Below are 56,341 nucleotides of genomic sequence, written 5' to 3' on the forward strand. Positions count from 1 at the left end.
ATATTCGACGCCCATGACCCGCTTGGTGCCGGGCTCGCGCAGCAGCCGCACCACCTTGGCGCCGGGGCGCAGCTCGTAGTTCGGCAGCTTCTCGATCTCCGGCAGCAGCCGGGCGGTGAATTTGTAGACCGCGCCGGTGGGGCAGCCGGAGGTGCAGATGCCGGTGGAGACGCAGGCGTTGGGGCTGTCCGGCCGGGTGTCGATGGCCTTGCGGTTGGGGATGGCGTGCGAATAGGGCTCGTCCATCGCGTTCACCGCATCGACGATCATCACGTCGGCGGGGCGCAGCGGCTTCGGCGGCACATAGACGCCGTCCGGCAGCTCCTCCAGTTGCTCCTCGGTGCCGCAGACGACGATGCGCCGCTCCACCGCCTCGTAATGGGGGGCGAGGTCCGAATAGGAGATCGGCCAGTCCCGGAAATCGCGCGCGGAGAAGCGCACGCTCACCCCGTTCCAGAGGTTCTGCAGGCCGTTGACGGCGAGGATCTGGTAGTGGTGGAAGTTGTTGTCCGGCCAGCCGGTGGAGCCGTCCGCGCCCTTCTCGAACAAGGGATGGACGAACAGGCTGTCGTGCGGCTCCGCCGGCCACACGGTGTTGGAGCGGATGCCGAAGTCGAGCTGGGTGCCCGGCGGGTCCACGCGCTTGAAGTGGTCGTCGGCGAGGCGCCCGCCCTGTTCCAGCGAGACCACGTTGAGGCCCGCTTTCGCCAGCTCATAGGCCAGCATGCCGCCGCCGGCGCCGGTGCCGACGACGATCACGTCGCAGTGCGATGCCTTAGCCATGCGCGTCTCCCGAAGCCTTTCCGGCCAGCGGCCGCCCGCCGACCAGCGGCCATTCCCCCACCGAGCCCAGGAAGCTGGGCGAGGCGAAATGCACATATTCAAAGAAGGTGGCCACCGCCTCGCCATCCTCGGCGAGGTGCTCGCGACGCACGTCGCCCCCGGGGAAGCCGGCACGTCCGGCGATGCGGCGGAAGGCGGCGTTGAGCTGGGTGTTCAGTGCCGCGATGCGGGCGAGGTCGCCCACCATCGGTTCCAGCGCCGCGTGGTAGGGACCAAGCGGCAGGAGGGCGACGACGAGCGCCTCGAAATCGAGGGGGGCGTCGGGAGGGGTCTCGCTCATGGGGTCTCCTCAGGCCGCGCGCAGGCGGCCGAGCTCGCGCAGGGGCCGCCCGCTCCTCAGGTGGCGCTCGATCTCTTCCAGGCTCACGCCGTTGGTCTCCGGCACCAGCCACTGGGTGAAGGCAAGGCCGGCGACGCACACCACGGCATAGAGGCCGAACACCCCGGCCAGGCCGAAATCGGCCACCAGCACCGGGAAGCTGAACACCACGATGAAGTTGAAGCCCCAGTTGACCAGCGAGGCGATGCTCATGCCTAGCGCCCGGCAGTCCAGCGGGAACACCTCGGACATCATCACCCACGGCAGCGGGCCGATGGCGATGGCGAAGGAGGCGATGTAGAGCACGAGGCCGGCGAGGGCGAGCACGCCCAGCGACGGGCTGCCAGTGGCGGCGGCGATGGCGATGGCGCCCAGCGACACCGCCGTTCCCGCAAAGCCGATGAGCAGCAGCAGGCGCCGGCCGAGCCGGTCGATGAGCATCATGCCCACCACCGTCATCAGCACGTTGACCACGCCGATGCCCGCGGTGGCGAGGATCTGGGTGGTGGTGGAGCTGAAGCCCGACAGCTCGAACACGGTGGGCGCGTAATAGATCACCGCGTTGATGCCGGAGAGCTGCTGCAGCAGGAACAGGCCCATGGCGACGATGAGCGCAGGGCGCACGCGCGGGGAGACGAGATCGGCGAAGGTCGCCTTGCGGCCCTCGTCGGCGGCCGCGGCGGCGCGGATCTCCTCATATTCGGCGGCGACGGTGGGGTCGGTCTCCGGCTTCTCGCGCATGCGGGCCAGCGCCGCCTTCGCCTCGGCGCTGCGGCCGCGCATGGCGAGCCAGCGGGGCGTGTCGGACAGGGAGAAGATGCCGGCGAACAGCAGCACCGCCGGGACAGCGCCCATGGCGAACATCCAGCGCCAGTTCTCGTCGAAGGCGTAGCCCACCACATAGGCGCCGAGGATGCCGAGCGTGATGGCGAGCTGGTAGATGGAGACCAGCATGCCGCGCTCCTTGGCCGGCGCGCTCTCCGAGATGTAGAGCGGCGCCATCATGGCGGCGACGCCGACCGCGAGGCCGATGACGAGACGGGCGAGGGTCAGGGTCCACAGCCCGTGTGCCAGCGCGCTCAGGAGCGCTCCGCCGATGAACAGGATGGCGGACCACAGCAGCAGCTTGCGGCGTCCCGCGGCGGCGGCGAGCCGCCCGCCGACGATGGCGCCGATGAAGGCGCCGAAGGGCACCGCCGCCGTCATCATCCCTTCCGCTACGGGATCGATGCCGAGGTCCCGGCGCAGCGGCGCGAGCGCGCCCGCGATCACGCCCTCGTCGAAGCCGAACAGCGCCCCGGCGAGGCCGGCGATGGCGGCGATCAGATAGATCATGGCGCTTCCCTTCGCGCTTTACCGCCCGCCGGACAGCCCGGCGGCGCGGCCCCTGTGTCGTGAAGGCCCGGTGTCCGGGCGTCAGGCCAGCACCACGCGCGCCACCTTGCGGACGGCGGCGATGATGTCGTCCTCGTCCTCGGGCGTGAGCGTGGAGGCGATGGTGAGCAGCGCGCCGCGCGCGTGCAGGTCGTCACAGTTCGGCAGGGCGCCGGCGGCGTAGCTGTAGCTCTGGCCGAAGGCGTTGGACGGGTGCGTCCAGGGGAAGCCGTCGCGGCTGTCCGAGCGCTTGTTCACGAGGCTCGGGATGTTGGAATACCAGTGCATCCCCCACTCGCGCATGGCGAGGCAGGCCAGCGAGCCGGCCGGCCCGGCGATGCCCTCGGCGCGCAGGGCGTCCACGAAGCGGCGGGCGGTGGCCTCGTCCTTCAGGGTCATGAGCATGAAGGGGCCGGTGTCGCCGGAGGGATCGGGCACGGTGCGGAAGCCGAGGCCGGGGATGTCGGCGAGGGCATTGCGGATGCGCCACTTGGACGAGCGCATGTTGCCGGTGATCTGCGGCAGCTTGCGCATCTGGGCGAGGCACATGGCGCCCGTCAGCTCCGACATGCGGGCGCCGACGCCCCAGAGCTGGCAGCTCTCGTCCGAGGTGTCGAGCCGGCCCTTCTCGTTGCGCGGATAGCCGAGGTCGTGCAGGGCGACGATGCGGCGGAACAGGTCGTCCCGCTCCGTCACCACCATGCCGCCGTCGCCGGAGGTCATGTTCTTGTTGAGCTGGAACGAGAAGATGCCGATGTCGCCGAACGTGCCCACGGCCTTGCCGTTCTGGCTGGCGCCGGCGGTCTGCGCGCAATCCTCGATGAGGGCGATGCCGCGCTCGCGGCAGATGCGGGCGACATCGGCCACCCGGCCGGGCGCGCCGCTCATGTGCACCATCAAAGCGGCGCGGGTGTTGGGGCCGATCTTGCGCTCCACGTCCGCCGGATCGAGGGTGAAGCAGTCGTCCACGTCCACCAGCTTCGGGATGGCGCCCGCCCGCACCACGGCGGCCACGCAGCTCACCCAGAGATAGCCGGGCACCAGCACCTCGTCGCCGGGGCCGATGTCGAGGGCCGACATGGCGATGGTCAGCGCGGCGGTGCCGGAAGAGACCCCCAGCGCGTGCTTGTGGCCGAAGGCGGCGCACCATTCCTTCTCCAGCGTGTCCACCATGTGCTGGAGGTCGGGGCCGTAGAAGCGGAACGGGCTCTGGGCGCGCACCACGCGGGAGACGAGCTCAAGCTCCTCCGCACCGATCCAGTGGGCGCCGGGCAGTTCCCACGGCAGGGGCTTGGTGCGGACCGGTTCGCCGCCCTCGATGGCGAGGCGATTGGCGTGTTCGTGGGTTGCCACGGAAACGGTCACTGGGCGCCCTCCGTTGCGGCCGCTCCGGCGAGATGCCGGGCCTATCGCCGCTCGTTTTTTGTACTTATGCTCCACTGCAGGTCACGCTTACAAGCCCTGCATACACGCCCCCGCGCGCTGCCCTGAAGCGCGCTCTACCCAGCTACCCGTGGGATGAAATGACGACCCTCTTCCTCACGGCGGGCCTCGTGCTCCTCAACGGCATGCTGTTCGGCTTCAGCACGGCGTCCATCGCCGGCGTGGTCGGCACCATTTCCGAAGCGTTCGCCCTCTCTACGCGCGCCACCGAGATGATGGTGACGTCGCTGCTGGCGGGCTGCTTCGTGGGCGCGGTGCTCGCCGCCCCCATCTCCCAGCGCATCGGCCGGCGCCCCTCCTGCCTGCTCGCCGCGGCGCTCGCCTTCGCCGGCTACGCGCTGGTGCCGCTCGGGCAGGCGATGGCGCCGGGGGTGGGGATGCTGGTGGTGGCGCGCATCCTCATCGGCCTCGGGGTCGGGCTCTCCTCCATGGTGGTGCCCATGTATGCGGCGGAGGTGACGCCCGCCCGCCATCGCGGCGCGGTGGTGTCCCTGTTCCAGCTCGCCGTCACCATCGGCATTCTTCTGGGCTATGCGGTGCCCCTCGCGCTCACCGGCCGCGCCTCGTGGGATCAGATGCTGGGCGGCGGCGCCCTGATCGCGGTGGCGTGCGCGGGCGCGGTGCTGCTGCTGCCGGAAAGCCCGCGCTGGCTGCTCTCCCGCGGCCGCATCGCGGAGGGCGAGGCAGCGGCGGTGCGGCTGGGCCTTGCCGGCGAGATCTCGTCCGCCGATGCGGAAGGCGCAACGCCGGCCGGCGACTGGCGCGCCGTGCTCGGCACCGGCAGCACCAAGGCGGTGCTGGTGCTGTGCAGCGTGCTGTTCGTGCTGCAGAACTTCTCCGGCATCGACGGCATCCTCTATTACGCCCCGCACATCTTCACCGAACTCGGCTTCCCGGCTGGCGTCGCCGCGCTGGCCGCCACCTTCGGCCTCGGCCTTGTGAACGTGCTGGCGACGCTGGCGGCCATGATGCTGGTGGACCGCCTCGGCCGCCGTCCGCTGCTCATCGCCGGCTCGGCGGCCATGGCGGTGAGCCTCGCCGTGGTGATTGTCGCGGCGCTGGCGGACTGGCCCTATGTGGCGCTGGCGGGGCTCTGCGCCTACATCGTCGCCTTCGCGCTGAGCCTCGGGCCGCTGCCCTACGTGCTCATGTCCGAGCTGTTCCCCTCGGCCATCCGCGAGCGGGGCATCGCCGCCGCCTCGGCGACGAGCTGGCTGTTCAACGCCATCGTGGCGGCGAGCTTCCTCTCGGTGGTGGAGGGCATCGGCCTTGCCGCCACCATCGGCATCTTCCTCGTGGTGTGCGTCGCCTCCCTCTTCATCTCCCTCGCCTACGTGCCGGAGACCCGGCAGAAGGAGCTGGAGGACATCGAGACGGACGTGCTCGCCGGAAAAGCCCTGCGACGGCTCGGCGCCTGACCGTTTCAGCCCCGCCCGGAATGGGCTACAGGTGGGGCGAGACAGGGCCGCGCAGGGGGAAGCCAGATGCCAGCGACGTTCGAGGTTTCGGGGCTGCTGAGCTTCACCATCGCCATCCTCGTCTACTTCCTCGGCGCCGGCCTCAACGAGATCATCACCCCGCTCAAGCGCTGGAACATCCCCGAAGCCGTCACCGGCGGCATCATCGCGGCCCTCGCGACGCTCTTCGCCTACAAGGTGCTGGGTCTGGCGGTGACGTTCGATCTCGACGCCCGCGACCTGCTGCTGCTCTATTTCTTCACCGGCATCGGTCTCAATGCCCGCGTCTCGGACCTCGCCACCGGCGGCAAGCCGCTGGTGATCCTGCTGCTGCTCACTGTGGTCTATCTGGTGCTGCAGAACGTCGTCGCCGTGGGCGGGGCGGCGGCGCTGGGCCTGCCTTATGGGGTGGGGCCGCTGCTCGGTTCGGTGTCGCTGGTGGGCGGCCACGGCACCACCATCGCCTGGGCGCCGCTGATCGCGCAGCGGTTCGATCTGCCCAACGCGCTGGAGATCGGCATCGCCAGCGCCACCCTCGGCCTCGTCATCGCCAGCCTCGTGGGCGGTCCGGTGGCCGGCCTGCTCATCTCCCGCTTCAACCTGCGCGGCAGCGGCGACGACGCCCCCATGGTGGGCCTTCCGGACACTCCGGCCGAGCCGGAGGGCGGTTCGGTCAACTACAAGAACATCCTCGTCACCATCCTCGCGCTCAACCTCGTCATCATCATCGCCTATGCGCTGGAAGGCGTGGTGGAGAAGACCGGCCTGAAGCTGCCCATGTTTGTGGTGTGCATGCTGGTGGCCATCGTCATCACCAACATCCTGCCCAGGGTCGCGCCCCGCCTGCCGTGGCCGGCCCGCACCCCGGCGCTGGCGCTGGTGTCCGACCTGTCGCTGAAGATCTTCCTCGCCATGTCGCTGATGAGCATGCAGCTCTGGACCCTCGGCGGCCTCGGCCCGGCGCTCGGCATGGTGCTGGCGCTGCAGACGCTGGTGGCGGTGGCCTACATCCTGTTCGTGGTGTTTCCCGCCATGGGCCGGAACTATCAGGCGGCGGTGCTGGCCGCCGGCTTCACCGGCATCAGCCTCGGCGCCACCCCCACCGCCATCGCCAACATGACCGCCGTGACCCGCACCCACGGCCCCGCGCCCATCGCCTTCATCATCCTGCCCTTGGTCTCCGCCTTCTTCATCGACATCGCGAACGCGCTGGCGATCGGCTTCATGCTGAGGTGAGGGGGCTCCAGCAGGGATTTGGTTCACTGAACTCCCATGCGCGGCGGCTGGGTCTACATCCTCACGAACAGGCCGAACGGCACGTTGTATGTCGGCGTGACGAACGATCTGGTGCGACGGACCTTCGAGCATCGTCGGGGTGACGGCGAGGGCTTCTCAAAACGTCATGGCCTCACGCGCCTCGTCTACTTCGAGCGATACGACGACATCGCGCTCGCGATCCAGCTCGAGAAGACGATGAAGCATTGGTCGCGGGCCTGGAAAATTGGCCTCATTCTGGAGATGAACCCGGAATGGCGTGATCTCTCCGACGAGATCGCGGCCTGACCCTGTCGTCATGCCCGGCCTTGTGCCGGGCATCCACGTCGTGCCGAGGGGACGGTGCCGCGAGCTGTTCCCGGCCGATCCACGTGGATGGCCGGAACCCGCATGTTTGCGGGTTCCGTTCTCTGAGACGGAAGTCGGCAGCAGCCGACTTCCGGGACAAGCCCGGCCATGACGGCAGTGAAGTCCAGATGGGTGTGCGTCACTCTTCGAGGTCGTCACCCCGCCCGTCATGCCCGGCCTTGTGTCGGGCACCCACGTCGTGCCGAGGGGACGGTGTCCCCGAGCTGTTCCCGGCCGATCCACGTGGATGGCCGGGACAAGCCCGGCCATGACGGCGGTGAAGGCCCGATGGGGTGTGCGTCGCTCTTCGTGGCCGCCGCCCCGCTCGTCATGCCCGGTCGGTCTCCGACGACGGTGGTCAGCGCCCACCATCGAGACATTCCAATGTCTCCAATCCCCATTGTCTTCAACGAAACCTTGATGTCATGATGTTCATGCGATGCATTTGCATCGCGAACAATTGCCGTTTCCCAGGTCGTCCGCTTTCGTCAATTGCGAAGTCTGCGGCGAGTGCTTTTGAATCATTCCATAAAGAGACGAGGACATGATTGTTAACGTGATCTTCGGCTCCGACGGCGGAGCCACCAAGGGCGTTGCGTCCCGGATTTCCAAGAAGTGCCAGGGCCGCGCGGTGGACATCAAGACGGCGAGCGCGGCCGATTTCGAGAATTGCGAACTGCTCATCCTCGGCTCGCCCACCTATGGCGACGGCACGCTCCAGACCGACTGGGAGGAGCATATCGACAAGCTCCGCGGCGCCCGGCTGAAAGGCAAGAAGGTGGCCCTGTTCGGCACCGGCGACCAGGAGAGCTATCCCGGCTCCTTCGTCGATGCCATGGGCATCCTCTACGACGAGGTGACGGCGCTGGAGGCGGTGGTGGTCGGCTTCACCGATACCAAGGGCTACGACTTTCTCAATTCCACCGCCGAGCGCGACGGCAAGTTCGTCGGCCTCGCCCTCGACCAGGACACCCAGTCCGGTCTCACCGACAAGCGAGTGACCGCATGGCTCAGCACCATTCTCTAGAGGCCGTCTGCGATCTGCCGGCCGTGGCAGTGCGCCTCGCGGCAGGGGAGGAGGCAGGCGCCACGCAGCGCCTGTTTCACCATCATCTCTACGAGCTGGGGCGGGGCGTGCGGCCCCTGTTCCTGATGACGCTGGGGACGCGGGACCTGCCGCCCTTGCTGGCGCGGCTGGAGCGGGCGGGCATCGACCATTTCGTGCAGCAGGTGAGCCCGGCCAAGGCCAACCTCTTCTTCGGCCGCGATGCCTTCGTCGCGGTCGCGCGGGCGCTGGTCACAAGGCCGCTCAACGCCCTGACGGCGGAAGAGGACTTCATGCTGGGGACCATGCTCGGCTACGACCGCGAGCAGCAATGCCGCCGCTACCTCACCCGCTCCGGCCGCGGCCTCGACCGGCCGGCGCTGGCGGCGGAATAGGCTTCAGGGGGCAGCTTCGGTCCGCAGTCCCTAGACCGCCCCCTCGGCATGGCGGGTCGCCAGCGGCAGGGAGGCGGTGGCGAGGAAGGAGCGGTAGCGCCGCCGGGCATCCATGGCGGTGCCGTTGTCGGAGATGGCGGCTTCCTGCAGCTCGGCCAGCGCCCAGGGCGCCGGGTCCACCGGCACGGCCACGATGGCCGGCGCGGCGCGGGAGGTGATCTCGATCACGTCGTGAGGGGTGAGGGCCTGGAGCGCATGGGCGGCGAGCTGGCGCTGGTAGGCCCGCCGTTCGGCAGACAGCTCCTCCCACGGCTCCAGCAGCGGATAACGCTGCTGCGAATAGGCGTGCATCGCCCGCGCCATCCGCTCCACCATGTCCGTCGAGACCATGCCTGCCTCTTGATGCCCTGAACTTCCGGTGAGGCGGTAATCAGGTGCGCGAGTCGCGCGCCTCCACCCCTACTGCCGCACCGAGGATGACCCGCTGGTTCTTTCCCGGAGGTTGCCGCCGGTCCAGCTGACACCGGCTCGTTCGACTCATGGTGAACACCCCCTTAATGCCACCGATATCCCACCCGGAAACCTAGGCTGACACCCGGTTCGAATTCTCGATCCGGGCGGTGTCCAATTTGCCGCAAACCGCCTATAGGATGGCCGAAATCGTCAAGGGAGCCGAAGAGATGTCCGTGAAGCTGAGCGACCTGAAGGTGAAGCTGTTCACCGACGGCGCCGACAAGGCGCAGATCGTGGAAATGGCGAAGCAGCCCCACATCGCCGGCTTCACCACCAACCCCTCCTTGCTGCGCAAGGCTGGCGTAACCGATTATGAAGCCTACGCAAAAGATCTCGTGGCGGCGGTGCCGGACCGGCATATCTCGTTCGAAGTCTTCTCCGACGACATCCCCGAAATCCGCGCCCAGGCCCGCGTCATCGCCACCTGGGGCGAGCATGTGCATGTGAAGCTCCCGGTCTCCACCACCCGCGGCGAAACCTTGTACGAGCTGGTGCGCGACCTCGTGCAGGACGGCGTGAAGGTCAACCTCACCGCCATCTTCGACGTCCCCCAGGTGGACGAGGGCGTGAAGGCCCTGGCCGGCGGAGCGCCTTCAATTATCTCGGTTTTCGCCGGCCGGCTGGCGGATCTGGGCATCGATTACAAGCCGGCGATTTCCCGCGCCGTCGAGCTGTCCCGCGCCACGCCGAACGTCGAGGTCATCTGGGCCTCCACCCGCGAGGTGTGGAATGTGATCGAGGCGGACGAGATGGGCTGCCACATCATCACCGCCCCCGCCGACGTGCTGAAGAAGCTGCCCGCCATGGGCTCCCGCACCGCCGCCGAGCTGTCTCTGGATGCCGTGAAGGCCTTCCGCGTCGACGCCCTCGCCGCCGGCCTGACCCTCGATCTCAAGGGCCGCGCCGCCGCCGAGTGAGTCCCATCGCCTCCTGACCACGAACAAGGCACGCCGCGGCATTGCGCAGCGGCGCCGCGCTGTTACACTGGCCGCAAGGCGCAGCCGGCCGTGGACCTTCGCGGCGGCCTGAGCGCACGGGACCGCCTTGCGGCGAGGGACAGGACATGAGGGACGAGACGCACGGGCCCGGTGGGGGTCCGGAGCAGTCTTGCCGCAGCGGAACCGTTGCCGAGGCAACGGTATCTCCGCCGCGAGCGGAGATGGGTGGTGGTCCGAAGGACCAGCCTCCTGCCGCCCCGTGCGCCGCGTCTGCACCGTCCCAGGATCGCCGGACCGAGTCGCGGGTGCCGAGCCCGCACGGCATTTATGCCGCCATAGACCTCGGCACCAACAATTGCCGCCTCCTCATCGCACGGCCAACCGCCCGCAGCTTCCGCGTGGTGGACGCCTTCTCGCGCATCGTTCGCCTGGGCGAAGGCCTTGGCGCGTCCGGCCGCCTGTGCGACGGCGCCATGGAACGGGCCTTGGGTGCGCTTGAAATCTGCGCGGCCAAAATGGACCTGCGCGGCGTCACCCGCGCCAGGATGGTGGCGACCGAGGCCTGCCGCTCCGCCGTCAACGGCGAGGATTTCTGCTCGCAGGTCGAGGCCCGCACCGGGCTGACGCTGGAGGTGGTTGACCGCCGCACCGAGGCGGGGCTTGCCGCGACCGGGTGCGCACCGCTGGTCGACCCCTCCTGCGAGGGCGCGGTGCTGTTCGACATCGGCGGCGGTTCGACCGAAGTGGTCTGGCTCGGCCGCCGCTCGGCCGGCGACGATGGCCCGCCGCGGGCCCGCATCCGCTCCTGGGTCTCGCTGCCCGTGGGGGTCGTCTCCCTCTCGGAGCGCCACGGCGGCGTGAAGGTGTCGCCGGACGTGTTCCACACCATGGTGGATGAGGTGTGCGGCATGCTCGACGGCGTGCGCCAGAGCTGGGGCGTGCGCGCGCCCGCCCGGCTGCACCTTCTGGGTACGTCAGGCACGGTGACGACCGTCGCCGGTATCCATCTCGGCCTCGATCGCTACGACCGCGCGCGGGTCGACGGGGCCTGGCTCGGGGCCAGCCATATCGAGCAGGTGGTGGACCGTCTGATGACCATGAGCTTCGAGGAGCGCGTGGCCAATCCGTGCATCGGCGCCCAGCGGGCGGATCTCGTCCTCGCCGGCTGCGCCATCATGGAAGCGGTGCGCCGCGTATTTCCCGCCGACCGACTGCGCGTCGCCGATCGCGGGCTGAGGGAGGGGATGCTGGTGCAGATGATGCGGGCGGACGGCGTGTGGCGGAACGGCCGCTCGGCCGATGGCTTCCACGCGACCCCGCCGACCGGAAGCCGCCCCGCGTGACCACACCACCCCGTGGGCCGGACGGCCGGCCGCTGAAGGTTCGCGTGAAGACCTCGCGCGGCCGCACCACCTCCCAGCAGAAATGGCTTCAGCGCCAGCTGAACGACCCCTATGTGGCGCGCGCCAAGCGCGAGGGCTGGCGCTCCCGCGCGGCGTTCAAGCTCATCGAGATGGACGAAAAGGCGAAGCTTCTGAAGCGTGGCCTGCGCATCGTCGATCTCGGCGCTGCGCCCGGCGGCTGGAGCCAGGTGGCGGCGCAGAAGATCGGCCTTGAGCAGGGGCAGGGCAAGATCGTCGCGATCGATCTTCTCGAGATGGACCCGATTCCCGGTGTCGTCTTCGCCCAGATGGACTTCCTCGCTCCCGACGCGCCGGGGCGGCTGATGGAGATGCTCGGCGGGCAGGCGGATTTTGTGATGTCCGACATGGCGGCGAACGCCACGGGTCACAAGAAGACCGACCACTTGCGCATCGTCGGTCTCGTGGAACTCGCGGCTGATTTCGCCAGGCAGGTGCTTGCGCCGGGCGGCGCCTTCCTCGCCAAAGTCATTCAGGGGGGCACCGAGGGCACGCTCCTCGCCAATCTCAAGCGCGATTTCGCGCTGGTGCGCCATATCAAGCCCGCCGCCAGCCGGGCCGATTCGGCCGAGCTTTATGTGCTCGCAACCGGTTTCCGGGGAAAGGTCGAAACCGCGGAGCACGAGACGGACGAGGCCGACGAAACGGAGGACTAGTCCGGCGGCACTTCGCTGCGCGGATCGTCCAGGTCCGGCTTGCGGGCCGTGAGCGAGGCGCCGGCATCCTTCGGCAGGGGAACGAAGAAAAAGATGCTGAGTGCGCTCACCGCCGCCACCACGAGGAAAGCGGCGGAGAAGTCGCCCTGGGTCACTGCCACCTCGCCGCGTGAGGCCCGCATGGTTTCCAGAACCAGGCCCGCCACGGCGACGCCGAACGAGAGCGAGACCTGCTGTGCCACGCTCGCAAACGAAGTGGCCCGGCTCATCTCGGCCGGCTCCACGTCGGCATAGCTCAGCGCGTTCAGGGCCGTGAACTGCAGCGAGCGCAGGAAGCCGCCCACCAGCAGCAGCGATGCGATGAGCCAGTGCGGAGTCAGCGGCGTGAAGGCCGCATTGATCGCGATGAAGCCGCTGCACAGGAAGACATTGGCAATAAGCACATGCTTGTAGCCGATGCGCCGCAGCAGCTTTGCGGCGGTGAACTTCATGGCCATCGCCCCGGCTGAGGCGGTGAAGGTGAGGAGGCCAGAGGCGAAGGGCGAGAGGCCGAAGGAGAGCTGCAGCATCAGTGGCAGCAGGAACGGCATGGCGCCGATGCCCACGCGGAACAGGGAGCCTCCCACGACGCCCGCGCGGAACGTCCCGTGGCGCAGCAGCCGCAGATCGAGCACGGCGTGCGGGGTGACTCGGGCGTGGCGCACGTAGAGGAACAGGAAGAACGCCCCGGTGACGCCGATGGCGATCGCCGCCCATTGCGGCACGAGCACCTCCTGCCCCAGCACGGCAAAGCCGAAGACGAGGCCGGCCAACCCCACGCCCGACAGGATCAGGCCCTTGAGATCGAGGGGCGGGACGTCCTCCTCGCGCACGTTCTCGATGAAGCGGGTGGCGAGGAACACGCCCAGCACGCCGATCGGCACATTGATGAAGAAGATGAGGCGCCAGTCGAAATAGGTGGTGATGAAGCCGCCCAGCGGCGGACCGAACACCGGGCCCAGCAGCGCCGGAATGGTGAGCCAGGCGAGCGAGGAGACCAGCTCCGATTTCGGCACGGAGCGCAGGATGACGAGCCGCCCGACCGGCACCATCATGGCTCCGCCCATGCCCTGGATGATGCGGTAGAGCACGAAGTCCGCCAGGGAAGAGGACAGGCCGCACAGGATCGAGCCGATTGTGAAGATGACGATCGCCGAGCGGAAGACCGTGCGCGCGCCGTAGCGGTCGGCGGCCCAGCCGCTGGCCGGGATGAAAACGGCCAGGGAGAGCAGGTAAGAGGTCAGCGCCAGCTTGAGCGATACCGGGTCCTCGCCGATGTCGGCGGCGATGGCGGGCAGGGAGGTGGCAATGACGGTCGAGTCCACCTGCTCCATGAAGAGCGCGCAGGCGACGATGAGCGGAATGAGGACTTGAGGCGGGAGCGCCTTGAGCTGCATCAGCTTACCTTTGGGCCGGTCCGTTCGGGCCTCGCCGTTTCCCCTTCTCCGCAATAGGCGGAGGCGGCGCCCCGATCAACCGGCGTTCGGCGCATGGTCCGGCCCCGATCCTTGCAGCACGGGCAGGGCACACCATATGGACGTTGGGCCTCAAAGGAGGGCCCGGGAAGACCATGATCTACATTCTCGCCGCTCTGCTGCCGCCCGTCGGCCTGCTGGTGAACGGGCAGCCTATCTCGGCCATCATCAATCTGGTGATGATCGTGCCGTGCATCCTGCTCGGTCTGATCTTCCCGTTGATGTTCCTGGTGCCCTCCGCCCATGCGGTCATCGCGGTGCACATGAAGCGCACCGACCGCCGCCAGCGGGAGGTCATCGAGGCCATCCAGCGCTCGGGTGGCGTGCCCCCGCGCGACTGGCGCCCGTGAAGGCAGAGGCGGGGGGCGCCTCCGCCTCTTCTGGAACTATCCCACCACCAGCACGATCTTTCCCACGTGCGCGCTCGCATCCATGCGGGCGTGCGCACCAGCGGCGTCCGTGAGCGGGAACGTCTCGTCCATCACCGGCCGGTATTTTCCGGCGGCGATCAGCGGCAGGACGTGCTCCACGATGGCCGCGGCGATGGCTGCCTTTTCCGCTACCGGGCGCGAGCGCAGCGTGGAGCCGGTGTGCGTGAGGCGCTTCAGCATGAGGCGCATGAAATCCACCTCGGCCTTGGCGCCCTGCTGGAAGGCGATCTGGACGATGCGGCCGTCCTGCGCCGCCGCCTCGTAATTCTTCTGGATGTAAGGCCCGCCGATCATGTCGAGGATGACGTTGGCACCCTTGCCGGCGGTCAAGCTCTTCACCTCCGCGACGAAGTCCTGCGTCCTGTAGTTCACCGCAAGGTCCGCGCCGAGCTTCACGCAGGCGGCGCACTTTTCATCCGATCCGGCGGTGACCACCACGCGAGCGCCGAACGCCTTTGCCAGCTGGATTGCTGTGGTGCCGATGCCGCTCGCTCCGCCATGAACCAGCAGGGTCTCTCCGGCCTTCAGTCCGCCGCGGTCGAAGATGTTGCTCCATACGGTGAAGACGGTCTCGGGCATGGCCGCGGCCTCGGCCATGGAGAGACCTTCGGGCACGGGCAGGGTGGTAGCCTCGTGGGCGGGGCAATATTCGGCATAGCCGCCGCCGGTGACGAGGGCGCACACCTTGTCGCCGATCTTGTAGGTGCTGGCGCCATCGCCCAGCGCCACCACGGTGCCTGCAATCTCGAGCCCGGGAATGTCGGACGCGCCGGGGGGCGGCGGGTAGAGCCCCTTGCGCTGCATCACGTCCGGCCGGTTGATGCCGGCCGCCTCCACCTTCACCAGAACCTCGCCCGGCGCGGGCTTGGGCACCGGCCGGGGGCCGGGCACCAACTTCTCGGGGCCGCCTGGGGTGCTGACGGTGATAGCGGTCATGGTCTCGGGCAGGTCGGCGGCGCTGGACATGGAAGGCTCCGGCAAGGGCGGCGGCACGAGGCTCTTCCCAGCCCGGCCACGGCGCGCAAAATAGGGGGATCAGACTGGAGGCAACCGCGCCTGAGGCTGCGGCGGTCGCGCGGAGAATAGGGAAGGGGAGGAGCAAAGCCAATGGATGAGGAGATCAAGCCGAAGCCTGCCGATCCGTTGGCCGGCGCGGACGTGTCGCGCCTGTCGGTGGACGAGATCGAGGCGCGTATAACCGCGCTTAAGGCGGAGATCGCGCGGCTGGAGGCGGCGCTCGTCTCCAAGCGCGCCTCCCGCGCGGCGGCCGACGCAGCCTTCAAGCTTTAGGGACGGCGGCAGCGCCCGGCAGCCGGACTGCGATCGTGCCGGCCTCGTTCGCGCGGGACGGGCGCGGCTAGCGGGTTCGTGTTAACGCGGCGTCAATAACCCACGCGCATCCTGGAGTTGTCCGTCGGAAAAGATCCTCCCCGGACTTCTGGCAACTCTCCCTGTCGGACTTCGAGCCGCCGTAAGGCGGCTCTTCTTTGGCCAGCCCCCGATATCCCCAGTCTGATCGGAGCCGCTCCTCTTTACGGGGGCACCGGCTCCGCGCTTGATGCCGGTTCCTTCGACGGAGCGGGCTGTGGATCAGGAGCAGGGCATGGGAGGCGGGATCGCGCGGGGCTTTGAACGCCTCGCGGCGGCCGAAGCGCGTCTGGCGCCCTCGACGCTTCTGCCAGCCGATGCTGAAGCGCTGGCGCGCCTCCGCTCCGACATCGCGGCGGGACTGGTGCTGCTGCTAGGCCGGGAGGAAGCGTCCATGTCCTGCTCGGAAGTGGCAGCCGCCGCGGCGCCGCTGGCGCTGACACTTCCCGCACATGTGATGGTGCGCCTGCCGGCGGTCGCGCGCCTTGCCGCGCTCGATCTGGCCGCCCTCGCCGATGGTGTCGCCGCCCAGCTGGCGGTGATCCCGGAGGGGGACGCTGGAGCCGCCCAAAAGCAAAAGCCGCGACGGCGGCAAGGCCGCCCGCGGCTTGAACTTGTCATTCCCTGACGGGTCTCCGACCTCGGAGGAGGGCGGTTGTGCGTTTGCGTCGCTGCGGCGGAGGCGCGCAGCACCGCAGCGGCAGCGGGGCCCGAAGGCCCCGGCGGCATCAGCCCTTGAGCAGCGCGCCGAACTTGTTCTTGAAGCGGGACACGCGGCCGCCGCGGTCCATCAGCTGCTGGCTGCCGCCGGTCCACGCCGGATGGGTGCGCGGATCGATGTCGAGCTGAAGGGTGTCGCCCTCCTTGCCGTAGGTCGACCGGGTCGTGTACTCGGAACCGTCCGTCATCACCACCTTGATGAAGTGGTAATCGGGGTGAATGTCGCTCTTCATTGGTTCAATCCTTTATCGCCACGCCCGCCCCGCCAGGGAGGGCAGCGTCAATTTCGGTTCCTGACGGAAGTGGCGGGTCTATAGCCGAGTGGATGCCTTGACACAAGCCGACACCTCATCTGCCCCTGTCGACAGCTCTGACACCCGCGCCGACGCTCAAAAGCGCAGGCGAGACCTGAAGCCGCTCGCCGGTCTGGCGCCATACCTCAAGCGGTATCGAGGTCGGGTCGCGGCCGCGCTCTGCGCGCTTCTTGCCGCTGCGCTCGCGACGCTCGCGCTGCCCATCGCCGTGCGGCGCATGATCGATTTTGGTTTTGCCGAGGATCATGCGGGCCTTGTGGACCAATATTTCGGGGTGCTCGTGGCGGTGGCCGCGGTGCTCGCCCTCGCCTCGGCCTGCCGCTATTATCTTGTTACCACTCTCGGTGAGCGGATCGTATCGGACCTGCGTACGGCGGTGTTCGCCCGCCTCGTCACGCTGGACGGCACCTTCTACGATTCGGCCCGCTCCGGCGAACTCACCTCCCGCCTCACCGCCGACACCACGCAGCTGAAATCCGCCGTAGGCGCTTCCGCTTCGACGGCCCTGCGCAATCTCATGATGTGCATCGGCTCGGTGGCGATGATGGTGGTCACAAGCCCCCGCCTGTCCGGTCTTGTGCTGGTCGCCATCCCCGTCATCGTGCTGCCGCTGATGGCTTCCGGCCGCAAGGTGCGACGCCTGACCCGGCAGGCGCAGGACACGCTTGCGGATGCCTCAGCCTATGCCGCCGAGGCGCTGAACAGCATGCGAGCCCTACAGGCGGCCAGCGCCGAGGGCGCGGCGCGGCAGCGGTTTGACGGGGCGGTGGAGCAGGCGTTCGATGCCGCCCGGCAGGCCACGCAGGCCCGCAGCTGGCTCACCGGAATCGCCATCTTCCTGGTGTTCGGATCGGTGGTGGCGGTGCTGTGGGCTGGCGCGCAGTCGGTGCTGGCGGGCACCATGACGTCGGGTGCGCTGGGCCAGTTCGTGCTCTATGCGGTGCTCGCAGCAGCCTCCCTCGGCAACCTCTCCGAGACCTGGGGCGAGATGTCCGCCGCTGCCGGAGCTGCCGAGCGCATCGGTGAGCTGCTCAGGGTGGAGCCGCAGGTGCGTGCGCCGGCGAAGCCCGTGGCGCTGCCGGCGCGGGTCAGCGGCGCCATCCGCTTCGACGAAGTGTCTTTCTCCTATCCGACGCGGCCTGACCATTCGGCACTCAACTCCGTTTCGTTCTCCATAAGGCCGGGAGAGCGGGTGGCTCTCGTCGGGCCGTCCGGAGCCGGCAAGAGCACCGTGTTCCAGTTGCTCGAACGCTTCTACGATCCGCAGGCCGGCCGCATCGTCCTTGACGACATCAACATTCGCGAGACGGATCCCGTTGCCGTGCGGCGGCAGATGGCGCTGGTCCCGCAGGAGGTGGCCATCTTCGCCGATAGCGTGCGGGCCAATATCCGGCTTGGCCGGCCGGAGGCCACCGACGCCGAGGTGGAAGAGGCCGGGCGTGCGGCGCTGGTGGACGAATTCGTCGCTCGGTTGCCGCAGGGCTGGGACACCATGGTGGGCGAGCGTGGCGTGACGCTCTCCGGCGGCCAGCGCCAGCGCATCGTGATCGCCCGCGCCATCCTGCGGGGGGCGCCCATCCTGCTGCTCGACGAGGCGACGAGTGCCCTCGACGCAGAAAGCGAGACCCTGGTGCAGACGGCGCTGGAGCATTCCATGCAGGGGCGCACCACGCTGGTCATCGCCCATCGCCTCGCTACAGTGCTCTCTGCCGATCGCATCCTGGTCATGGAGGCCGGGCGCATCGTCGACGAAGGCACCCATGCGGAACTGGTTGCGAAGGGCGGCCTCTATGCCCGCCTCGCCCAGCTCCAGTTCCACGCGGCAGCCTAGATTTCAGGCGCCGCGCCACTCCATGCGGTAGGTCCGGCGGCCGGACATGGGATTGGCACCTTCTGAGACGATGGCCAGCCCCATCTTCTCGTAGAAGCGCACAGCCCGCGGATTGTCCTGGTTCACATCCAGTGCGACGAGCGCAGGGGAGAGGCGGCGCGCTTCCGCCATCAGCGCCTCCGCAGCGCCCTTGCCCCAGAACGGCGGCGCGACGGCCAACTGGTCGAGATAGCCGGTGCGCGGATGGATGACGACGAAGCCGGCCACGCGCCCTTCCCGCGTTCCTTCCCGCGCCACCTGGATCAGCGCGCCGTCGGCTCTCAGGGCATCCAGATGGCTTTCCAGCCACGGAAGGCGTGCGACGAAATCGATGTCGGGCATGGTCTTCGCCCAGGTCTCCACCCACAGCTGCGCCATGGCCGGCCGATCCTCGGGCACGGCCATCGCGAGGATATAGGTGGAGGCTGGCGCTTGGTGTGTCGGGTCGGACATGGTGGCTCCGGCTGTTGCCCTACACTGCGCCCGCCGGGTTGCCGTGGCTTTAATGCAGAGGTTGCACGCCGCGGATCGGCGTTCTCAGCTTGCGCCGTCACCTTCTGTGCCAAAGGCGAGGCGCAAGGCGTGGGTGCGGACGTCCGGGGGCCAGCCGACGGTCATCTGCTCCAGCCCGGCACGGTCGTCGGCAAACAGGGCGCGGGTGGCCTCCTCATAGCCCGGCAGGTCTCCGGCAAGTGCTTGCATGAAGTGATAGGCTGCGGACTGGGCGGCGCGCCGCTGCTGCTGCGGGGCATCCCGGCGGCGTGCCTCGTCCACCAGCCGGCGCAGGGTCGCAGAGGCGCCGCTCGGCTGGGCGGCGAGCCAGTCCCAGTGCCGGGGCAGCAGCGTCACTTCACGGGCGACGACGCCGAGCTTCGGGCGGCCGCGGCCCTTGGCCGGCGCGTCGGGCTCGGGGGCAGCCGGCGCGCCAGCAGCATCGAGGCGGGCGCGGATTTCGGCGTCGTCACCGCGCAGGTCGAGATCGATGAGCCGCCCTGTGACATCATCGAAGACGAGCACGGTGCCGATGTCTCCGGATGCCGTCGCAGCCTTCACCGCCAGCGCCACATCGGACAAGGAGCCGGTTCGCAGAAGACGCGATCCGGCGAAGGCGGTGCAAATTCGGGTGAGGGACATAGACACGCGACAATTCCAGTTACTCGCTAAAATACCCGGATAAAAACACATGTCCAGCGCCGGCGCAGGCGGCCGGGCCTATTCGCAGGTGGTGAGCGTCACCGGATCGGCCCCGGGCGGGAGGAATTCGGCCATCGGGCGACAGGTGTTGGCGATGCAGACCTGCCAGTCGGCCGTTGCGCCCGAGCGGCGCAGGATCACCTGCCGCTGTGGCGCCAGAGCGGGATGGGAGACATAGAAGCCGCCCTCCAGCACTGCACCTTCCGGCGGCTCCATGCCGGCGCCCGACCCTTGGACGTGCACCTCGTCCAGCACAAGGCCGGCCGGAGTGGCGCGCCAGTCCTCCTGCCACGTGCTCTTCTGCACGGAATGGGTCCAGGCGAGGGTGATGGCAGCGGCGAGCCGCACCACCGTCGCCCCCGCCACGAGGCAGGCGAGGGCCACTCAGGCCGCGACCGGACGCGCCCGGCTCTTCCAGTAGTGCCAGCCGATGAAGGCGGCGGAGGCGGCGAAGCCGATCTCGTCGGTCATGGGCAGGGCCAGGATGAGCAGCGCCGCGGCGGCAAAGGCGACGATGCGCTCCACGACATTGAGCGGCGCCAGCAGGTAGCCCGTCGCCGTCGCGGCCCACAGGATGATGGCGATGACCGCCTTGACGAACACGTAGGCCACCGCCGGCCAGAAGCCGATGATGTCGGCCATGGGATCGCCGTTCTGCAGCATCAGCGCCGGGGCATAGACCGCCATGAACGGCACCACATAGCCCGCGACCGCGATGCGCGTTGCGATCCAGCCGATGGTTTGCCCCGAGGCGCCCGCAATGGGCGCTGCCGCGAAGGCGGCGAGCGCCACCGGTGGTGTCAGGTCGGCCATGATGCCGAAATAGAAGACAAACATGTGGGAAACGATGAGCGGCACCCCGAGCGCCAGCAGCGCCGGGCCGGCGATGGAGGCGGTGATGATGTAGTTCGGGATGGTCGGCAGCCCCATGCCGAGGATGAGGCAGGCGATCATCGTCAGCACCAGCGACAGGAACAGCGAATTCTTGCCCACTTCCACCACGAAGGTGGCAAAGGTGGTGGCGATGCCGGTGAGCGTGAAAACGCCGATCATGGTGCCCACCAGCGCGCAGGCGATGCCTACGGGCAGCGCATTGCGGGCGCCGTCCGCCATGCTCTCGATGCTGATGCGCAACGTCTCGCGGCCGCCTTTCACAAAAAACAGGATGGCCACCAGCACGGCGATGACGGTGGCGACGCCGTTGATGCCGTATTCCAGGAAGCTCGCCGCCGACAGGCCGAGCACGATCCAGAACACCACCCGGAGCCCGTAAGGCCCGATCAGCCGTGCCACAGGTGCGCCGAGTACGATGAGCGCGGTGAGCGCGAGACCCACCGTGCCGGCGAACAGAGGCGTGTAGCCGGAGAACAGCAGCCAAACGAGGGCCGCCAGCGGCAGGATGAGGTACCAGTTATTCCTCAGCGCCAGCCAGGCGTTCGGGCACTTGTCTTTCGGCAGGCCGGAGAGGCCGTCCTTGCCGGCCTCCAGATGCACCATGGCGAAGACGGTGAAGAAATAGAGGAAGGCCGGGATCACCGCCGCCGTGGCGATGGTGGCGTAGGGCACGTCGATGGTCTCGGCCATGATGAAGGCGACCGCGCCCATCACCGGCGGCATGATCTGGCCGCCCATGGAGGCGGTCGCCTCCACCGCGCCGGCAAAAGCCGGCTTGTAGCCGAACCGCTTCATCAGCGGGATGGTGAACTGGCCGGTGGTGACGACGTTGGCGACGCCCGAGCCATTGATGGTGCCCATCAGGGCCGACGAGATCACCGCCACCTTGGCCGGGCCGCCTTTTGCATGGCCAACCGTGCCCATGGCGAGGTCGTTGAACAGCTGGATCATCCCCGCGCGCTCGAGGAAGGCGCCGAACAGGATGAACAGGAAGATGAAGGAGGACGAGACGTAGGTGGGCGTGCCGTAGATGCCCTCCGTGCCGAGGAACATCTGGTCCACCACCTGCACATAATCGAACGGGCGGTGGTCGAGGGGCGCCGGCAGGTATTCACCGAACAGTCCGTAGAGGATGAAGCCGCCGCACATGATCGGCAGAGATGCGCCCATCAGCCGTCGAGAGCCCTCGAACACCAGCGCCACCGCAATGGTGCCGACCACGATGTCCATGGTGGAGGGGTCGCCCGCCCGCTGGATCAGCGCGGCGTAGAACACCCAATGATAGAGACCGACGATGAACGAGAAGATGCCGAGGCCCCACAACACCAGGCGCTCGGTTCCTGTCTTGTGGTTCGCGGCGATGGCGAACACCACCAGCAGCAGAAAGCCCACATGGACGGAGCGGACGATCTGGCTCGCCAATGGGCTCCAGGCGGCCGTGACGACCTGGAAGGTCGAGAAGGCCACGGCAATCCAGAACACCGTCCGACCCCATGCGCCCGGCCCCCAGGTGAGGTCGAGCAGCGCGTCGTCCACCACCACCGGTGCGCCGTGGCTGGGGTTGTTCACGTCGTGGCTCACCGGCGGGACGGTCTGCGGGGTGTGGAGCGAGGAGGTCATGGATCAGGGCTCGCGGCGTCTGGCGCGGTCTGGAATGGGAACGGCGGCGCTGAAGCGCGCCGCCGGCAAGGCGAGGAAGCCGGACGGCTCGTCGGCTCAGGGCGTCACGCCCTTTTCCTTGAAGAACTTCTCCGCTCCCGGATGGAAGGCGACCGGTGAGCCCTTCATCGCATTCGCAAGCGTGATGGACTTGGCCGCCGAATGGGCCGCCGCCAGTTCCGGCAGGTTCTCGTAGATGGCCTTGGTGATGGCGTAGACCTCGTCGTCCTTCAGGTCGGAGCGGGTGACGAGGAAGTTCGGAACCGCCGCAGTCGCCACGTCGGCGCTCTGGCCCTCATAGGTGCCGGCGGGGATGGTGGTCTTGAGATAGGGAGCGCCGATCTTGTCGATGACCGTGCCTGGCACCTCCACCACCACGATGGGCACTGAATTCGCGAGGTCCTTGATGGAAGCGACGCCGAGGCCGGCGGACTGCAGCGTGGCGTCGAGCTGGCGGTTCTTCATCAGCTCCACGGATTCGGCGAAAGGCAGGTACTCGATCTTGCCGAGGTCGTCATACTTCAGCCCGGCCGCATTGAGGATAGCGCGGGCATTGAGTTCCGTGCCCGACTTGGGCGCGCCGACGGAGAGGCGCTTGCCCTTCAGGTCGGCGATGGTCTTGATCCCCGAATCCTTCGAGGCGACGATCTGGATGTAGTTGGGATAGATGCCGCCCAACGCCCGTACCTTGGTCAGCGGGGCCTTGAACCCGGCCTCTTCCTTGCCGGCCACACCGTCGGCCAGGCTGTCCGCGAGGGTGAAGGCGACTTCGCCCTTGCCCTGCTGGATGAGGTTCAGATTTTCCACCGACGCCTTGGTGGCCTGCACCGAGGGGCGGGTCCCCGGCACCTTTTCGCCGATCACCTTCGAGATGGCCACGCCGAGCGGATAATAAACGCCAGACGTTCCGCCGGTGAGGACGTTCACGAACTCGGCCCGGGCGGCCGCCGGGGTGAAAGCGAGCGCGCACGTCAGGGCGGCTGCGGCGAAGCGGGCAGGCCGAAACAGGTTGGCTGCGGCGGACAGGCGCTGCATGGGCGTTCTCCCTTTTGGTTAAATCGTTAAAGGGAGGCTACCGTCTCGTACCGTAAAGGCCAGCGCCTTTCTGTCTCTTGCGACTAAAGTCGTATCTGCGGTTGCGGGGTAAGGCCAAGCTTGGCGAAGGTCATCCGCGCCTTGCGAGCATGGGCCAGTAGATGGCGACGAACCCGGCAAAGGCGGCGCACCAGCAGGCTGCCGCGACCAGCATCAACGGACTCGTCCACTGCGGGAGGCAGGCCATGGCCACACGCGCCACAAGTGCTGCGGCGACAAGGAGATAGGTCGCGACAGTGCCGGGCGTCGCGGCGAGGGCCTGGCCGGAATGGCCGAGGGTGGCGCGTGTCATCATGGCCAAGGTCATGCCGCCGATGCCGCCGATGGCCCAGACATGGAGCCCGGCGGCGGCCGGCACATGATCCGGCGCCAGCGCCGATGCCCCGGTCGCGAGGAAGCCCAGCGCCACCAGCAGGAAGGCGCCGTGGAGCACCAGAACCAGCGGATCGGAGACGGTCCGCCAGCCGCGCCAGCGGGCGAGCCGGGCCAGGGTCGCAAGGCCGGCGGCGATCAGGGCGAGGCCAGTCAACCCATTGTCCGGAAAGGCGATCCAGGCGACGAGGGCCAGAGCGGAGGCGGCGAGCGCATAGGCATCCCAGCGGTCAAACGGCGCCGGGCGGCGCTCATTCGGGCGCCGGGCCAGCCAGTTTCCGGTGAAGCTCGGCACCACGCGGCCGCCGAACAGCAGGATGAGGAAGACGATCAGCGCCAGCGCCGCCCGCCCGGCAAGGTCGGCATCGCCGGTAAAATGGGCTTCCAGATGGAAGGCGATATTGGTGAGGCCGAGCAGCCCTACAACTCCTACCACCTTGAGATTGCGCCAATTTTTTCCCGCCGCGATCTCCCGTGCCACCACCAGCGCGAAGACGGCGAGGAAGGCCACGTCGATCACCGCCGCTGCCGCCCAGCCGATGCGGGCAGAGACGAGCACGGCGACGCGGCCCGCAAACCAAAGCAGGACAAGGCTTCCGAGGGCATTGCCCGCGACCGGCAGGCGGCCGGTCCAGTTGGGGATGGCGGTGAGGAGGAAGCCGGCGATGACGGCCGCGCCATAGCCGAACAGCATCTCGTGGGCGTGCCATTCGACGGGGGAAAATGCCGTTGGTAGAATGACTTCGCCGAGGAAAACCGCTGGCCAGACGGCGATGGCGGCAAGGGCGAACAGGCCGGCGCCGAGGAAGAAGGGGCGGAAGCCCCGGCTCAGCAGGGCGGCGCCGGTGAAGGCGCGGAATGTTGCGGCGGTGCGCATGGCTATAATCCTGAAATAAAACGGATTTCCGGTTCAGCCGCCGAGTGCCGACATATGCCGGGACAGGGTGGGGGCGCCGCCCCGGGTGATGACGAAATCATGCCCGCGGGGCTTCGCGCGGATGGCCTCGGCGATGGCCTCCGTCAGGGCCGCTTCGCCGCCGGTGCGCAGGCAAGTCTTTAGATCGACTGCATTTTCCTGACCAAGGCAGGTGTAGAGGACGCCCGTCGCGCTTACCCGGATACGGTTACAGCTCTCGCAGAAGGAGTGGGACATGGGGGTGATGAAGCCGATGCGCCCCCCGGTCTCGGCCACTCGGGCATAGCGTGCCGGACCGCCGGTGCGCTCCGGCGTGTCGGTGAGCGAAAAATGCTGTTCAATCAAGCCTCTGAGCCGGTCGAGCGGCAGATATTGGTCGACCCGGTCCACCCCCACGTCGCCGAGCGGCATGGTCTCGATGAAGGTGATGTCCATGCCGTGCCGATGGGCGAAATCGATGAGTTCAACCACGTTGCCGGGTGTGGAATCGGCGAGTGCCACCACGTTCAGTTTCACAGTCAGTCCGGCATTCAGTGCGGCGCGGATTCCATCCATCACCACGGGCAGCGATCCGCGCCGCGTGACCCGGCGAAAGGTATCGGGGTCCAGCGTGTCGAGGGACACATTCACCCGCCGCACCCCGAGCCGCGCGAGGTCGTCCGCATGGCGGGCGAGCTGGGTGCCGTTGGTGGTCAGCGTCAGCTCCTTCAGCGCGCCGGAGGCGAGGTGGCGGGAGAGCGAGGCGACGAGGTCCATGATGCCCCGCCGTACCAGCGGCTCGCCGCCGGTGAGACGCAGCTTGGTGACGCCATGACCGATGAAGGCGGTGGCGAGGCGGTCCAGTTCCTCGATGGAGAGCACCTCGTTGCGCGGCAGGAAGGTCATGTCCTCCGCCATGCAATAGACGCAGCGCAGATCGCAGCGGTCGGTTACCGAGAGGCGCAGATAGGTGATGCGGCGGCCGAACAGGTCGATGAGCGTGCACGGTGACGCGGACGGGGAGGCGGGGACGGGGCAGGGGGCGATCTGGGTGGGCATGTCAGGCCTCCTCCGCCGCGCGGGCGGATGGCGGGGGGAAGGCGCCGCAGCTACAGGCGCCGGGACCGCAGGCGGCAAGCTCGGGGAAGGCCTCCGCGTCCAGCTCCAGGAAGGCGGCGATGGCGTGCCGGCGGGCGGCGGTCATGGGCTCGGCCGGGGCGGCGATGAGAGCGTCGAGCGCGGGCAAGGCGGCGAAGTCTTCGGGCGAGGAGATGGTGGTGCCGAGGTCGCGCAGCAGGCCGTCGCCGATGCCGTAGATCCAGCCATGCACGGTGATGCGGTGGCCGCGCGCCCAGGCGGATTTCATGACCGGGGTCGCGGCGAGGCGGCGCATCTGCAAGGCGACGTTCAGCTCGCACATGCGGTCGATCTGCCGGGCGGTGTCGCCCGCCGCCGCGATCTCCCGGCGGTGGCGGCAGTAGAGATCGACGATGGGGGCGAGCCAGTGGTCCACCAGCGCGCCGCCGCCCGCGCCGGCGGCGTTCTCCAGCGCCCGCCGTACGCCGCCGCAGCCATAATGGCCGCAGACGATGACATGGCGCACGCCCAGCACCTCCACGGCGAATTCCAGCACCGCCAGCATGTTCATGTCGCTGGAATGGATGACGTTGGCGATGTTGCGGTGGACGAACAGCTCGCCCGGGTCGAGCCCCACCACGTCGTTGGCCGGCACCCGGCTGTCGGAGCAGCCGACCCACAGGAAGCGCGGCGCCTGCTGCTCCGCGAGGCGGCGGAAGAAGGTGGGGTCTTCTTCCGTCTTGGCCCGGGCCCAGGCGAGATTGTTGTCGAACAATTCGTCGAGGATGCCGTCCGGGCGGGGGCGCTCAGCCGTGCCCATGGTGGCCTCCACTGTGCCCCCCACCGTGGCCCCCACCACCTCCGCAGCCGCCGCCCCCGCCGCAGCCACAGCCGCCGCCGTCACGGGCGGCGTCTTCGGCCTCCCGCGCTGCCGCCGCCGCATCCTCCTTCAGCGCCCATTCGGTCATGGCCTTGAGGCAGGTGGCGGCAGGGTCGGTGCTGCGCTCCAGCGCGGTCATCAGCGCCAGCCAGTCTTCGTCGCCGGCGTGGTCGCCGAAGCGGGCGCAGGCGGAGGCGGCATAGTCCGCTGCGCTCTCGCCATAGGGCGCGCCGGCCGCATCGGCGCGGGCGACGAGGGAGAGATCGCCGAGGCCAAGGAGGGTTTCCTGCGCAAAGCGTTCATCGCGCAGGCGCCGCAGCAGGCTTCCGAGCAGCATGGCGGCCCCCTATTGCACGAGGGGCGATTGCGCCCCTTCCATGGAAATGCCGCGGATGTCGGCCCGGCCGATGAGCAGGCTCACATACTGGCGCATGGCGGCGTGCCAGGAGGACAGCTCCAGATGGCCGGCGATGGCCTCGCGCACCATCTCGAACGGCAGGTCGCGGCCTTCCACGCGGTGGGCGAGGCGGACGATGTGGAAGCCGTAGCGCGTCTCTACCGGCACGGGGTGGATGGCGCCCGGCGCCATGTCCGCCAGCGCCGCCTCGAACTCCGGCACGGTCTGGCCCCGGCCGATCTGGCCGAGGCTGCCGCCCACCTCGCGGGAGGGACAGGCGGAGGCCTCGCGCGCGGCGGTCTCGAACGCCACGGCGCCGGAGAGAAGGGCGGGGAGCAGGGCTTCCGCCTTCTCCCGCGCCGCTTGCCGGGCTTCGGCGTCGGCTGGATCGGCGGCGATGAGGATGTGCGCCACCTCATAGAGGTCGCCGGTGCGGAAGAGGGCCGGGTTGCGGGCGAAATAGCGCCGGCAGGTGGCCTCGTCCGCCGTGGGCACCTTAACCTCTTCCTCGAGCAGGGCGCGGATGACCGCCTCTTCTTCGGTCTCGCGGCGATCCTCGTCGTCCTCTTCGGGCACGGCGGCGATGCCGAGGCGGTCGGCCTCGGCGAGGAGCAGCTGACGCACCACGAGGGCATGGGCGGCCGCCTGCCATGCGGCGGCGGGGTCGGCCGCCGCATGGTTCTGCGCCTCGCGGGCGATGTCGGCGCGGGAGATGGCGACGCCATCGACGCGGATCTCCTGCGGCCGGCGGCCGATGGGGCGGGGAGTGGAGAGGCTGACGATCTCGACCATGGCCTTCACTCCGCCGGATTGCCGAGGGGACGGGCGGCGGGGCGCACTGCCGCCGTCGCCGGCTGCGGGCGCGCGGCGACGGGCTTGCGCGCGGGCCGGCGGGAGCGCACCACCTGATAGCCGGGCCGGCCGAGATACCAGACCGGCGCGCTCCACACATGCACGAGGCGGGTGAAGGGGAAGACGAGGAAGATCGTCATGCCCAGCACGAGGTGCGCCTTGAAGATGGGGCTCACGTCCGCGACATAGGCGGCCGCCGCCGGCTGGAGGGTGAGGATGCCCTGCGCCCAGTTCATGAACTTCACCATCTCGTGCCCGTCCATGTGATGCAGCGAGACGAAGATGGTGGAGAGGCCGAGCGTGAGCTGCACCCACAGAAGCAGCAGGATGGCGGTGTCGCCGAAGCTGGAGTTCGCCCGGATGCGCGGATCGAACAGCCGGCGATGGGCCAGAAGCGCGATGCCGATGAAGCACATCACCCCCGCGATGCCGCCCACCGTGATGGCGAGGCCCTGTTTGAAGCTGTGCGAGATGCCCAGCGCATCGAACACCCAGATGGGCGTCAGCAGGCCGCCGGCATGGCCGATGAAGATGACGAGGATGCCCACGTGGAAGAGGTTCGACCCCCAGCGCAATTGCCGCTTGCGCAGGAGCTGCGAGGAGCCGGTCTTCCAGGTGTATTGCTCCCGGTCGAAGCGGATGAGGCTGGCGACGAGGAACACCGTGAGGCAGAGGTAGGGATACCAGCCGAACAGGGCTGAATTGATGGCCTGTGACATGGTCGTCTCCTTCAGGCGGCAGGTTGGGGCGCGGGCTGGCGCGCCGGGTCGCGCGCATCGCGCTGGGCGGCGCGCAGCTGGGTGCGGAAGCGATCGACGCCGCAGGAGGCGGCATCGCCGGGGCCGAAGGTGACGGCGGTCTCCTCCCACTCCTTGTCGAGGGCGGCGAGGTCTTCGGTGTGGGCCACGCACGCGGGTGCGGGCGCCGGTGTGTCTATGGCTTTGGCTTCGGCCCCGGCAAGTCGGCGCACGGCGGTGAGCACGGCGGCATAGAGCGAACCGCGCTCGGCGAGGCGCTCCTCCAGCGTGGCGAGGATGTGGTCCACGTCGGCGAGCAGTCCCTCGGCCTCCGCCAGCGGGCGAGTGGCGACGAACTCCAGGAAGAGGGGCAGGAAGTCCGGCAGCTCGTTGGCGGTGATGGCGAGGCCGCCCTTCTCGTAGAGCGCCGCGAGGTCCACCATGGCCTGCCCGCGGTCGCGGCTCTCCCCATGCACATGCTCGAACAGGTGCAGGGACAGGCGCCGCGTTCGGTCGAAGAGGCTCACATAGGCCTCTTGCAGGTCGTAAAGGTCTGCACCGGCCAGCGACCGCAGAAGTGGCATGAGGGCGAGGCGGGTTGCGGCATCGAGCCGGCCGTCTTCGATGAGCGCGTCGGCAATGTGGGGCGCCGCATCCTGCAATGCCGCCTCGGGATAGAGGAGGAGGCGCGAAAGGGCCTTGAGGGTGAGGTTGTCGTCCATCACTCCACCTCCATCGGGGTCTTGGTGCGCCGGCCGGGCGTGTGGGTGGGGCTGCCGAACAGGTTCACATCGCTGTCCCCGCCCGAGCAGCCGTTGCCGAAGGAGAAGCCGCAGGAGCCGCGCAGATCGAACGGGTCCTCCCCCGCCTCGCGATGGGCAGTGGGGATGACGAAGCGGTCCTCGTAATTGGCGATGGCCATGGTCTGGTACATGTCCTCGATGTCCGCGCCGGTGAGGCCGACCTTCGTCGCGACGCGGGCATCGATGCGCCCGTCCACGGTCTTCGCCCGCATGTAGGCGCGCATGGCGAGCATGCGTTCCAGCGCCAGGGCGACCGGCTCCTCGTTGCCGGCGGTGAGGAGATTGGCGAGGTAGCGCAAGGGGATGCGAAGCGAGCGCACGTCCGGCATCTCGCCATCCATGCCCATCTTGCCGGCGGTGGCGGCGGACTGGATGGGCGAGAGCGGCGGCACGTACCAGACCATCGGCAGCGTGCGGTATTCGGGATGGAGCGGGAAGGCGACCTTCCACTCCATGGCCATCTTCCAGATGGGCGAGACCTTCGCCGCCTCGATCCAGGCATCCGGCACGCCATCCGCGCGGGCCTGGGCGATGACGGCGGGGTCCTTTGGATCGAGGAAGAGGTCGAGCTGGGCCTGGTAGAGCTTCTTCTCGTCCTTCACGCTCGCCGCTTCCTCGATGCGGTCGGCGTCATAGAGCAGCACGCCGAGATAGCGGATGCGACCGACGCAGGTTTCCGAGCACACCGTGGGCTGGCCCGCCTCGATGCGGGGATAGCAGAAGATGCACTTCTCCGACTTCCCGGAAGACCAGTTGTAGTAGATCTTCTTGTAGGGGCAGCCCGAGACGCACATGCGCCAGCCCCGGCACTTGTCCTGATCGATGAGGACGATGCCGTCCTCCTCGCGCTTGTAGATGGCGCCGGAGGGGCACGCCGCCGCGCAGGTGGGGTTCAGGCAGTGCTCGCACAGGCGGGGCAGGTACATCATGAAGGTGTTTTCGAACTGGCCGTAGATCTCGGCCTCGACACCCTCGAAGTTCACATCCTTCCGCCGCTTGGCGAACTCGCCGCCCAGGATCTCCTCCCAGTTCGGCCCCCATTCGATCTTCTCCATCCGCTCGCCGGAGACGAGGGAGCGCGGGCGGGCGGTGGGGAAGGCTTTCGATTCCTTCGCGGTGTGCAGGTGCTCGTAATCGAAGGTGAAGGGCTCGTAATAATCGTCGATTTCCGGCAGGTCGGGATTCGCGAAGATGTTGGAGAGCACCCGCCATTTGGCGCCGATGCGCGGCTCGATCTTGCCGTTCTCCTTGCGGCGCCAGCCGCCCTTCCACTTCTTCTGGTTCTCCCACTCGCGCGGATAGCCGACGCCGGGCTTGGTCTCCACATTGTTGAACCAGGCGTATTCCACGCCCTGGCGGCTCGTCCACACGTTCTTGCAGGTGACGGAGCAGGTGTGACACCCGATGCACTTGTCGAGGTTCAGCACCATGGCGATCTGGGCGCGGATCTTCATTGGGCCATCTCCTTTTGGGAAGCGGCCGGCAGCTCATCCTCGAGCCAGTCGACCTTGTTCATCTTGCGCACCACCACGAATTCGTCGCGGTTGGCGCCGACGGTGCCGTAATAGTTGAAGCCGTAGGATTGCTGGGCGTAGCCCCCGATCATGTGGGTCGGCTTCAGCACGGTGCGCGTCACGGAATTATGGATGCCGCCGCGCTTGCCGGTCATTTCGGAGCCGGGGGTGTTAATGATCTTCTCTTGCGCGTGATACATCATGGCCATGCCGGGCATGACGCGCTGGGAGACCACGGCGCGGGCGGTGAGCGCGCCGTTGGCGTTGAACACCTCCACCCAGTCATTGTCGGCCAGGCCGGCCGCGCGGGCATCGTCCTCGCTGATCCAGATCACCGGCCCGCCCCGGTTCAAGGTGAGCATGAGGAGATTGTCAGTATAGGTGGAGTGGATGCCCCACTTCTGGTGGGGGGTGAGGAAGTTGAGCACGATCTCGCGGTTGCCGTTGGGCTTGGCATTGCGATGGCCGGGGATGGTCTTCAGGTCCACCGGCGGCTTCCAGGTCACCAGCTCTTCGCCGAAGGCCCGCATCCACAGGTGGTCCTGATAAAGCTGCTGGCGGCCGGTGAGCGTGCGCCAGGGGATCAGTTCGTGGACGTTGGTATAGCCGGCGTTGTAGCAGACCTTCTCGCTCTCGATGCCCGACCAGGTGGGCGAGGAGATGATCTTGCGCGGCTGCGCCTGCACATCGCGGAAGCGGATCTTCTCGTCTTCCTTGGGCAGCGCCAGATGGGCGTGGTCACGGCCGGTGTTGTGGGAGAGGGCCTCCCACGCCTTCACCGCGACCTCGCCATTGGTCTCCGGCGCCAGCATGAGGATGACCTCGGCGGCGTCGATGTCCGTTTCGATCTTCGCGAGGCCCTTGGCCGCGCCATCCCGATGGGTGCCGTTGAGCGCCTTCAGCGCGTCCACCTCATGCCCGGTCTTCCAGCTGATACCCTTGCCGCCATTGCCGATTTTCTCCATCAGCGGGCCGAGGGACGTGAACCGGGCGTAGGTCGCGGGATAGTCGCGCTCCACCACGGTCACGCTGGGCATGGTCTTGCCGGGGATGGGCTCCACCTCGCCCTTGCGCCAGTCCTTCACATCCAGCGCCTGCGCAATCTCGGCGGGCGTGTCGTGGAGGATGGGCGTGAGCACCGTGTCCGTCTCCACCCCCAGCACTTCGGGCGCGACGGCGGAGAAGGTGCGGGCGAGGCCCTTGTAGATCTCCCAGTCGGAACGCGCCTCCCATGCGGGGTCCACCGCTGCCGAGAGCGGATGGATGAAGGGGTGCATGTCCGAGGTATTCAGATCGTTCTTCTCGTACCAGGTGGCGGTGGGCAGCACGATGTCCGAGTAGACGCAGGTGGTGGACATGCGGAAGTCCAGCGTTACCAAAAGATCGAGCTTGCCGGTGGGCGCTTCCTCGTGCCACGCCACTTCCGTGTTGCGCACCGCGCCCTCGGCGCCGAGGTCCTTGCCCATCACGCCGTGCTGGGTGCCCAGCAGGTGCTTGAGGAAGTATTCATGGCCCTTGCCCGAGGAGCCGAGCAGGTTGGAGCGCCAGACGAAGAGGTTGCGCGGCCAGTTGTCCGGGTGGTCGGGATCGTGGCAGGACAGCTCCAGATCGCCGCTTTTCAGGGCGGAGGCCACATAGTCCTTCACCTCCTGGCCGGCCGCCTTGGCCTTGGCGGCGATGGCGAGGGGGTTCTGCTTCAGCTGCGGCGCCGACGGCAGCCAGCCCATGCGCTCGGCGCGGACGTTGTAGTCGATGAAGCTCTTGTCCCACTCGCCCTTGGGCGCGGTGGGGGAGAGGATTTCGCCGGCGGTCAGGGTCTCGTAGCGCCACTGGTCCGTGTGGGCATACCAGAAGGAGGTGGCGTTCTGGTGCCGGGGCGGGCGCGACCAGTCGAGGCCGAAGGCCAGCGGCTGCCAGCCGGTCTGCGGGCGCAGCTTCTCCTGCCCCACATAATGCGACCAGCCGCCGCCCGACTGGCCGATGGCGCCGCAGAACACCAGGAGGTTGATGACCCCCCGGTAGTTCATGTCCATGTGATACCAGTGGTTCATGGCCGCGCCGATGATGATCATCGAGCGCCCGTTGGTCTTCTCCGCATTGGTGGCGAACTCGCGTGCCACGGTGATGATGGCGTCGCGCTTCACGCCGGTGATGCGCTCGGCCCAGGCGGGCGTGAAGGGCACGTCCTCGTCATAGGAGACGGCAACGTTGCCGCCGCCGAAGCCGCGGTCGAGGCCGTAATTGGCCATCATGAGATCGTAGACGGTGGCGACCTTCATCACGCTGCCGTCGGCGGCCTGGATGAGGCGGACGGGCAGGTTGCGCGTCAGCACCTCGCCATGGTTCGTGGCCACGAAATGCTCGGTGGCGCGGCCGCCGAAATAGGGGAAGTCCACGGCCGCGATCTCGTCCGCATGCTCCTCCAGCGAGAGGCGCAGGCGCAAAGTGCGGCCGGCGCCGTCCTTCTCCTCCAGGTTCCATTTCGCCTGCTCGCCCCAGCGATGGCCGATGGAGCCGACGGGGGCGACGAGATCGCCGCTGGCGTCGTCGAAGGCGACGGTCTTCCACTCGGGATTGTTCTCTTCCCCGAGCCCGCCGGGCAGGTCGGAGGCGCGCAGCATCCGCTCCGCCACGAGACGGCCGTCGCGCTCCACGAGGCGCACGAGGAAGGGCATGTCCGAGTAGCGTCGCAGGTAATCGTCGAAGTAGGGCACCTGCCGGTCAAGATGATATTCGCGCAGGATCACATGGCCCATGGCGAGGGCCAGCGCCGCGTCGGTACCCTGCTTGGGGTTCAGCCAGATGTCGGCGAACTTGGTGGCCTCGGCATAGTCCGGCGTCACCACCGCGCTCTTGGTGCCCTTGTAGCGCACCTCGGTGTAGAAATGGGCGTCCGGCGTGCGCGTCTGCGGCACGTTGGAGCCCCACACGATGATGAAGCCGGCATTGTACCAGTCGGCGCTTTCCGGCACGTCGGTCTGCTCGCCCCAGGTCTGCGGGGAGGCCGGCGGCAGGTCGCAATACCAGTCGTAGAAGGAGAGACACACGCCGCCGAGCAGCGAGAGATAGCGCGCCCCCGCCGCATAGGAGACCATGGACATGGCCGGGATGGGCGAGAAGCCCGCCACCCGGTCCGGGCCGTGCTTGCGGATGGTGTAGGCGTTGGCGGCGGCGATGATCTCGTTCACCTCGTCCCACGTGGCGCGCACCAGCCCGCCATGGCCGCGGATGGAGGTGTAGGAGGCGCGCTTTTCCGCGTTGCCGACGATGGAGGCCCAGGCGGCCACCGGCGGCAGCTTCGCCCGGGCCTCGCGCCAGAGCTTCAGCAGGCGCCCGCGCACCATGGGGTGCTTCACCCGTGCGCCGGAATAAAGATACCAGCTGTAGGAGGCGCCACGGGCGCAGCCGCGCGGCTCATGGTTGGGCAGTTCCGGGCGGGTGCGGGGATAGTCCGTCTGCTGGGTTTCCCAGGTGACGATGCCGCCCTTCACATAGATCTTCCACGAGCAGGAGCCGGTGCAGTTCACGCCGTGGGTGGAGCGCACGATCTTGTCGTGCTGCCAGCGCTTCCGGTAGCCGTCCTCCCACGAGCGATCCTCGTGGGTGACGATGCCGTGGCCGTTGGAGAAGGGCTCGGTCTCGCGGCGGAAGAAGGTGAGCCGGTCGAGGAAATGGGACATGATCGTGCCTTCCGTTACGCGGCCGCAGCCGGACGGGGGGTGGCGCGCGGGGCGATCCCGCGCTCGATGTCGTGGAGGAGGCCGCCCTTGCGGGTGTAGACGGCCCAGGTGATGAGCAGGCAGCTCACATAGAAGCCGAGGAAGGCCCAGAGCGCCGCCTCCGGCCCTCCGGTGAGGGCGATGGAGGTGCCGTAGCCCTTGGGGATGAAGAAGGCCCCGAAGGCGGCAATCGCCGAGGTGAAGCCGGTGATGGCCGCCGCCTCCTTCTCCGCCTGCTTCCGGCGCGCCTCCGCGTCGGCGGCGGGCATCAGGCGGTCCATCTCCTTGGCCATGATCGCGGGGATCATCTGGAAGGTGGAGGCGTTGCCGACGCCGGTGGCGAAGAACAGCACGAGGAAGGCCGCGAAGAAGGCCGAGAAGGCCCAGGGCTCCGCCCGCATGCCGATAGCCCACAGCACGCCCGACACGCCCGCCATCATCAGCACGAAGACGAAGAGCGTCACCCGCCCGCCGCCGTAGCGGTCCGCGAGCCAGCCGGTGCCGGAGCGGGCGATTGCGCCGACGAGCGGGCCGAGGAAGGCGTAGGAGAGCGCGTTCACCTCGGGGAAGAGGATGTTGGTGAGCAGCGGAAAGCCGGCGGAATAGCCGATGAAGGAGCCGAACGTGCCCGTGTAGAGCCAGCACATGATCCAGTTGTGCTTGCGCTGGAAGATCACCGACTGCTCGCGGAACGAGGCCTTGGCGTCGGCGATGTCGTTCATGCCGAACCATGCGCCGAAGGCCGAGAGGACGATGAAGGGCACGAAGACGAAGCCGGCATTCTGCAGCCACATAGGCGCCGGACCCGCCGCAGCCTTCACCATCGCCGGATCACCGCCGAACTTGCCGAACAGGCCCATGGTGATGACCAGCGGCACCACGAACTGCACCACGCTGACCCCGAGATTGCCGAGGCCGGCATTCAGCGCCAGCGCGTTGCCCTTCTCCGCCTTGGGGAAGAAGAAGGAGATGTTGGCCATGGAGGAGGCGAAGTTGCCGCCGCCGAAGCCGCACAGCAGCGCGAGGATGAGCAGGACGATGTAGGGCGTGTCCGGGTTCTGCACCGCATAGCCGATGCCGAGCGCGGGGATGATGAGCGACCAGGTGGTGAGCGTCGTCCAGAGCCGCCCGCCGAAGATCGGCACCATGAAGGAGTAGAAGATGCGCAGCGTCGCGCCGGTGAGGCCGGGGAGCGCGGCGAGCCAGAAGAGCTGGTCGGTGGTGAACTTGAAGCCCACCAGCGGCAGCTTCGCCACCACCACCGACCACACCTGCCAGATGGCGAAGGACAGGAGCAGCGCCGGGATGGAGAGCCACAGATTGCGCCGGGCGATGGCGCGGCCGGTGGAGGCCCAGAACGTCTTGTCCTCGGGCCGCCAGTCGGTCAGCACCGCGCCGGCCTTGCGGGCGGGAAGCGCGGGGACGGGCATGCCCTGCATTTCCGGCAGTTCGGGCAGGGTGGCCAGAGCGGGGGCGGAGGCTTCCTTCTCCATGTGGCGGATGGCGAGGTGCATCCAGGCGAGCGCGCCGACCGCGATGACGAACAGCAGCATGAAGCAGCTGGTCCACAGGCCGGTGAGGTCATTGAGCACGCCGAAGGCAAGCGGCAGCACGAAGCCGCCAAGGCCGCCGATCATCCCCACCAGGCCGCCCACGGCGCCCACATTGTTGGGGTAATAGACCGGGATGTGCTTGTAGACCGCGGCCTTGCCCAGCGCCATGAAGAAGCCGAGCACGAACACCGTGACGGTGAAGCCGGCGACGCCCATCTCCATGTGGAAGGTGATCGGCCCGTTGATGCCGCGCACCACATAGTCCGTGGGCGGGTAGGACAGCACGAAGGTGGCGAGGACGGAGACGAGGAAGGTCCAGTACATCACCCGCCGCGCGCCGTAGACGTCGGAGAGATGCCCGCCATAGGCGCGGAACAGGCTCGCCGGCACGGAGAAGGCGGCGGCGAACATGCCGGCCTGCTTGATGTCGAGGCCGTAGACCTTGACGAGATACTGGGGCAGCCACAGCGCCAGTGCGACGAAGGCGCCGAAGACGAAGAAATAATAGAGCGAGAAGCGCCACACCTGGACGTTCTTCAGCGGCTCCAGCTCCAGCCACGCGCTCTTCGGCTTGATGCCGAGGCGGCGGCGCTCCACCAGCACCGGATCATCCTTGGTGGTGACGAAGAAGAGCACGGCCATCACCACGAGGGCGGCGGCCCACACCTGCGCGACCATCTGCCAGCCGAAGGCGACCAGCACGAAGGGGGCGAGGAACTTGGTGACGGCCGCGCCCACGTTGCCGGCGCCGAAGATGCCGAGCGCGGTGCCCTGCTTGCCCGCGGGATACCAGCGCGAGACATAGGCGACGCCCACCGAGAAGGAGCCGCCGGCGATGCCGACACCGAGTGCCGCCAGCAGGAACTGCGGGTAGGTCGCGGCATAGGTGAGGAGGAAGGTGGCGAGCGCGGCTGCCAGCATGGTGAGGGCGAATACCACGCGCCCGCCATACACATCCGCCCACACGCCCAGCGCCACGCGGATGAGCGAGCCGGTGAGGATGGGCGTGCCGATGAGCAGGCCGAACTCGGTGTCCGTGAGGCCGAGATCCTGCCTTATGCGGATGCCGATGATGGAGAAGATCGTCCACACCGCGAAGCACACGGTGAAGGCGAGGGTGCTCATGGAAAGGGCTCGCCTTTGGTCGCTTTGGCTCGCCTCGAGAGGGGTGTGCATGGCTTCAACCCGCCAGTTGCAAAGTCGCGGCCGGGCCGCGCGTCGCAAACCTGCGGCGGGGGCGCCGTGGCTTCTTTGATCTGTATCAGTAATAGACTGCGGTCATCAGAAAACAGGAGGTACTTACTGGATGAGTCGGAGGTAAATGTCTTTATTATGCTCTATGTTTTACAAGTTTTGATGTTGCGATTGACATTTGTCAATCCGTGCGCGATGGCTTGGTTGGGGTGACGATAAGAGGTGCGCATGAGGCCCGACGACGCCGCCGTGATCCGAAGCCTGCCGCTGTTCGCCGACGCCCGCGAGGAGACCTTCGCGGAGCTGGTGCGCACGGCCTTTCTCCAGCGGTTCCCGCCGGGTGTGACGCTCATCAACGAGAGCGACGAGGCGGACTTCCTGCACGTGGTGGTGGAAGGGCAGGTGGAGCTTTTCGCCACCTCCGGCGAGCGCGAGACCACCATGAGCATTGTCGAGCCGGTGGGCACCTTCATCCTCGCCGCCGTGCTCAACGCGCGCATCTATCTCCAGTCTGCCCGCACCCTCAAGAAATCGCAGGTGCTGATGATCCCGGCCGAGAAGGTGCGCGATGCGCTGGGCACCGACCCGGCCTTCACCCGCGCCGTCGTCACCGAGCTTGCCCGCGGCTATCGCCGGGCGGTGAAGGAGGTGAAGGGCCAGAAGCTGCGCACGGGGGCCGAGCGCCTTGCCAACTGGCTGCTCCAGCGCGCCGACGCGGAAGGGGCGGGGCGGATCACCTTGCCGTTCGAGAAAAGGGTGCTGTCCTCGCTCCTGGGCATGACGCCGGAGAACCTCTCCCGCGCCTTCGCCGTGCTGAAGACCCACGGCGTGACGAGTCGCGGCGCCGTCATCACCCTCGCCGATCGCTCCGCGCTGGCCGCCTTCGCGCGGCCCGATCCGCTCATCGACGGGCCGGAGTGAAAGCTGCCAGCGCAGGCATCCTTCCGCCTCGCGCCCGGCGCTTCGCGCCGGCGGCCCCGTGGCCTCACCGCCGTCGTGCTCCGGCTCGACCGGAGCACCCATCCGGCCGTTTGTCCCGGCGGAGACATGGGCCCTCCGCTCAAGCCGGAGGGCGACGGCGGGAATGGATGGCGCTGGTCTGCGAAGCGAAGTCCGCGCTGGTCGTGCTTGGCTCTTGATTAAGACCGCCCAGCTTGGCCATGGTGCGCCCGGCCGGTGATTCACAGCGCGCGGCAGGGGGGCGATCCATGGCGGCGACGCGGTTTCACAGGGTGGTGATCTTCCTTCTGTTCGCCATCACGGTGGTGAACTACATCGACCGCGCCGCCATTTCCTATGCCATCCCGGCCATGGAGCAGCAGCTGGGGCTCTCCAAGGCCGCTGCCGGCACCATTCTCGGCGCGTTCGGCCTCGGCTACGCGGTGACCACGCTGATCGGCGGCTTTGCCGTGGATCGCTATGGCGCGCGCATCGTGCTCGCCGTCGCGGCGGTGCTGTGGAGCCTGTCCATCGGCCTCACCGGCCTCGCCTCCGGCTTCCTCACCCTCTATCTCGCCCGCACGCTGCTGGGCATGGCGGAGGGGCCGAACTTCTCCGCGGTCACCGGCGCGGTGGAGCGCTGGCTGCCGCCGGCCCGGCAGGCGAGCGCGCTCTCCTATGCCCTCGTGGCAGTGCCCGTGGCGCTTGCCTGCGGCGGGCCGATCGTGACGCAGCTTCTGGCGGCGCTGGACTGGCGCGGCACCTTCGCCGTGCTGTTCGTGGTGTCGCTGCTGTGGGTGCCGCTCTGGTACGTCCTGTTCCGCGACGACCCGGCCCAGTCGCGCCACGTGAATGCGCAGGAGCTGGCCTTCATCCGCGCGGGCCAGAATCAAGAGGCTGCGCCGGTCCGCCGCTGGCCGCGCATGAGCGAGGTGCGGGTGCTGCTCACCAACCGCACGCTGCTGGTGAACTACTGGGCCTTCTTCGTCTTCGGCTATTTCCTGTTCTTCTTCATGGCGTGGCTGCCGAGCTATCTGCAGCAATCCTACGGGCTGAACCTTGCCGCCGTGGGCGCCTTCACCGTGCTGCCGTGGCTCTGTGCCGCCGTGGCGCTGTGGGCGCTGGGGCGCTGGTCGGATCACCTGCTGAAGACGACCGGGCGGCTGCGCGTCTCGCGCTCCTATCTCATCGCCGGGACCCAACTGGTGGCGGCGCTCGCCGTGGTGCCGGTGGCGTTCAGCGCCAGCCTGCCGGTGGCCATCGCCTGCATCTCGCTGGCGGTCGCCGCCTCCATGGGCGCGAATGCGGCGTATTTCGCGGTGAACGTGGACATCGTGCCGGAGAAGGCGGCCACCGCGCTCGGCATCATGGACTTCTGCTTCGCACTGGCCGGCTTCGTCGCCCCCGTCATCACCGGCTTCGTGCTGTCCCTGCGCGGCTCGTTCGCCGACGGGTTCGGCTTGATGGCGGTGCTGGCGCTCTCGTCCGTGGTCCTCGTCCTTGCCTTCCACCGGCCGGACGAGGACCGCGCGATCCCCTGAGCCTCAGCGGCCGGCGTTCATGGCGTTGAGCACTGCCTCGCTTGGCCAGCAGTCCACCTTGAGCCCGGCAGACTTCTGGTAGGCGCCGAGCGCCGCGCGGGTCTGCATGCCCGCCTTGCCGTCGATCTTGTCGGAATAGAGCCCCAGCTGCGCCAGGTGCTTCTGCATGGCCTCCACCGATTTCGTCTTGAGCTGGGAGGAGGCCGACCACGGCGTGCGGAAGGGTGAGGGGTCGGTCATGCGGTCGGAGAGGTGGCCGACGAACAGCACGTAGAGGTCCGAGAAATTATACTGCTTGATGACGAAGTAGTTCGCCGTGGTGAGGAAGGCCGGGCCGTAGGTGCCTTCCGGCTGCAGCAGCGAGGCGGGCTGCGCCACCTCGGTGGCGGAGAGGCGGCGGACGGGGGCGTAGCGGGCGCGGATCCACTCGCCGATGGGCTGCTTGAACTCCGGCACGCCCATGGTGCAGTCGGCATTCACCGGCGCCAAGACCTCGTAGGCCCAGCGCACGCCCGGCTGCCACCCCTTGTCGGCCAATTGCTTGGCGGCGGAGGCGAGGGCGTCCGGCACGGAATGCCAGATGTCCGCATGGCCGGTGCCGTCGAGATCGACGCCGTGCTTCACGTAATCGGAGGGCAGGAACTGGGTGAGGCCGGTCGCCCCGGCCCAGGAGGCACGGAAATCCTTCCGGCTCACGTCGCCATCGTTCAGCATCTTGAGGGCGAGGATGAACTCGGTGCGGTACTGGTCCTTGCGGCGGCCGGCATAGGCCTGCGTCGCCAGCACCTTGAGCGCGTCGTGGGGCGAGGTGTAGCGGCCGAAATCCGTCTCGCGGCCCCAGATGGCCAGCACCACGGGCGCGGGAACGCCGAACATGGCCTCGATGCGGTCGAGGGGTGCCTTGTACTTCTGCATCAGCCGCTGCCCCTCGGCGGCGAGGCGGGCGATGGTGGCCTCCTTCACATAGGCCGCCGGCACCTGCACGAACTCGGCCTGTCCGCCGGCACCCGTCGAGGGGCGGCCGGGCAAGGCGAGGTCGGGCAGCTTGTAGTCGGGCTCGAGGCCGGCCGTCTCCCGCTCGAACGTGGCGCGCGAGACGCCGGCCGCCTGCGCTTCCGGCCACAGGGATGCGATGAACCGCGTGAAGGCGGCATCCGCCGCCTGCGCTGGCGCGGAAGCGGCGAAGGTGAGGGCCAGGGTCCAGGCGATCAGCCCGGCGAGGAGGCAACGGTAACCGGCAGGCAAGGGACGGCTCATGGATCGGGGGAGGGCTGCGCCGGAGGGTAACATGGCCCGCCGCAGCCGCCAAAGCGGGCGGCGCCCTCTTGGTCCCGATGTGCCGCCCTCAGACGGTCAGCACGTCCGCATAGATCTTCTCGGCGAAGCGCTGCGAGTTGGTGGCGGGCTTGATGACCTGCACCAGCTTCAGTTCGTCCGTGTAGGCCGCGAGCTGGGTCTTGAGGTCGGCGCCCACCGGCGCGTGGTGGTGGTCCTGGCTGTTCAGCATGGCCACGAGGTCGTCGATGGAGCCCTTGCCGCCATAGCCGGAGAAGGTGCGGGCGGCGAGTTCCGGGTCGGCGCCCACCTTGTGCGCGCCTTCCAGGATGGCCCGGGTGAGGGCGGTGGCGACGGGCCGCTCGTCGCGGATCAGGCTGCCGCGCACGCCGATGATGCAGCAGGCGCGATCGACGTACTTCTCCGAGAGGTTGGTGGCGAGCTCCGTGAGCTTGCCCTTGGAGTCCTTGATCCAGATCCAGGTGCGCGGATCGGCATCTGCCAAAGCCTGCGCCTCGCCCTTGTCGATGGCGAGGGGCAGCGCCTCCAGCGGATACTGGCGCCACTCCACGTCCTTGAACGGGTCGACGCCATGTTCGGCGAGGTAGATGGAGAAGAAGTTCTTGCCGGGCGAAGCCTGGTCGGAGATGGCGATGGTCTTGCCCTTGAGGTCCGACACCTTGGTGACGCCGGCGCTGGCATCGCCGAGCAGGCGCAGGCAGCCGCCATGGACGCCGGCGGTGATCTTCACGTCGAAACCCTGTTCCAGCGGCTTCAGCCAGCGCAGCGCCATGCCGATGCCGGCATCGGCCTTGCCGGTGGCGATGGCTTCCAGAAGCTGCTCGGTGGAGCTGCCGAAATTGACGAAGTCCACATCGAGGCCGTGGCGCGCGAAGATGCCCGTCTCCTTCGCCACGGGGGCGGCGGCAGTGCAGATGGCGCTGGCATTCCACGCGAGCTTGAGCGGCCGCAGCGGACCGGCGGGGGCTGCGCCCTCCGCGGCGGTGAGGCAGAGCGGGAAATCGGGCACGCTGCTCGCCGGCGGGCGCATCAGGTTGGCCGCGAGCACCCGCCCGCCGGCGGCCCCGGCGATGGTGGCGGCTCCTGCGGCGAGGCCGTAGCGCAACAGGTTGCGGCGGGAGGTGGCGCGGGGGGCATCACGGCCGTTTGTCTGCGTATCGTCGGTCATGGCGGACTCCTGAAATCGGGCTGATGAATGGGGTTCGGGCAAAGGGCTCACCAGGTGGCGTCGAGGCCGAGGAGGCCGAGCAGGTGGTGGCGCAATTCGGCGAGGCGCGGGTCGCCGCGATGGCGCGGATAGGGCACATCCACCGTCACGTCGGCCTTGATGCGGGCCGGCCGCTCGGAGAAGACGATCACCCGCTCGGCGAGGAACAGCGCCTCCTCCACATCGTGGGTGACGAGGAGCGCGGTGAAGCGGGCGTCCTGCCACAGCTTCAGGATCTCGCCCTGCATGGTGATGCGCGTCAGGCTGTCGAGCTTGCCCAGGGGCTCGTCGAGCAGCAGCAGGCGCGGCTCGTTCACCAGCGCGCGGGCGAGCGCCACGCGCTGGGCCATGCCGCCGGAGAGCTGGCGCGGATAGGCGCTGGCGAAGCCAGCGAGGCCGACGAGGGACAGCGCTTCGCCCACCCGCCGTCGCTGCGCCTTGAGGAGGCCGCGCGCCTCCAGTCCCAGAGAGACGTTGGCCTCCACCGTGCGCCACGGATAGAGGGTCGGGTCCTGGAAGACGAGGATGCGGGAGGGGTCGGGCGCGGTGATGGATGTTCCGTCCACCGCGAGCTGGCCGGAGACCGGCTGGTCGAGGCCGGCGAGGAGCCGCAGCAAAGTGGACTTGCCGCAGCCCGAGGGCCCGAGCAGCGCGACGAACGAGCCGGGCTCGGCGGAGAAGCTCACATCGTCCAGCACGGGCAGCGGCGCGCCCTCCAGCTGGAAGGCGTGGCTCACATGCTCCACGTCGAGGCGCAGACCCGGCGCGGTCGCGGGTGCGGGCAGGGGGGAGAGGGCCGCGCTCACCACCGCACCAGCTCCTTCTGCCAGGCGAGGGTCCGGTCGCGCAGCCGGAACAGCAGGGTGACGAGGCTGGAGCACATCAGCGCCATCACCAGCAGCGCCGCATACATGTTGGCATAGGCGGCCCAGCCCTGCGCCCATTGCAGGTACCAGCCGAGGCCCGCCTTCACCCCCAGCATCTCGGCCACCACCAGCACCGCGAACGAGGTGCCGAGGCCCATGAAGAGCCCGACGAACACGTGCGGCAGCGCGGCGGGAATGGCCACTTTCAGCACCAGGAAGCACTGGCTGGCCCCGAGCGTGCGAGCGATGTCGTAATAATCCTTGTTGACCGAGGCGATGCCCGACCAGGTGAGGATGGTGACGGGAAAGCCGGTGGCGAGCGCGAGCAGGAACACGCTGGCGCTCCAGGAGGAGGGAAACAGGAAGAAGGCCACTGGCAGCCAGGCGGTCGCCGGCAGCGGGCCGATGAAGCGCAGCACCGGATGCGCCCAGTAGCCGGCGATGCGCCACCAGCCGATGGAGACCCCGAGCGTGACACCCACGGCAGCGCCGATGGCATAGCCCCAGGCCAGGAGTTTCAGGGAGGCGACGACGCTGAGGCCGAGTTTCGGCCAATCATCGAGATAGACTTCCAGCAGCGCCTGCGGCGGCACGAAGAAAGGACGCGGCAGCAGTTCCAGCTTCGCCGTCACCGCCTCCCAGGCGATGAGGCCAAGGGGCAACACGAGAAGCCACGGCCCCCAGTGCCGCAGTCCCTTCAGCCGCAGCCCCGCCACCGGGCCAGCGAGCGCGGCGAGGAGAATGAGCCCGCCGATGCCGGCGAGGCCGAAGGCAAACTCCCGCGTATAGGCGAAGTCGTCCGCATCCGGCACGAGCCCGGCATAGGCGGCGGCTCCGAGCCAGACGACGCCGGCCGCCAGCCCCGTGTGCCAGAGCGGCACCCGCTCCGCGTGATCGCGGGAGCGCCGGCGCGGAACGCCGGCGATGGCGGGCGTCTCGATCAGCTGATCTGTCATCGGTTGGTCTCGCCTGCGGCTGTGATCGGGAAGAACGGGGCGCACGCGAGAGCCGTGCGCGGGAAGCTAGGAGTTGAATCAATCTAGTAATTTTATGGAAATTATAAAAATTGAGTCAAGCGCCAATCTGCGCCTGTCTCGGTCGTGCTGCAGGCGCGCGCCGGTTCAGGCCGATGGGACTGGCACGGCCGGTGCTTGCCTTGTCCGGAGGGGCCGGTTCTGGCGCCTTCCCGACACAGGCGGCCCGCAGAGGCAGAGGCGCATCCATGGCCATAGAAGCGGTGCTGATGGACATCGAGGGCGTTCTCGGGCCCCTGTCCTTCCTCGACGAGACGCTGCTGCCCCATGCGCGCGAACGGCTCGGCGCCTTCATCGCCGAGCATGGCGAGGAGGACGAGGAGATCGAGGCGGCGCTGGACGAGGCCGGCCGGCTCATGGGCGGCTTCTCCCTCACGCCCCGCGAGGCGGAGGCCCTGCTGCTGCGCTGGATGAAGCAGGGGCGCAATCCGACGCCGCTCAAGATCATCCAGGGCCGCATCTGGCAGGAGGGCTATGCGGCGGGCGCCTTCATGGCGCAGGTGCATGGCGATGCCGGGCCGAGCCTCGCCGCCTGGAAGGCGCAGGGGCTCCGGCTCTTCACCTTCTCCTCCTCGTCGGAACTGGCGCAGAGGCTGTGGCTCTCGTCCGCCGGCTCGGAGGCGGCAGGGCTGCTCGACGGCTTCTTCGACACCCGCATGGGCCAGAAGCTGGAGGAGGAGGCCTACAAGGCCATCGCCCAGGAGATCGGCGTCGCTCCGGCGCAGATTCTCGTTCTGTCCAGCAATATGGACGAACTCGACGCCGCCGCGTCCGCCGGTCTCGCGACGGTGCGGATCGCGCGCGACGGCGGCGACGGCGGAAAGCATCCGGCGGTGGCGGACCTCGCGTCCCTGATCCTGCCATGAGACCAGCCACGAGCCGGCCGAAGGACGCCTGATCCATGCCCCGCTTCACCGTGGAAACCCGCAGCGGCGACCGGCAGGACGTGACCGGCCGCGACGGCGCGACGCTGCTCAAGGCCATCCGCAAGGCCGGCATCGAGGAACTCACCGCCCAGTGCGGCGGCGGCTGCGCCTGCGCCACCTGCCACGTCTTCGTCTCCCTGCCGGAGGGCGTGACGGCGCCTCCGATCAGCCCCGGCGAAAGCCGTATGCTCGCCACCAGCCAGAACCGCACCCTCGCCTCCCGCCTCGCCTGCCAGCTGAAGCTGGAACCGGCGCTGGACGGCATGGTGGTGGTGATCGCGCCGGAGGAGGCCGGGGATTTCTGACGGTCAGCCGAGGGTGAAGGCCGGCAGGTCCGGGCGCGCGATCATCAGCCAGAAGATGCCGAGCACCGCCGCGAAGGCGGGACAGCCGAAGGCGAACCAGGTCCAGAACAGGCGATGATAGGCGGCAGGCAGCGCTGTGCCCGCCGCGGCGGCGGCTTCGGCGAGCGTGCGCATGCGCATCTGCATCCCCACCACCGGCAGCCAGAACGCTCCGGTGAGGAGATAGAGGGCGATGGAGAGCACGATCCAGCCTTCGGTGAGCGGATAGCCGGCCGTCTGCGCCAGCAGCGCCCCCGTGACGGGCTGCAGCACCACGGCGGTGGCGGTGAAGAGGAAATCCGCGAGGACCACGATGCGCGCCACCGCCGCCACCGTCGCAGCACGGCCGGTGGCATGGACCATCACCATGAAGAAGGCGATGCCCGCCCCCGTGCCGAGCAGCACCGTGGCGCCGATGACATGCAGGAACTTCAGGACGAAATAGGCCATCACCGGTCCCTCAGGATGGCGAGGGCGACGAGGTTCAGCATCATCACGGGCGCGATCTTCACCAGCGGGCCGAGCGGATCGGTCCACAGGGACGGCAGGAGCGCCGTGCCGGCGACCACATAGAGCAGGGAGACGCCGAGCGCGGCCCACAGGGCCGTGCGTGTGGTCCGCCGCACGGCGATCCCGACGCCGATGGCGAGGTCCGCCAGCGCGCCGCCGAACGCCAGCGGAGCGGCGAGAGGGCCGGCGCCCGCCGTCGTCAGGAGCGCGACGCCCGCATCATAGGCGGGGCCGAGGGAGAGAAGCCCGGTGACGGTCCAGAACAGGGCGAACACCACGAAGATTGCCGGTTTCAGCACGTAGAGGGCGGCGAACCAGCGCTCCTGCACGCCCGCCGGCTCGGCGGCGAGGGCATCGGCGAGGGATTTCGGGCGGATGCCGGTCATCTCCATCCACGGGCCGGGATCGCCGGTGGTGCCGCGGGCGATCTCGCGCGCCACCGTGCTGCGTAGGGGCGGGCGCCAGCCGAGGCGGCCGAGCGCGTCGCCGATGCGGTACATGAGATGGGCGATCCCGCCGGGGACGCTGACGGTGCGCGCAGGCGCAAAGCCCAGCCACCGGCGATAGGTGGCGATCACCGCTTTGAGGGGCAGCCGTTCCGGCCCGGCGAGGTCCAGCTCCACGCCCGCCGGCGCGTCTGGGCTGACGAAATGGGCCACCGTCTCCGCCACATCGTCGAGCTGCACGATCTGCAGGTCGGCGGTGTCCGGAAACAGCGGAAAGACGGGCAAGGCGGCAAGCCCGCGGAACATGGCGCTGCCGCCATAGGCCCTGCGGCCGAGCACCACGGACGGGCGCAGGATGACATGATCGAGCCCGCTCGCCGCCAGCAGCGCATCGCCCTCCTGCTTGGTGCGGGAAAAATCGGACGGCGCGCCCGTATCGACGCCGATGGCGGAGATATGGATCACGCGCCGCACACCGGCGAGCCGGCAGGCCGCGATCAGCGTCGCCATCCCGGCCACATGCACGCCCGCGACGCTTTCGCCCGGCCCGTCCTGAAGCAGGCCTGCGGCGTTCACCACCGCGTCCGCCCCCTCCAGCTCACGCGCGAGCTGCTCGGGCGTCGCGGTGCCGAGGTCGAGCGCCACGAAGCGGGCCTGTGGCAGGGTGCGGGCCGCCGTCCCGATGTTCCGCGCAAGGCCGACGACCTGATGCCCCGCCGACGCCAGCCGCGCCAGTACGGCGGAGCCGATGAGGCCGGTGGCGCCAAGGACGATGATCCGCATGGTCCTGAACTACCATGCCGGCACCGGACCTGACATGCGGCATTGCCGCAGCGCCAGTGCCTCGCGCCACCCTCACTCCGTCGCGAGGCGTTCGGCGAGTTCGCGCACGTCGTCCCAACTCAGGCGATGGGGCGCGCCGCCGGTGTCCACGTCCACGCCCTCCGCATGGACGGCGGCGGAGAAGTCGCCATCCATGCCCACGGGGCTGAGATAGAGGAAATCCGTGCGCCGCCAGTCGTGGGCGACGGCGGTGAAGGCGCGCGACAGGGTGCGCCCCTCCTCCAGCGTCAGGTCGTAGTGCAGCGCCGCGCCCAGCGTCATGCGCAGCATGTCGCCGAGCAGGCGGTGGGACACGCGCCGGACGAAGGGATAGGGGACGCCGGGGTCGGTCATTGCGGGAAGCTCATGGCGAAGTCCTCAGCGCTCAGAGCGACCGGACCTCTTCTGCCTTGGCGACGAAGTCCAGCCTGTCCGCCGCGTCGAAATCCGCCACGGGCACCGCGAAGGCGAAGCGGTTCGCGTACCAGAAATTGCCGAAGGGCAGGAACAGGCTGCCGGAGGTGAAGGTGGCGAGCGTCGCGTCGCCCGCCTTCAGCACCGCCTCGAAGCCGGGGCCGGCCTCGGCGGCGGCGGTGTTGTCGCCGAACACCTCGAACTGCACGACAAGCCGCACCAGCGGCGCGCCGGCCTCCTCCGTCTTGATGGCGATGACCTTCAGGTCCTGGAAGCGCCGGCCGATGGTGCCGTCCGCCAGCAATTGCGGGAATTCATGCACGCGCCCCTTCTTCACCGCGAGGCCATCGGCGGGCAGCACGCCGAGGTCGGCGAGCCCGGTGGGCTTGGCGGGGGCCAGTGTCACGCTGGTGCGGGTTTCCTGCAATGCCGGCAAAATACGCTCCTGTCGGGCTGGTCATTGGAAATGCGACAAAAATCGACATTGCCAGCCCAGAAGCACATTGCGCGCCAGATCGTCCTCAGCTGCCGCGATAGGTGGTGTAGGAGCCGGGCGAGAGCAGGAGCGGCACGTGGAAATGCTCCTCCGGATTCCACACGGTGAAGGCCACGCGCACCTTGCCGAGATAGGCGCGGGCGGTCGTAGAATAGCCGTGGCGGGCGAAATAGGTGGGCGTGTCGTAGCGCCACTCGTAGGTGCCGGCGGCCAGGTCGCCGTTGCCGAGCAGATGGTGGTCGCAGGCGCCGTCGTCGTTGGTGACGAAGGAGGTGAGGCGCGTCATGCCGCCGTCGCTCTCCCGCCGCCACAGCTCCACGCCGAGGCCCCCGGCCGGCGCCGCGCGCACCGTGTCGAGCACATGGGTGGAAACGCTGCCCGTGGGCGCGGCGCGCACGCGGTCGAGCAGCCGCATCCAGGAGATGGCCGCGACCTCCGCCAGCGCCTCGGTGCGCTCCGCCTCCGGGCTTGCCGCGAGCCGCCGCTCGAAGGTGGCGAACAGGGTCTCCAGCGAGGCCTTGCGCACGGCAAGGATGAAGGGATAGCCGAAGCGCGCCTCATAGGCGGCGTTGAGCCGGTCCAGCCGCGCGCTGATCTCGGCGTCGAGCGCATCGAGGCCGAGGGCGGTCTGCTCGGCAGTGGATTCCGCCGTGGTGCCGCGCCGCAGGGTCTCGGGGGAGAGGCGGGGATGGCCGTTGAGGAAATCCGCCAGCGCCGGGGCGGGCAGCGCCTCGATGCCGGCGAGCATGGCCCTGTGCAAAGCCGTGAGAGTGGCGAAGGGGCGGGCGGCGGCGGTGCCCTGCGCCACCCAGGGGGCATTCTCGAACACCGGGCCGAGGGCGGCGGCGAAGTCCGGCGCGGACATGGCGTTGAGGGCGTCGAGGCTCAGGAGGTGGCCGGTCATGTCTCTCTCCCGGTCATTTCATGAAGCGTGAGAAGCCGGCGACGCGCTCCATCAGCACCATCATCAGCACGGTGGCGATGATGATGACGCCGCAGGCGGAGGCGGCCCGGCTGTCGAGCTGGTTCTGGATGATGTCCCAGAGATAGATGGGCAGCACCTGCGTGCGGGCATCCTGGAGAAACAGCGACACCGGCACGTTGTCGAACGAGGCCATGAAGGCGATGAAGGCGCCGGAGGCGACGCCGGGGCTGATGAGCGGCAGCGTCACCGTCCGGAAGGTGTGCAGGCGCGAGGCGCCGAGGCTGCGCGAGGCGTCGAGCAAAGCCGGATCGAGCTGGGCGAGGCTCGCCAGCGTGGTGCGCAGCACGAAGGGCACGCACACCACGATATGGCCGATGGCCAACGTCAGCGTCGAGGGCCGCATCCCCAAGATCGAAAACAGCATCAGCGCCGCGAAGCCGAAGGCCAGCGCCGGCAGGATGAGCGGCGACAGGAACAGCGTCTCCAGTCCCCGCGCGACCGGGCCGCTGCTGCGGGCGATGCCGAGGGCGGCGGCCACCCCCAGCACCACGCAGGCGGTGACGCTGATGACGGCGACCTTCAGGCTCACCCACAGGGCGGCCTGCAATTCGTTGGCGTCGATGAGCGCCGCATACCAGCGCAGCGAATAGCTGGCGGGCGGGAAGTGCAGCGCCTCCTCCCCGGTGAAGGAGAGGATCAGGATGACCAGCGTCGGCCCCGCCAGCACGATGACCGAGATGAGGGAGAGGAGGCCGAACACGGCGTTGAAGGAGAGGGTCTGCCAGTCGCGGAGCATGGCGTCCTCCTAGCTGTAGAGCCGGGCCGCGCGGCTGCGCGAGAGCGCCACCAGCATGGCGACGATGAGCAGCACGGAAATCATGAAGATGACCGAGACGGCGGCGGCGAAGGGCCAGTTCTGCAAATCCATGGCCTGCTGGAAGATCATCATGGGCATGAAGAGCAGCCGCGAGCCGCCGATGAGCGACTGGGTGACGAAGGCCGTCACGCAGGCGGTGTAGGTGAGGATCGTTCCGGCGATGATGCCGGGCAGCGACAAGGGCAGCGTGACCTTGAAGAAGGTGCGCCAGGCCCCCGCCCCCAGCGCCTGCGAGGCGCTTTCCAGATTGGGATCGATGCGCTGGAGCGTGGTGATGAGGGGCAGCACCATGAGCGGCATCTGCACCTGCGCCAGCACGATCACGACGCCGGTCTCGCTGAATAGCAGCTTGAGCGGCTGCGCCGACAGGCCCAGCGCCAGGATCGCCTCGTTGACGATGCCGTGGCGGCCGAGGATGACGATCCAGGCGAAGGTGCGCACCACCACGCTGGTGACGATGGGCAGCACCACGAGGAAGATCAGCACGGCCTGCCAACGGGCCGCGACCCGCGTCGAGAGCCAGGCCAGCGGATAGCCGAACAGGAGGCAGAGGAGGGTCGCCTTGGCCCCCACCAGCAGCGTGTCGCGCAGCACCGCGAGGTTCAGCCCGTCGGTGAGGAAGGCGGCGTACTGGCCGAGGCCCAGCGTGCCGGTCATCTGCCGCTCGGTCTCGAAGCTGATGGCGACGAGCAGGCCGAGCGGCGCGACGAAAAACAGGGCGAAGAAGGCCGCAAGCGGCAGTGCGAGCGCCCAGTCCCTGGGTTTTGGATCGAGGGCGCCCGCCATGGTCACACCCGGATGTCGCGGTTGAACTGCTGGGTCCAGGCGGCGCGGTTCTGGTTCACCTTGGCCCAGTCGAAGAACACCATCTTGTCGAGGTCGGCCGGGCTTGAGGCGATCTGCTGGGCGACGAGGCCCGCATAGGGCACCTTGCTGGAGGTCGGGATCACGTTCCAGGGCGACTTCTGCATCTCGCCCTGCACCTCGGGCGAGATCTGGCTGTCCACATAGGCATAGGCCAGCTCCGGCTTCAGCGCGCCGGCGACGATGTGCATGGTGGTCTTCCAGGCCGGCGTGCCGGTGCTGACGCGGACGAACTCGATGGGCACGCCCTTGGCCTTCAGCTCCTCGGCGAAATTGAAGTTCTGCACGCCGATGTCGATCTCGCCCTGCTGGAACAGCGCGCCGTGCGCGCCGAAATTGGCGGAGACCGCGGCAAGGTTCGGCAGCAGCGTCTTCAGCTTCTTGAAGCCGGGCTCCATGTTCGCCTCGGTGCCGCCGGCGAGGCGGTTGATGTCGAGCAGGAAGGCGAGACCGAGGGTGGAGGCCAGCGAGGTGATGCCCACCCGGCCCTTGTATTCCGGCTTCCAGAGGTCCTCCCAGGAGGTGGGCGGGGTCTTCACCGTCTTGGGGTTATAGGCGATGCCGATGGCCTGCATGGTGATGGCGGGGCCGAACGCGCCCTGGAACTTCGGGTTCAGCGCCGTGAAGTTGGGCGACTTGGCCGGGTCGTATTTGGCGATGAGGCCGGCATCGATGGCTTCCAGCGCCGGGCCTTCGTCCAGCATGGCCACGTCGAAGGGCGGCTGGTTGCCCTTGGCGGCGGTGAGCTTGGCGATCTGCTCGGTGGCCAGCATGGGCGACTGCACCACGCTCGCTCCGGTGCGCTTGACGAAATAGGGCGCCAGGATCTGCTTCTGCACATTGGCCCAGGTGCCGCCGAAGGTGGCGGCCACCAGCTCGTCCGCGGCGAAGGCGCCGCGCGGGGTGAGGGCGAGGCCGGCGGCCGCCGTCGCGGAGGCGAGGAACCCTCGCCGGGACATTTCGAACGTCATGCTCAATTCCCCTTCTTGTGGGTGTCGCCCGAATGGTCCGGGAACAGGCCGGTGATGCGATTTGGCTTGAGGTGGAGGAAGACCGGGCCAGCCAGCGGGGCATCCGCCGCGCGCTCCTGCACCACCTTCACCGACGAGCCGTCGACGAGCGCCACCTCGTAGATGAGGGCGGGGCCGATGGGCATGACGGCGGTGATCTCGGCGCCGAGCGCCCCCGGGCCACCGGTGGCGCTCACGCGCATGCCCTCGGGCCGCACCGCGACGAGAACGGCCGCGCCCACGGGCAGCGCCGTCTCGCGTCCGGTCTCGATGACCATGCCATCGGCGAGCCGCACCGCCGCGCCCGTGGCCGAGGTGCCGGCCACCGTGGCCTTGAGCAGGTTGGCGGTGCCGACGAAGGTGTTCACGAAGAGCGAGGCCGGCCGATCGTAGATATCGGAGGGCGGGGCGAACTGCTCGAGGTTGCCGCGCGAGAGCACGGCAATGCGGTCGGACATGCCGAGCGCCTCCTCCTGGTCATGGGTCACCATGACAGTGGTGATGCCCGACTGACGCTGGAGGCGCTTGATCTCGATCTGCATGTCGAGGCGCAGATTCTTGTCGAGGGCGCTGAACGGCTCGTCCAGCAGCAGGATCTTCGGCCTTATGGCGAGGCAGCGGGCAAGGGCCACGCGCTGCTGCTGGCCGCCTGAGAGTTCGCGCGGGAGGCGGTCGCGGAAGGCGGCCATCTGCACCACGTCCAGCATCTCGCTGACGACGGCATCGGTCTCGGCCTTCGGCCGGCCGGCGGCGATGGGGCCGTAGGCGATGTTCTGCGCGACGCTCATGTGCGGGAACAGGGCATAGTTCTGGAACACGATGCCGATGCGCCGCCGGTTGGTGGGCAGATGGGAGATGGAGGCGCCATCCACGAGAACGTCGCCGGAGGTCTGGCGCAGGAAGCCGGCGATGATCTTGAGCAGGGTGGTCTTGCCGCAGCCCGATGGGCCGAGCAGCGAGACGAGTTCGCCGGGGCGTATATCGAGATCGATGGCATTGGCGGCCACCACCTGCCCGAACGCGTGGGAAATGCCCCTCAGCGTCAGCGCGTGCCCGGCGGACTGGCTCATGGTGAAAGCCTCAAGGGTGCATCGGATCGGGCGCCCCATCGCCCCCGCGCTGAAGATAGTCGCCCCGGCGCCCATTGCCGTCCATCGCAGATTTGATACTTTTCCATACGCAAAATGCGTATGGAGGCAGTGGTGCCGGCATCCCTCGTTCCCGCCGCCCTGCGCTATGCCGAGCAGGTGGCGCGCTCCGGCTCCATCCAGCGCGCCGCGAAGGATCTCAACGTCGCCGCCTCGGCCATCAACCGGCAGGTGCTGCAGCTGGAGGAGACGCTGGGCGTACCCCTGTTCGAGCGGGTGGCGAAGGGCATGCGCCTCACCCCTGCCGGGGACGCCCTCGTCACCCTCGCGCGCCGCTGGATGGCGGACGAACGGCGCACCGCCGCCGAGCTGCGCCAGCTTCAGGGGGTGGATCAGGGCCATGTGCGGGTGGTGGCCATGGACAGCCACGTCAACGGCATCCTGCCCGCCCTCATCGCCGACCTCGACGCCCGCCATCCGCGCATCTCGCTGGACGTGGAGGTGGCGAGCACGGACGCCGCCGTCGCCGCCCTCATGGCCGGGGACGCGGACATCGCCGCCATCTTCAATCTTTCGCCCCGGCGCGACATCCATGTGCTGTGGTCGGCGGAGCTGCCCTTCGGCTGCGTCATCGCGCCGGACCATCCGCTGGCGCGGCGCGGCTCAATCAGCCTGCAGGAGGCGGTGGCCCATCCCATCGTGCTCCAGAGCCGCGCCCTGATGATCCGCCGCTATCTGGAGGCACGGCACGGCTGGCTGTTCACGCAGGAGCGCAAGACGCTGGAGACCAATTCGCTCCAGCTGGTGAAGATCCTCGCCCGCGAGAAGGGCTATGTGGCCTTCACCTCGGAGCTGGACGCCGCCCCGGAACTGATCGCCGGCACGCTGGTCTTCCGCCCGGTGCGGGACAAGGGCGCCGAGCCGCAGATGGTCTCCATCGCCATCGACGGGCGCAAGCCCCTGACACGGGTCGGCCGCATCGTGGCGGAGGCGCTGGAGCGCCTCACCGGCCGGATGATCGACGATGTCCGCCGTGCCGGCGGCGGATCGGATTGAGCCGGGGTTGCGGCAAAATTCGCCTGTCGGATGGTGCCGCGATCGCTATGTTGACACGGGGCGGTTGCGTCGCTGCCGGTCGGGCAAGGCGGAGGGGGGAATGGTGCGCTTCGCGCTGCGGGCAATGGCGGTCCTGCTGGCGCTGGCCTGCGCCGCGGTCCTCGCGCTGGCGCTCGCAGTAAACCTGCCGCAGGCGGAAGGGCTGCGCCGCTCGCTCGCGGAGCAGGCGCTGACCCATCTGTGGGGCGAGCCGGTGAGCGTGCGCGGGGCGGTGGCCGTCACCCTGTGGCCCCGCGCGGCCGTCAAAATGGACGACGTGGAGGCGCACGGCGCCGACGGCGCCAATGCCCGCACCGCGCATCTCCGCGTCGCCATCCCGCCCTATGCCGAACTGGTGAGCGATGGGCTGCGCTACAGCCTCGCGGTGGAGGGCGGCGACTTCGACGTGCCGCTCGACAGCGGCGCGGCGGCCAGCCCCGGATCGCTGCTCGAATCCCCCATCTACGTGCTGTCCCTGCTGCCGCACCTCGCGATCCGCGACACCGTGGTCCGCTTCACCGACACCATGAACGGCTGGCTGTTCGAGCTGAAGGTGAAGGATCTCAGGAGCGCGGCCGAGGCGGGGCGTAACGTACTTGTCGCCGACGCCGCACTGAACGGCCAGCCCCTCACCCTCGGTTTCGCCTTCGACCTCGAGGTGGAAAAGGGAGAGCGGGAGCGCCCCTATGGCGCGCAGATCACCCTTGCCACCGCCGGCGGGCCCGATGCCCCCGGCCTTTCGGCGCGCCTTGACGTGCGCGCGCCGACAAGGCGGTTCGACCACGGTTTGGTGATGAAGCTCGAGGCCGATGCCAAAAGCCTCGCCAAGGGGCTGACCCTCGCCGGCATCGCGCCGTCCATCGACGGCACCGGCAAGGTGAGCGCGCGTCTCAAAGCCGAGCCGGACCGGTTGAGCTTCCACGATCTCGACCTCGGCCTCACGCTCGCGGACGGGGAGCACATCTCCGTCACCGGCCAGGCGGACGATCTCGCGACCCTCGCCGGAGCCGACCTGAAGGTGGTTGCCGATCTCGAAACCGCAGCCCCTGCCGCGGTCTCCGTGCGCGAGATCGTGGTGACCCGCCTGACGGGCGACTTCCGCAGCCGCGCCGATGGCATGATGCTGGACGAGGTCCTCATCTCCACCAATGCGTTCGACCAGAGCCTGCGGGAGATCGGCCCCATCAACGTGCGCTCGGTGACGCGCGATGCCGAGGGGCATGTGGCGTTCCGTGGCATCTCCGTGATCGCCGGCCCGGCCGACCGGCCCATTGCCCGGCTGCAGGGCAATGTAGACGACATTCTCGCCTTCCGCGGCGTGGAGCTTGCGGGCGGAGTCGATATCCCGGTGGCCAGCGTTTTCGCGCTGCCGCCCGAGGCCCAGGACAAGCTCGGCCGCATCGTCGGCAGCCTCTCCATATCGGATGCCGGGGCCGGGCTCGGGGTGGATTCCTTCGCCGCGCGCATCGAGGGTAGCGACCTGATTTCGGCGAGCCTCGCGCTCGTGCTCGACGACCTCGGCAAGCCCGGCGTCGCGGTGACCACCCAGGTGGACGCGCGCCTCAAGGTTCCCAACTATTCCGCCTTCGCCGCCGCCTTCGGCGACACCTCCGATTTCCGCGGGCAGGTGACGTTCGAGGGCCGCCTGAGCGGCACCACCGATGCGCTGACCATGGAGGGGCGCACCGATATCGGCCGCACCCGCATCGACGGCACCCTCTCCAGTCTCGCCGCGCCCGGAGGCCGGTCGGTGGTGAAGGGCAGCATCACCTCGCCGCTGGTCTATGCCGACGAGCTTCTCGCCTTCATGCGTCCGGAAGGCCAGCGGCGGCGCAAGGCGGTCAAGGTGATCGGCAGTCGGGAGCCGGAAGGCGGAAGCCAGATCGACCTGATCGGCACGACGGACGCGGATGTGGCCATTTCCGCCACGCGCCTGCAGGGCGGCGGCGACAGCGCCACCGGCGTCAAGGCCCGTCTCGTGGTGAACAACGGCACCCTGCGCGTGGACCCGCTGCGCATCGGCTATCGCGGGGGCGTCATCTCCGCCGTCATGGCGAGCGAAGGGCGCTCCGTGCTGCGCACCAAGGGGTCGGGGACGGGCTGGCCGCTGGCAACCCTGTTCGGGCGCGGCGCGCCCATCTCGGTGTCCGGCACGCTGAGCGTCGTCTTCGATCTCACCACCCGGATGGATGCGGACAATCCGATCGCCACCCTCGGCGGCACCCTCACCGGGCGCGTCGGCCGCGGCCGCATCGGCACCGGGCTTCTGGACCTCGCCGGCGTGGGCATCCTCGCCGGCATCTTCACCTCCTCGGTGCAGAAGGGCGAAAGCGTGCTGCGCTGTGCCAAGGTGCCCCTCCAGTTCCACAAGGGCGTGGGCCGCACCAATCCGGTGATCGTGGTGAACACCGAGCATGTGCAGGCCCTCGCCCGCGGCACGGTCGACCTTGTGCGCAACCGCATCGACCTGCGCGTGGCACCGCGTCCGATCACGGCGCCCGATGGTCCGCCCGGCCACAGCTTCACCGTGAAGGGCGCGCTCAGCAGCCCCTCCATCGCGAT

At 68.6% G+C, this 56,341-nt stretch carries 53 protein-coding genes and 1 pseudogene (2 of these 54 running past the window's edge); 18 read left to right on the forward strand and 36 right to left on the reverse strand.

All coding sequences use genetic code 11. The features are described from left to right. The 4 genes from ACT535_RS24385 to ACT535_RS24400 all read right to left on the reverse strand — a co-directional run. Positions 1-783: the beginning of a GMC oxidoreductase gene (locus ACT535_RS24385; protein WP_476328977.1), read on the reverse strand. 864 nt of this gene lie to the left of the window's left edge; 783 of the gene's 1,647 nt are visible here — the first part of the coding sequence; the start codon lies at positions 781-783; its stop codon lies off the left edge, out of view. After that, complete coding sequence (locus ACT535_RS24390; protein WP_476366336.1) at positions 776-1,123, reverse strand: hypothetical protein; 348 nt, start codon at positions 1,121-1,123, stop codon at positions 776-778. The genes ACT535_RS24385 and ACT535_RS24390 overlap by 8 nt, the downstream gene beginning before the upstream one ends. Before the next feature lie 9 nt (positions 1,124-1,132). After that, complete coding sequence (locus ACT535_RS24395; RefSeq protein ID WP_168462489.1) at positions 1,133-2,497, reverse strand: sugar porter family MFS transporter; 1,365 nt, start codon at positions 2,495-2,497, stop codon at positions 1,133-1,135. A gap of 81 nt (positions 2,498-2,578) precedes the next feature. Further along, positions 2,579-3,901, reverse strand: coding sequence for a DegT/DnrJ/EryC1/StrS family aminotransferase (locus ACT535_RS24400; RefSeq protein ID WP_476328973.1), 1,323 nt, complete (start codon positions 3,899-3,901; stop codon positions 2,579-2,581). Between the two features lie 158 nt (positions 3,902-4,059). Between ACT535_RS24400 and ACT535_RS24405 the strand changes: the two genes are divergently transcribed. The 5 genes from ACT535_RS24405 (at position 4,060) to ACT535_RS24425 (ending at position 8,499) form a co-directional block, all read left to right on the forward strand. Continuing rightward, complete coding sequence (locus ACT535_RS24405; RefSeq protein ID WP_476366337.1) at positions 4,060-5,397, forward strand: sugar porter family MFS transporter; 1,338 nt, start codon at positions 4,060-4,062, stop codon at positions 5,395-5,397. 66 nt (positions 5,398-5,463) lie between these two features. Further along, positions 5,464-6,672 (forward strand): sodium/glutamate symporter, encoded by a 1,209-nt coding sequence (gene gltS, locus ACT535_RS24410; RefSeq protein ID WP_476366338.1) that lies wholly within the window; start codon positions 5,464-5,466, stop codon positions 6,670-6,672. A gap of 36 nt (positions 6,673-6,708) precedes the next feature. After that, on the forward strand, positions 6,709-6,999 hold the full coding sequence (locus tag ACT535_RS24415; RefSeq protein WP_476366339.1) for a GIY-YIG nuclease family protein: 291 nt from the start codon (positions 6,709-6,711) through the stop codon (positions 6,997-6,999). A 604-nt stretch (positions 7,000-7,603) separates the two neighbouring features. Next, positions 7,604-8,086: a flavodoxin FldA gene (gene fldA / locus ACT535_RS24420; RefSeq protein ID WP_168462492.1), complete on the forward strand. Its 483-nt coding sequence runs from the start codon at positions 7,604-7,606 to the stop codon at positions 8,084-8,086. Beyond that, positions 8,065-8,499, forward strand: a complete 435-nt coding sequence (locus ACT535_RS24425) for a DUF2023 family protein (RefSeq protein WP_476366340.1) — start codon at positions 8,065-8,067, stop codon at positions 8,497-8,499. The genes fldA and ACT535_RS24425 overlap by 22 nt, the downstream gene beginning before the upstream one ends. A 30-nt stretch (positions 8,500-8,529) precedes the next feature. Here the strand turns inward: ACT535_RS24425 and ACT535_RS24430 are convergent, their stop codons facing one another. Beyond that, positions 8,530-8,889, reverse strand: a complete 360-nt coding sequence (locus tag ACT535_RS24430) for a hypothetical protein (RefSeq protein WP_476366341.1) — start codon at positions 8,887-8,889, stop codon at positions 8,530-8,532. Positions 8,890-9,179: 290 nt separating this feature from the next. On the opposite strand from ACT535_RS24430, the gene ACT535_RS24435 reads away from it, so the two are divergent. The 3 genes from ACT535_RS24435 (at position 9,180) to ACT535_RS24445 (ending at position 12,027) form a co-directional block, all read left to right on the forward strand. Next, on the forward strand, positions 9,180-9,929 hold the full coding sequence (locus tag ACT535_RS24435; RefSeq protein WP_476366342.1) for a transaldolase family protein: 750 nt from the start codon (positions 9,180-9,182) through the stop codon (positions 9,927-9,929). Positions 9,930-10,171: 242 nt separating this feature from the next. Next, positions 10,172-11,293 (forward strand): Ppx/GppA phosphatase family protein, encoded by a 1,122-nt coding sequence (locus ACT535_RS24440; RefSeq protein WP_476366343.1) that lies wholly within the window; start codon positions 10,172-10,174, stop codon positions 11,291-11,293. After that, the gene (locus ACT535_RS24445; RefSeq protein WP_476366344.1) at positions 11,290-12,027 is read left to right on the forward strand and encodes an RlmE family RNA methyltransferase; all 738 of its coding nucleotides are present in this window, start codon (positions 11,290-11,292) and stop codon (positions 12,025-12,027) included. Before ACT535_RS24440 ends, ACT535_RS24445 begins: the two co-directional genes overlap by 4 nt. Here ACT535_RS24445 and ACT535_RS24450 read toward each other — a convergent pair. Beyond that, on the reverse strand, positions 12,024-13,463 hold the full coding sequence (locus ACT535_RS24450) for an MFS transporter (protein WP_476366345.1): 1,440 nt from the start codon (positions 13,461-13,463) through the stop codon (positions 12,024-12,026). The two genes, ACT535_RS24445 and ACT535_RS24450, sit on opposite strands and share 4 nt — an antisense overlap. A 173-nt stretch (positions 13,464-13,636) precedes the next feature. Here ACT535_RS24450 and ACT535_RS24455 point away from each other — a divergent pair, with 173 nt between their 5' ends. Beyond that, the gene (locus ACT535_RS24455; RefSeq protein WP_168462499.1) at positions 13,637-13,891 is read left to right on the forward strand and encodes a hypothetical protein; all 255 of its coding nucleotides are present in this window, start codon (positions 13,637-13,639) and stop codon (positions 13,889-13,891) included. A 36-nt stretch (positions 13,892-13,927) separates the two neighbouring features. Here ACT535_RS24455 and ACT535_RS24460 read toward each other — a convergent pair whose 3' ends face one another. After that, positions 13,928-14,938: an NAD(P)H-quinone oxidoreductase gene (locus ACT535_RS24460; protein WP_476366346.1), complete on the reverse strand. Its 1,011-nt coding sequence runs from the start codon at positions 14,936-14,938 to the stop codon at positions 13,928-13,930. 141 nt (positions 14,939-15,079) lie between these two features. Here ACT535_RS24460 and ACT535_RS24465 point away from each other — a divergent pair, with 141 nt between their 5' ends. Further along, a complete protein-coding gene (locus ACT535_RS24465) occupies positions 15,080-15,262 on the forward strand; it encodes a DUF1192 domain-containing protein (RefSeq protein ID WP_168462501.1) in 183 nt (60 codons plus the stop codon). A 313-nt stretch (positions 15,263-15,575) separates the two neighbouring features. Beyond that, positions 15,576-15,968, forward strand: coding sequence for a hypothetical protein (locus ACT535_RS24470; protein WP_476366347.1), 393 nt, complete (start codon positions 15,576-15,578; stop codon positions 15,966-15,968). 100 nt (positions 15,969-16,068) lie between these two features. Here the strand turns inward: ACT535_RS24470 and rpmE are convergent, their stop codons facing one another. Further along, positions 16,069-16,293 (reverse strand): 50S ribosomal protein L31, encoded by a 225-nt coding sequence (rpmE, locus tag ACT535_RS24475; RefSeq protein ID WP_024277552.1) that lies wholly within the window; start codon positions 16,291-16,293, stop codon positions 16,069-16,071. 88 nt (positions 16,294-16,381) lie between these two features. Here rpmE and ACT535_RS24480 point away from each other — a divergent pair, with 88 nt between their 5' ends. Beyond that, complete coding sequence (locus tag ACT535_RS24480) at positions 16,382-18,205, forward strand: ABC transporter transmembrane domain-containing protein (RefSeq protein ID WP_476366348.1); 1,824 nt, start codon at positions 16,382-16,384, stop codon at positions 18,203-18,205. A 3-nt stretch (positions 18,206-18,208) separates the two neighbouring features. Here ACT535_RS24480 and ACT535_RS24485 read toward each other — a convergent pair whose 3' ends face one another. The 15 genes and pseudogenes from ACT535_RS24485 to ACT535_RS24555 all read right to left on the reverse strand — a co-directional run bounded on the left by ACT535_RS24485 (position 18,209) and on the right by ACT535_RS24555 (position 37,061). Beyond that, a complete protein-coding gene (locus tag ACT535_RS24485; protein WP_476366349.1) occupies positions 18,209-18,697 on the reverse strand; it encodes a GNAT family N-acetyltransferase in 489 nt (162 codons plus the stop codon). Between the two features lie 84 nt (positions 18,698-18,781). Next, positions 18,782-19,378 (reverse strand): DUF2239 family protein, encoded by a 597-nt coding sequence (locus tag ACT535_RS24490; protein ID WP_476366384.1) that lies wholly within the window; start codon positions 19,376-19,378, stop codon positions 18,782-18,784. Between the two features lie 78 nt (positions 19,379-19,456). Continuing rightward, entirely contained in the window at positions 19,457-19,822 is a 366-nt protein-coding gene (locus tag ACT535_RS24495) for a DUF1850 domain-containing protein (protein WP_476366350.1), read from the reverse strand. Then, the gene (locus ACT535_RS24500; protein WP_476366351.1) at positions 19,823-21,952 is read right to left on the reverse strand and encodes a TRAP transporter permease; all 2,130 of its coding nucleotides are present in this window, start codon (positions 21,950-21,952) and stop codon (positions 19,823-19,825) included. A gap of 96 nt (positions 21,953-22,048) precedes the next feature. Further along, the gene (locus ACT535_RS24505; RefSeq protein WP_476366352.1) at positions 22,049-23,026 is read right to left on the reverse strand and encodes a TAXI family TRAP transporter solute-binding subunit; all 978 of its coding nucleotides are present in this window, start codon (positions 23,024-23,026) and stop codon (positions 22,049-22,051) included. A 130-nt stretch (positions 23,027-23,156) separates the two neighbouring features. Continuing rightward, positions 23,157-24,335 carry an NnrS family protein gene (locus ACT535_RS24510; RefSeq protein ID WP_476366353.1) on the reverse strand — a complete coding sequence of 393 codons (1,179 nt, stop codon included), beginning with the start codon at positions 24,333-24,335 and terminating at the stop codon, positions 23,157-23,159. Positions 24,336-24,368: 33 nt separating this feature from the next. Then, the gene (gene moaA, locus ACT535_RS24515; protein WP_476366354.1) at positions 24,369-25,412 is read right to left on the reverse strand and encodes a GTP 3',8-cyclase MoaA; all 1,044 of its coding nucleotides are present in this window, start codon (positions 25,410-25,412) and stop codon (positions 24,369-24,371) included. 178 nt (positions 25,413-25,590) lie between these two features. Further along, positions 25,591-26,250 (reverse strand): annotated as a pseudogene (locus ACT535_RS24520) (carbonic anhydrase); the annotation flags it as partial. Continuing rightward, positions 26,237-26,647, reverse strand: coding sequence for a hypothetical protein (locus tag ACT535_RS24525; protein ID WP_476366355.1), 411 nt, complete (start codon positions 26,645-26,647; stop codon positions 26,237-26,239). The gene ACT535_RS24525 and the pseudogene ACT535_RS24520, both read right to left, overlap by 14 nt. A 9-nt stretch (positions 26,648-26,656) precedes the next feature. Beyond that, entirely contained in the window at positions 26,657-27,499 is an 843-nt protein-coding gene (locus tag ACT535_RS24530; protein ID WP_168462509.1) for a peptidylprolyl isomerase, read from the reverse strand. 5 nt (positions 27,500-27,504) lie between these two features. Continuing rightward, positions 27,505-28,278: a respiratory nitrate reductase subunit gamma gene (gene narI, locus ACT535_RS24535; RefSeq protein ID WP_476366356.1), complete on the reverse strand. Its 774-nt coding sequence runs from the start codon at positions 28,276-28,278 to the stop codon at positions 27,505-27,507. Positions 28,279-28,289: 11 nt separating this feature from the next. Continuing rightward, positions 28,290-29,018 carry a nitrate reductase molybdenum cofactor assembly chaperone gene (narJ, locus tag ACT535_RS24540; RefSeq protein WP_476366357.1) on the reverse strand — a complete coding sequence of 243 codons (729 nt, stop codon included), beginning with the start codon at positions 29,016-29,018 and terminating at the stop codon, positions 28,290-28,292. Continuing rightward, complete coding sequence (narH, locus tag ACT535_RS24545) at positions 29,018-30,553, reverse strand: nitrate reductase subunit beta (RefSeq protein WP_476366358.1); 1,536 nt, start codon at positions 30,551-30,553, stop codon at positions 29,018-29,020. Before narH ends, narJ begins: the two co-directional genes overlap by 1 nt. Beyond that, on the reverse strand, positions 30,550-34,293 hold the full coding sequence (locus ACT535_RS24550; protein ID WP_476366359.1) for a nitrate reductase subunit alpha: 3,744 nt from the start codon (positions 34,291-34,293) through the stop codon (positions 30,550-30,552). Before ACT535_RS24550 ends, narH begins: the two co-directional genes overlap by 4 nt. A gap of 14 nt (positions 34,294-34,307) precedes the next feature. Beyond that, a complete protein-coding gene (locus ACT535_RS24555; protein WP_476366360.1) occupies positions 34,308-37,061 on the reverse strand; it encodes a nitrate/nitrite transporter in 2,754 nt (917 codons plus the stop codon). A 246-nt stretch (positions 37,062-37,307) separates the two neighbouring features. Here ACT535_RS24555 and ACT535_RS24560 point away from each other — a divergent pair, with 246 nt between their 5' ends. Then, positions 37,308-38,000 (forward strand): helix-turn-helix domain-containing protein, encoded by a 693-nt coding sequence (locus ACT535_RS24560; protein WP_168462515.1) that lies wholly within the window; start codon positions 37,308-37,310, stop codon positions 37,998-38,000. Between the two features lie 287 nt (positions 38,001-38,287). Further along, positions 38,288-39,559, forward strand: a complete 1,272-nt coding sequence (locus ACT535_RS24565) for an MFS transporter (RefSeq protein ID WP_476366361.1) — start codon at positions 38,288-38,290, stop codon at positions 39,557-39,559. Positions 39,560-39,562: 3 nt separating this feature from the next. On the opposite strand, the gene ACT535_RS24570 is transcribed toward ACT535_RS24565, so the two are convergent. The 4 genes from ACT535_RS24570 to ACT535_RS24585 all read right to left on the reverse strand — a co-directional run bounded on the left by ACT535_RS24570 (position 39,563) and on the right by ACT535_RS24585 (position 43,884). Continuing rightward, positions 39,563-40,816, reverse strand: a complete 1,254-nt coding sequence (locus tag ACT535_RS24570) for a lytic murein transglycosylase (RefSeq protein WP_476366362.1) — start codon at positions 40,814-40,816, stop codon at positions 39,563-39,565. Between the two features lie 88 nt (positions 40,817-40,904). Next, the gene (locus ACT535_RS24575; protein WP_476366363.1) at positions 40,905-42,023 is read right to left on the reverse strand and encodes an ABC transporter substrate-binding protein; all 1,119 of its coding nucleotides are present in this window, start codon (positions 42,021-42,023) and stop codon (positions 40,905-40,907) included. Between the two features lie 47 nt (positions 42,024-42,070). Next, a complete protein-coding gene (locus ACT535_RS24580; RefSeq protein ID WP_476366364.1) occupies positions 42,071-42,871 on the reverse strand; it encodes an ABC transporter ATP-binding protein in 801 nt (266 codons plus the stop codon). After that, positions 42,865-43,884, reverse strand: a complete 1,020-nt coding sequence (locus ACT535_RS24585; protein ID WP_476366365.1) for an ABC transporter permease — start codon at positions 43,882-43,884, stop codon at positions 42,865-42,867. The genes ACT535_RS24580 and ACT535_RS24585 overlap by 7 nt, the downstream gene beginning before the upstream one ends. 266 nt (positions 43,885-44,150) lie before the next feature. Between ACT535_RS24585 and mtnC the strand changes: the two genes are divergently transcribed. Both mtnC and ACT535_RS24595 read left to right on the forward strand, forming a co-directional pair. Beyond that, entirely contained in the window at positions 44,151-44,828 is a 678-nt protein-coding gene (mtnC, locus tag ACT535_RS24590) for an acireductone synthase (protein ID WP_476366366.1), read from the forward strand. Between the two features lie 35 nt (positions 44,829-44,863). Next, entirely contained in the window at positions 44,864-45,193 is a 330-nt protein-coding gene (locus ACT535_RS24595) for a 2Fe-2S iron-sulfur cluster-binding protein (protein ID WP_476366367.1), read from the forward strand. A gap of 3 nt (positions 45,194-45,196) precedes the next feature. Here the strand turns inward: ACT535_RS24595 and ACT535_RS24600 are convergent, their stop codons facing one another. The 9 genes from ACT535_RS24600 to ACT535_RS24640 form a co-directional block, all read right to left on the reverse strand. Continuing rightward, positions 45,197-45,682, reverse strand: coding sequence for a DUF2269 family protein (locus tag ACT535_RS24600; protein WP_476366368.1), 486 nt, complete (start codon positions 45,680-45,682; stop codon positions 45,197-45,199). Continuing rightward, on the reverse strand, positions 45,682-46,971 hold the full coding sequence (locus ACT535_RS24605; RefSeq protein WP_476366369.1) for an SDR family oxidoreductase: 1,290 nt from the start codon (positions 46,969-46,971) through the stop codon (positions 45,682-45,684). The genes ACT535_RS24600 and ACT535_RS24605 overlap by 1 nt, the downstream gene beginning before the upstream one ends. 72 nt (positions 46,972-47,043) lie before the next feature. Further along, complete coding sequence (locus tag ACT535_RS24610; protein ID WP_476366370.1) at positions 47,044-47,364, reverse strand: hypothetical protein; 321 nt, start codon at positions 47,362-47,364, stop codon at positions 47,044-47,046. A 31-nt stretch (positions 47,365-47,395) separates the two neighbouring features. Continuing rightward, positions 47,396-47,860, reverse strand: coding sequence for a hypothetical protein (locus ACT535_RS24615; protein ID WP_476366371.1), 465 nt, complete (start codon positions 47,858-47,860; stop codon positions 47,396-47,398). Between the two features lie 85 nt (positions 47,861-47,945). Beyond that, positions 47,946-48,824 (reverse strand): 2-oxo-4-hydroxy-4-carboxy-5-ureidoimidazoline decarboxylase, encoded by an 879-nt coding sequence (gene uraD / locus ACT535_RS24620; protein WP_476366372.1) that lies wholly within the window; start codon positions 48,822-48,824, stop codon positions 47,946-47,948. A gap of 13 nt (positions 48,825-48,837) precedes the next feature. Further along, positions 48,838-49,641, reverse strand: a complete 804-nt coding sequence (locus ACT535_RS24625) for an ABC transporter permease (RefSeq protein WP_476366373.1) — start codon at positions 49,639-49,641, stop codon at positions 48,838-48,840. Positions 49,642-49,650: 9 nt separating this feature from the next. Further along, the gene (locus tag ACT535_RS24630; protein ID WP_476366374.1) at positions 49,651-50,508 is read right to left on the reverse strand and encodes an ABC transporter permease; all 858 of its coding nucleotides are present in this window, start codon (positions 50,506-50,508) and stop codon (positions 49,651-49,653) included. Between the two features lie 2 nt (positions 50,509-50,510). Continuing rightward, the gene (locus tag ACT535_RS24635) at positions 50,511-51,557 is read right to left on the reverse strand and encodes an ABC transporter substrate-binding protein (protein WP_476366375.1); all 1,047 of its coding nucleotides are present in this window, start codon (positions 51,555-51,557) and stop codon (positions 50,511-50,513) included. A 2-nt stretch (positions 51,558-51,559) separates the two neighbouring features. After that, on the reverse strand, positions 51,560-52,666 hold the full coding sequence (locus ACT535_RS24640) for an ABC transporter ATP-binding protein (protein ID WP_476366376.1): 1,107 nt from the start codon (positions 52,664-52,666) through the stop codon (positions 51,560-51,562). Positions 52,667-52,798: 132 nt separating this feature from the next. Between ACT535_RS24640 and ACT535_RS24645 the strand changes: the two genes are divergently transcribed. Together ACT535_RS24645 and ACT535_RS24650 are read left to right on the forward strand one after the other, a co-directional pair. After that, positions 52,799-53,740, forward strand: coding sequence for a LysR family transcriptional regulator (locus ACT535_RS24645; RefSeq protein ID WP_476366377.1), 942 nt, complete (start codon positions 52,799-52,801; stop codon positions 53,738-53,740). A gap of 100 nt (positions 53,741-53,840) precedes the next feature. Further along, positions 53,841-56,341, forward strand: the 5' portion of a protein-coding gene (locus ACT535_RS24650; protein ID WP_476366378.1) for an AsmA family protein. It continues 46 nt past the right edge of the window; only the first 2,501 of its 2,547 coding nucleotides appear in the window; it begins with the start codon at positions 53,841-53,843; its stop codon lies beyond the right edge, outside the window.

This window comes from Xanthobacter sp. DMC12 (assembly GCF_056314105.1).

Coding starts and splice junctions, on each gene's coding strand:
- ACT535_RS24390 (WP_476366336.1), bottom strand. CDS start 1,123: ATGAGCGAGACCCCTCCCGACGCCCCCCTCGATTTCGAGGCGCTCGTC.
- ACT535_RS24395 (WP_168462489.1), bottom strand. CDS start 2,497: ATGATCTATCTGATCGCCGCCATCGCCGGCCTCGCCGGGGCGCTGTTC.
- ACT535_RS24405 (WP_476366337.1), top strand. CDS start 4,060: ATGACGACCCTCTTCCTCACGGCGGGCCTCGTGCTCCTCAACGGCATG.
- gltS (WP_476366338.1), top strand. CDS start 5,464: ATGCCAGCGACGTTCGAGGTTTCGGGGCTGCTGAGCTTCACCATCGCC.
- ACT535_RS24415 (WP_476366339.1), top strand. CDS start 6,709: ATGCGCGGCGGCTGGGTCTACATCCTCACGAACAGGCCGAACGGCACG.
- fldA (WP_168462492.1), top strand. CDS start 7,604: ATGATTGTTAACGTGATCTTCGGCTCCGACGGCGGAGCCACCAAGGGC.
- ACT535_RS24425 (WP_476366340.1), top strand. CDS start 8,065: ATGGCTCAGCACCATTCTCTAGAGGCCGTCTGCGATCTGCCGGCCGTG.
- ACT535_RS24430 (WP_476366341.1), bottom strand. CDS start 8,889: ATGGTCTCGACGGACATGGTGGAGCGGATGGCGCGGGCGATGCACGCC.
- ACT535_RS24435 (WP_476366342.1), top strand. CDS start 9,180: ATGTCCGTGAAGCTGAGCGACCTGAAGGTGAAGCTGTTCACCGACGGC.
- ACT535_RS24440 (WP_476366343.1), top strand. CDS start 10,172: ATGGGTGGTGGTCCGAAGGACCAGCCTCCTGCCGCCCCGTGCGCCGCG.
- ACT535_RS24450 (WP_476366345.1), bottom strand. CDS start 13,463: ATGCAGCTCAAGGCGCTCCCGCCTCAAGTCCTCATTCCGCTCATCGTC.
- ACT535_RS24455 (WP_168462499.1), top strand. CDS start 13,637: ATGATCTACATTCTCGCCGCTCTGCTGCCGCCCGTCGGCCTGCTGGTG.
- ACT535_RS24460 (WP_476366346.1), bottom strand. CDS start 14,938: ATGTCCAGCGCCGCCGACCTGCCCGAGACCATGACCGCTATCACCGTC.
- ACT535_RS24465 (WP_168462501.1), top strand. CDS start 15,080: ATGGATGAGGAGATCAAGCCGAAGCCTGCCGATCCGTTGGCCGGCGCG.
- ACT535_RS24470 (WP_476366347.1), top strand. CDS start 15,576: ATGGGAGGCGGGATCGCGCGGGGCTTTGAACGCCTCGCGGCGGCCGAA.
- rpmE (WP_024277552.1), bottom strand. CDS start 16,293: ATGAAGAGCGACATTCACCCCGATTACCACTTCATCAAGGTGGTGATG.
- ACT535_RS24485 (WP_476366349.1), bottom strand. CDS start 18,697: ATGTCCGACCCGACACACCAAGCGCCAGCCTCCACCTATATCCTCGCG.
- ACT535_RS24490 (WP_476366384.1), bottom strand. CDS start 19,378: ATGTCCCTCACCCGAATTTGCACCGCCTTCGCCGGATCGCGTCTTCTG.
- ACT535_RS24500 (WP_476366351.1), bottom strand. CDS start 21,952: ATGACCTCCTCGCTCCACACCCCGCAGACCGTCCCGCCGGTGAGCCAC.
- ACT535_RS24505 (WP_476366352.1), bottom strand. CDS start 23,026: ATGCAGCGCCTGTCCGCCGCAGCCAACCTGTTTCGGCCTGCCCGCTTC.
- ACT535_RS24510 (WP_476366353.1), bottom strand. CDS start 24,335: ATGCGCACCGCCGCAACATTCCGCGCCTTCACCGGCGCCGCCCTGCTG.
- moaA (WP_476366354.1), bottom strand. CDS start 25,412: ATGCCCACCCAGATCGCCCCCTGCCCCGTCCCCGCCTCCCCGTCCGCG.
- ACT535_RS24525 (WP_476366355.1), bottom strand. CDS start 26,647: ATGCTGCTCGGAAGCCTGCTGCGGCGCCTGCGCGATGAACGCTTTGCG.
- ACT535_RS24530 (WP_168462509.1), bottom strand. CDS start 27,499: ATGGTCGAGATCGTCAGCCTCTCCACTCCCCGCCCCATCGGCCGCCGG.
- narI (WP_476366356.1), bottom strand. CDS start 28,278: ATGTCACAGGCCATCAATTCAGCCCTGTTCGGCTGGTATCCCTACCTC.
- narJ (WP_476366357.1), bottom strand. CDS start 29,018: ATGGACGACAACCTCACCCTCAAGGCCCTTTCGCGCCTCCTCCTCTAT.
- narH (WP_476366358.1), bottom strand. CDS start 30,553: ATGAAGATCCGCGCCCAGATCGCCATGGTGCTGAACCTCGACAAGTGC.
- ACT535_RS24550 (WP_476366359.1), bottom strand. CDS start 34,293: ATGTCCCATTTCCTCGACCGGCTCACCTTCTTCCGCCGCGAGACCGAG.
- ACT535_RS24555 (WP_476366360.1), bottom strand. CDS start 37,061: ATGCACACCCCTCTCGAGGCGAGCCAAAGCGACCAAAGGCGAGCCCTT.
- ACT535_RS24560 (WP_168462515.1), top strand. CDS start 37,308: ATGAGGCCCGACGACGCCGCCGTGATCCGAAGCCTGCCGCTGTTCGCC.
- ACT535_RS24565 (WP_476366361.1), top strand. CDS start 38,288: ATGGCGGCGACGCGGTTTCACAGGGTGGTGATCTTCCTTCTGTTCGCC.
- ACT535_RS24570 (WP_476366362.1), bottom strand. CDS start 40,816: ATGAGCCGTCCCTTGCCTGCCGGTTACCGTTGCCTCCTCGCCGGGCTG.
- ACT535_RS24575 (WP_476366363.1), bottom strand. CDS start 42,023: ATGACCGACGATACGCAGACAAACGGCCGTGATGCCCCCCGCGCCACC.
- ACT535_RS24585 (WP_476366365.1), bottom strand. CDS start 43,884: ATGACAGATCAGCTGATCGAGACGCCCGCCATCGCCGGCGTTCCGCGC.
- mtnC (WP_476366366.1), top strand. CDS start 44,151: ATGGCCATAGAAGCGGTGCTGATGGACATCGAGGGCGTTCTCGGGCCC.
- ACT535_RS24595 (WP_476366367.1), top strand. CDS start 44,864: ATGCCCCGCTTCACCGTGGAAACCCGCAGCGGCGACCGGCAGGACGTG.
- ACT535_RS24600 (WP_476366368.1), bottom strand. CDS start 45,682: ATGGCCTATTTCGTCCTGAAGTTCCTGCATGTCATCGGCGCCACGGTG.
- ACT535_RS24605 (WP_476366369.1), bottom strand. CDS start 46,971: ATGCGGATCATCGTCCTTGGCGCCACCGGCCTCATCGGCTCCGCCGTA.
- ACT535_RS24610 (WP_476366370.1), bottom strand. CDS start 47,364: ATGACCGACCCCGGCGTCCCCTATCCCTTCGTCCGGCGCGTGTCCCAC.
- uraD (WP_476366372.1), bottom strand. CDS start 48,824: ATGACCGGCCACCTCCTGAGCCTCGACGCCCTCAACGCCATGTCCGCG.
- ACT535_RS24625 (WP_476366373.1), bottom strand. CDS start 49,641: ATGCTCCGCGACTGGCAGACCCTCTCCTTCAACGCCGTGTTCGGCCTC.
- ACT535_RS24630 (WP_476366374.1), bottom strand. CDS start 50,508: ATGGCGGGCGCCCTCGATCCAAAACCCAGGGACTGGGCGCTCGCACTG.
- ACT535_RS24635 (WP_476366375.1), bottom strand. CDS start 51,557: ATGACGTTCGAAATGTCCCGGCGAGGGTTCCTCGCCTCCGCGACGGCG.
- ACT535_RS24640 (WP_476366376.1), bottom strand. CDS start 52,666: ATGAGCCAGTCCGCCGGGCACGCGCTGACGCTGAGGGGCATTTCCCAC.